Below are 41,952 nucleotides of genomic sequence, written 5' to 3'. Positions count from 1 at the left end.
GGCTCCGGAGGTGTACGGGTCGCTGGCCTCGCACACTTCGTGGGCCCGATTGCTGTGGCGCTTCCTGTTCGACCGCGATCTGACGCTGTTCGCGCGCGTGGTTCGGCAGAACCGCGACCGCGTCGCCCTCGACGACCCCGTCACCCCGGACGTCGAAGCCAAGGCCCGCGCGGGCCGGTAGCACGGCGGGGCGCCGAAGCGCCCCGCGTCGTAAGTCGTTGTCCGTCTTGAGTGCCCGAGGTGAGAGTCGAACTCACACGCCGTTGCCGGCACGGGATTTTGAGTCCCGCGTGTCTGCCATTCCACCACTCGGGCGAGCCGGGAATATAGCCCCGCAAAGCCAAACCCCCAGCGGGTGCTGGGGGCTTGGGTCCTACGGGCGCTCCTGCTTGCGGTAGGTTGCGGAACTGCTCGGGACTACCGCGCTCCCGGGCCGGGGCTCATTCCGGGGGTCCGCCCGGCATGCCGGGCCTCCCCGCCGGCGGACTCCACCGGCCCTCGCGGATCGCCTGCACGTTCTGCATCAACCGCTGCCGCATGATCAGCAGCCGCGCCCGCTGCACGGGACGGCGCTGGCCGCGGCGGCGTCACCGCGCCCGGCGCTATATTGCGTGCGCTCGCCCGAGTGGTGGAATGGCAGACACGCGGGACTCAAAATCCCGTGCCGGCAACGGCGTGTGAGTTCGACTCTCACCTCGGGCACTCCCACTCGAAGCACGGCGTTCCATGGTTTACAGGCCGGAGGGAACGGGCCCGTTCGCGGCCGTCGTCCTCAGTCACGGCCGCGGCAGCAGCGCCGCGGACTTCGGCAGTCTCATCGCGCCGACGTTCGTGTCCCGGGGACTCGTCTGCATCGGCGTCAACTACACGCTGGCGTCCGGCGTTCGGCTCGGCACCATTCGCACGCCCTACCAGACCCATCACGGCGACGCCGACTCGACGGTCGCGTTGAGCTTCGAGCTGCGGCTGGACTCGCTGTTCACGGCGCTCGGCGTCGAGCACGTGCTGTACGTCTATCCCGGCCTCGGCCACAACGACGTGCGCTGGTTGCCGCTGGTGCTCCAGCGCGTGCACGACCGGTACGCGGCGCACGGGATGTTCTAGCGACACCCGGCCGGCGAGCCGCCGGCCGCCGCACGAGACGCCAGAGGCCCCGGGCCATCCGACGGACGGATGCGCTCCGGGGCCTTCCGGTTCCTGCCCATTCGCCGAACCCCGATACCCGAGTCGGCGGGCGTCTTGATGGACGCCGGCGCGCGCCGTAGTTACCGGCGCCGGCGCTCCGGCTCGGCCGACCGAGGCCCCGTCGCGCGCCAGGCCCGTGACCGGAAGACGTTCGACTCTCACCCCCCAGGGAGGTTCCATGAGTTCGAGGTTTCGTCTGCTCACCGCCACCGGCGTCGCCTGTCTGGCCGCCGCCACCGCTCAGACGGCCCGCGCGCAGATCCAGTTCGGGCCGCAGCTGAACTGGGCCAGCAACGGCATCGGCCTCGGAGTCGGTGGACGGGTGGAGGCCAGTCTCGCCAAGGCGATTCCGACCGTGAAGGGCCTCGGGGTGATGGGGGCGTTCAACCTCTACTTCCCGAACGGTGAAACGGGCTGGGGGATCGACGCGACCGGCACGTACCACTTCGACATCCCGACGGTGAAGACGATCGCGCCGTACGTCGGCGCCGGGCTGGCCATTCTGCACGGCAGGAGAACGGGCGCCGGCATCGACCTCATCGGGGGAACCCAGTTCCCGGGACTGGGCGCAATCACGCCGTTCGCGGAGCTGCGCCTGGTGCTGGTCAGGAGCAGCAGCGCCTTCGCGCTGTCGGGCGGGGTGCTGTTCTGACCTCGAGGTCCTGACGGGACGGCGGCCCGCGCCCGGGCAAGGCGCCGCGCCTCAGCCGCGGGCCGCCTCCAGCCAGCCGACCGCGCTCGCGCGGTCCCGGAAGACCTGGACCGTCTCCTCGTGACCGGTCAGGATCGCGTACATCCGCGCCATGCCGAAGGCGACGTCGCTCGAGACGACCACCGCCCGCCGCGAGCTGGGCGCAAACCGCGACGACAGCGACAGCTGAAGCAGGGCGGGTGAGGTGACCCTGATCTCCGTGACCGCGGACAGGTCGTACAGCTGATTGAACTCGGGGGCGAACGCCGGATCCGTGAACAGCGCGACGCGATTGTCCACGAGGTCCTGGTCCGTGAGGACGCCCCACGCGCGGCTGTAGACGACCCGCGCCGCACGGTCGATCCGGTAGTCGGCAGGCATGGACCCTCCTCGCGGGCCATCTGAGCCCCTGCGCCTCGCACCACCAGGAAGCTAATCCCGGCTGATCAACTCGCCCGGCGTGCAGCGCAGCGCCCCGCACAGCCGGTCGATCGTATCCGCCTCCAAGCGCGTGAAGCGCCCCGACCGCCCGGCCAGGCGGTAGATCGCCGAGAGACTGAGCCCGCTCGCCTTCGCCAAGGCGTAGCGGGTCAGCCCCCGCGTCCGCAGCAGCCCCATAAGGTTGAGCCGGACTCCCATTTCGCGATGCCTCGTCCCCACCAATCTAGCTATTAGGCTCTTGCGCGCTATAAGGCGATAGCACATAATAGGCGCCAGCAGATAATATGGTCAAGCCCGGAGACGGATGCCATGCGATCCGAGACGCGGGGCGAAGCCACGACGCCGCACGACCCGAGCGGTGGGGCCAGGGGTCTCCCGCCGCTGCCGGACGTGCTGGCGGAACCGTTCTGGGACCCGGAGCCGTATCGGACGAGGGAGGCGCGCGAAGAGCAGCGCTCCGCTCTCGAGGCCATGGCGCGCCGGATGAGCCGGGAGGGACTCCCGGCCGGCAGCTTCGACGAGGCCATCGCGTGCCTCGACGAGGCGGCGGCCGGCGCGCCGTAGCCCGCGCGGGAGAGGAAGGCGGTCGAGCAGACCCAAGGGGGGATCTGCCGCCGCCGGGGGGCCGTGGGTCGCCACTTGCGGCCCCGGTCCCCGACCCGCCATACTCGCGGCGGCCCGATTCCCGCAGCCCGATCCCGCAGCGAGCGACCGACGTGTACGAACCGCGGCACCATCCACCCATCTCGCGCCGCCACTTCCTGCGGCGCATGCTGCGGCATCTCGCGATCGCCGCAGGCTTCGTCGCCGTCTCCCTGTTGATCGGCATGGTCGGCTACGCCCGCTACGAGGGCCTGGCCTGGCGCGACGCCTTCCTCAACGCCGCGATGCTCCTGGGCGGCATGGGGCCGGTCGAGAGCCCGCAGACGGCGGGCGGCAAGCTGTTCGCGGGCTGCTACGCGCTCTACGCCGGGCTGGTCTTCCTCGTGACCGCCGCCATCCTGGCAGCTCCCGCCGTCCACCGGCTCCTCCACAAGTTCCACTACCCGGCCGACCACGCGTCCTGACGCGCCCGCGCGCCTGACGGTACAGGCGACGGGCTGACAAGCTGCTCAAGCCCGGTTGCCCTAAGACGTTTCCCCAATTACGTTTGCCTGCTCCCGTTGAGGTTGTCCCTCAACCCCGTTCGAGTCCACTTCCAGACGAGCCGAGGAGCCACAGGATGCCCGGTACGCAACAAGGCACGCCGATCAGCTATCGCGACGGGAAGTACGTGATCCCGAGCGACCCGGTGATCCCCTTCATCGAGGGCGACGGCACCGGGCGGGACATCTGGCGGGCCTCGCGGCGGGTGTTCGACGCCGCCATCGCCAAGGCCTCGGCCGGCAAGCGGCGGGTCGAGTGGGTGGAAATGCTCGCGGGCGAGAAGGCGTTCAAGGAGACCGGGAGCTGGCTCCCCGAAGCCACCCTCGAGACCCTCAAGCGCTACCGCGTGGGCATCAAGGGCCCGCTCACGACGCCGGTCGGCGGCGGGATCCGCTCGCTCAACGTCGCGCTGCGCCAGCTGCTGGACCTCTACGCCTGCGTGCGGCCGGTCCGCTACTTCGACGGCGTCCCCTCGCCGGTCAAGCGGCCGCAGGACCTCGACGTGGTCATCTTCCGCGAGAACACCGAGGACGTGTACGCCGGCATCGAGTACCAGGCCGGCTCCAGGGAGGCGACGCGGCTCCGGGACTTCCTGGTGACGGAGTTCAAGGCGAGCGTGCGGGAGAAGAGCGCGCTCGGCATCAAGCCGATCAGCGAGTTCGGGTCCAAGCGCCTGGTGGCGCGGGCGATCCAGCACGCGATCGACCGGCACCGCCAGTCGGTCACGCTGGTCCACAAGGGCAACATCATGAAGTTCACCGAGGGCGCGTTCCGCGACTGGGGCTACGAGCTGGCGCGGGAGAAGTACGGGAAGGAGACCGTGCCCGAGTCCGACCTCAAGGGCGATGCCGGCGGGAAGGTGATCATCAAGGACCGGATCGCCGACAGCATGTTCCAGCAGGTGCTGCTGCGGCCGAAGGAATACGCGGTGCTCGCCACGCCCAACCTGGACGGCGACTTCCTGTCCGACGCCTGCGCGGCCCAGGTGGGCGGCCTGGGGATGGCGCCCGGCGCCAACATCGGGGACGGGTATGCGGTGTTCGAGGCCACGCACGGCACGGCACCCAAGTACGCCGACCAGGACAAGATCAACCCGGGCAGCGTCATCCTCTCGGGCGTGATGCTGTTCGAGCACCTGGGCTGGGACGACGTCGCGACGTCCATCGTGACCGGACTGCAGGGCGCCATCAGCGCCAAGCGCGTGACGTACGACCTCGCCCGCCAGATGGAGGGCGCCACCGAGGTCTCGACCTCCACCTTCGCGGACCAGATCATCGGCCACCTCGGATGAACTACACGCTCCTCGCCTCGACGGTCGAAGCGGCCGGCGTGCCGGTCCTGGCGGTGGCCGTGCCGAAGCTCGACAAGACGCCGCCCGCCGCCCTGGCGGGCTTGGACGAGCGCACCGGCGGGATGCTCGCCCGCGTCTGGGCCGGGGACTTCACCGGCGCGCGCGACGAGACCGCGCTGCTCTACGTGCCGGCCTCGCCGCAGCGCGTGCTGCTGGTGGGGGTCGGGAAGCCGGAGGAGCTGCCGCTGGCGGGCGGGCTCGCACGGGCCGCGGCGTTCCGCAACGCGATCCGGCGCGCGGCCGCGGTGGCCGCGCGGCGCGCGCGCTCTTTCGGCACCGGCGCCTTCGCGTTCGCGATGCCGGCCGCCCTGCGCCCCGGCGTGGGCGCGGCCGATTTCGCGCAGGCGGCCCTCGAGGGACTGGCGCAGGGCGCCTGGCAGTTCGACGAGCTGAAGACGCCGGCGCCGGACCGGCGGCCGCCCGTCACGGACCTGACCGTGGTCGTCGAACCCGGCGAGGCAGCCGAGGCGCAGCGCGGCTTCGCCGTCGGCCAGGCGGCGGCCGAAGGCCACGCGCTGGCGCGGCGGCTCCAGTTCCTGCCCCCCAACCAGTGCACCCCCTCGCTGCTGGCGGACACCGCGCGCCAGCTCGCCGCGGCCTACGGCTTCGCCGTGACGGTCCTGGACCGGGAGCAGATGCGACAGGAAGGCATGGGGGCGCTGCTGGCGGTCGCACAGGGCAGCACGACGGAGCCGCGGTTCATCGTGCTCGAATACCGGGGCGCGGGCGACGCGGCGCCGGTCGCGCTGGTGGGCAAGGGCATCACGTTCGACACCGGCGGCATCTCGATCAAGCCGGCGGCGCAGATGGACGAGATGAAATACGACATGTCGGGTGCCGCGGCCGTGCTGGGCGCGTTCGAGGCCCTGGGCCGCCTCAAGCCGAAGCTCAACGCCGTCGGCGTCGTCCCTTCGACCGACAACATGCCGAGCGGCTCGGCGGTGCGGCCGTCCGACGTGGTGAAGAGCCACTCGGGCAAGCACGTCGAGATCGTCAACACCGACGCGGAGGGGCGGCTCGTGCTGGCCGACGCCCTTTCGTACGTGCGCCGCTTCAAGCCGGCCGCGGTGCTGGACGCCGCGACGCTCACCGGCGCCGTGGTGATCGCCCTGGGCCACGCCGCCAGCGCCGTGATGGGGACGGACGAGGCGCTGATCGAGGAGGTGCGGCGCGCCGGCGACCGGGCGGGGGAGCGGGTGTGGCCGCTGCCGATGCTCGACGAGTACCGCGAGCATAACAAATCGGACATCGCCGACGTCAAGAACTCCGGCGGGCGGCCGGCGGGCACCATCACCGCGGGCTGGTTCCTGCGCGAGTTCGCGGAGGGCTATCCGTGGGTGCACCTCGACGTGGCCGGCACGGCCTATTCGGAGGCCGACGCGCCGCCGCTCCCCAAGGGACCGAGCGGCGTGCCGACCCGCCTGTTCGTGGAGTTCCTGCTGGGGCGCGCCGGCTGACGTGACGCCTCGCGGCCCCACAGTCGCGCTCGCGGCGCTGCTCCTGGCGACCGGCGCCGCTGCCCAGAACCCTCCGCCCGCCCGCCCGGCCCCGGCCGACACGACGCACGCGGTGGCACCCGGCAACCGGGCGGACACGACCGCCGGTGCAGCGCGGGCCGACACCACGCCCGTGCCCGATTCGCTCCGCCCCGACAGCTTCCTCCCCCAGCTCCCGCGCCTCGGTGCGCCGCCCGGTCCGCTGCCCAGGAACGGACGCATCGTGTTCGACCGCGACGCGCTGTGGTTCAGCGGGGCGCTCAACCTGGGCGAGCTGCTGCAGAAGGTCCCCGGCGTCTTCCTGGTGAGGGCCGGGTGGTTCGGGCGACCCGAAGCGCTGCACTACGCCGGGCAGGGCGCCGCGTCCGTGGAGCTGTTCTGGGACGGGTTCGCGATCGATCCGCTGGGCCGCGACAGCGCCGGCATCGATCTCTCCCAGTACGGCCTCGGCTTCGTGCAGCGGGTCGAGGTCGAGGTGCTGCCCACGGTGGTGCGGGTGTACCTGTTCTCGGACGCGCAGCTGGTGCCCCGGCCCCGCACCGAGACCTCGTTCGCCACCGGGGACGCCAGCACCAACACCTATCGCATCCGCTATCTCAACCGCTGGAGGGGCGGGGCGGGCGTGGGCGTAGGCGTCGAGTTCCTCGGGACCGCGGCCAGCAACTCCTCCTCCGGGCACACGAACGACATCACGGTGTGGGCCAAGGGATCGTGGAGCCCGTCGTCCCGGCTCGGCGTGGAATACCAGGCCATCAGCATGACGACCAACCGCGACGCGTTCGCCGTCACGCTGCCCTCGGGAGCCAGCGACACGATTCCGAACCCCGGCGCGCACCGGACCGATCTGTTCCTCCGCGGCTACGCGGCGACGCGGGACGACGGCCTCGGGCTCCGGTTCGACGCGCTGGCCGGCAGCACCTCCTACACCGACTCCGTGGCGGCGCTGGCCCGCAACGAGCTGCAGGGGGCGGCGATCGTGGGCTACCGGGCGGAGCGATGGTCCGGCGAGCTCACCAGCCGCGTGAGGGACTCCAGCACGCCGTTCGAGTTCCGGCTCCGGGCTGCGGTCTCCCCGTTCAGCGCGCTCACGGTGTCGGGCGACGTGGACCTCCGCACCCACACCGGCGCCCGCCACTCCCTCGACGGTTCGCTCGGCGCCGAGCTGCGGCCGTGGCGGGCCCTGGCGCTGCACGGCGCGGCGCGGATGCGCCGCGCGGTGGCCGAGCCGGCCGTGCTCGCCGACACGGTGCAGCGGGTGACCGACGTCTCCGGCGGCGTCGCGCTCACCAGCGCCTTCGCGGATCTCGACCTCACCTACACCCGGCACGGCGGGTTCGCCGCCCCGGTGTACGGGGTGTTCGACAGCGTGGTGCCGGCGTATTCGAGCCTCCCGGTCCGGACGGTGACGGCGAGCTTCGCGCTCCGGCCGGCGCTGTCCCTGACGCTGGCCGGCTGGTACCGGCATCCGCTCGATCCCGTGACCTCGGCGTACGAGCCGCCGCACCATGCGCGGATGACGGCCACGTTCCGCTCGCGCCTGCTGCCGATCCTGCGACGCAACGCCTTCGACTTCACGGCGGAGGTGGGCGTGGAGTCGTGGAGCCACGGGGCGATGGGCGTGGACGGGAGCGGGGCGCCGGTGCGGCTGCCGGGGGCGATGGTGTTCGACTGGCGCGCGGAGATGCGGCTGCTGGGCGCGGCGCTGTTCTGGACGCTGCGCAATGCGCGGAACGAGCAGTACGCCCTGATCCCCGGCGTGCCGATGCCGCCGGTGGCGCAGCGGTACGGCGTGCGCTGGGAGTTCACCAACTAGGCCCTCGGGGCTATCTTACAAGGCTTGACCGGGACAGCCGCGGCGTGAGCGCGAGGAGCATGACCGGGTTCGGGGCCGCCGAGGGCGCAGTGGCCGGCGGCCGGCTCCGGATCGAGATCCGCTCCGTGAACCACCGGCACCTGAGCGTGCAGCTCAGGGTGCCGGCGGAGCTGGCCGATCGCGAGGGGGAGCTGCGCGAGCGGCTGCGGGCGCACTTCCAGCGGGGCCACGTCACGGTCGCGGGGCACTGGCTGGAGGCGCCGCCGCAGAGCGAGACGGTGGAGGTGGACACCGAGCGCGCGCGGGCCCTGGTCGCGGCGCTGCGCGCGCTGGGCCGCGAGCTGGGCGTGAAGGGCGACCTCGATCTGGCGTCGCTGGCGCGCCTGCCCGAGGTGGTCCGGGTGGCGCGGGGGGACGCCGGGCCCGACACGGGCGGCGTCGAGGCCGTGCTCGACCGCGCGGCCGAAGCCTGCGTGACGACCCGGGAGCAGGAGGGCCGGGCCCTGGGGGCCGACCTGCTGCGCCGCCTCGACGCGCTGGCGGCGCTCGGGCGCCGGGTGGGCGAGGCGGCGCCGGGCCGGCTGGTGCGGGAGAGCGAGCGGCTGGCCGCGGCGGTGAAGACGCTCGCCGGCGGCGTGGCCCTCGAGCCCGAGCGGCTGGCGAAGGAGATCGCGATCATCGCGGACCGCCTGGACATCACCGAGGAGCTGGTGCGCTTCGCGACGCACCTGGACGCGATGCGCCAGGCCCTCGACGGCGCGGAGCCGGCGGTGGGCCGCCGGCTCGGCTTCCTGCTGCAGGAGGCCGGGCGCGAGGTCAACACGATGGGCTCGAAGGCGAACGACGCGACCATCGCCGAGGCCGTCATCGTGATGAAGACCGAGCTGGAGAAGTTGCGCGAGCAGGTCGAGAACCTCGAGTGAAGCCGTATCCGCTGGTGCTCTCGGCCCCGTCGGGCGGCGGCAAGACCACCATCGCCTACGCGCTGGTGACCGCTCGCGAGGACGTGGGCTACTCGGTCTCCGCCACCACCCGCGCGCCGCGGCCCAAGGAGCGCGACGGGGTGGACTACCATTTCCTCTCGCGCGAGGAGTTCGAGCGGCGGGTCCGCGCCGGGGAGTTCCTGGAGTGGGCCGAGTACAGCGGCGAGCGCTACGGCACCCTCAAGTCGGAGATCGACAAGGTCCTCGCCTCGGGGCGCCACGTCGTGCTGGACATCGAGACCCGCGGTGCGCGTGCCGTTCGACAGTGCTATCCGGACGCGGTGCTGGTGTTCGTGGTGCCGCCGTCGGCCGAGGAGCTGTTGCAGCGCCTGGGGGGCCCCACGGGGACCCGCGCTGCGACGCTGGGCGCCAGGCTGCGGACCGCCGTCGCCGAGCTGAGCGAGGCGCTGGACTACGATTACGTCGTCGTCAACGCTGACCGAACCGAGGCGGTCGCCGAAGTGGCCGCCATTCTCGACGCGGAAAACCGCCGGCCGCGCCGAAACCCCGATCTGGTGGACGAGCTGGCCCAGCTGGGCCGGGACATCGGGGCGCTGGCCGACCGGCTGGGTGACGTCAAGGAGGCGTAGGATGCGGGTGTTCACGCCCACGGAGATCGCGCATCAGGCGGGCAACAAGTACATCGGCGTGCTGGTGGCCGCGAAGTTCGCCCGCTTCGTGAACGACTTCCCCAAGGAACGCACCGTCGAGCGGGAGAAGAAGCTCACCACGACGTCGCTCGAGGAGCTGTCGTCGGGGGACCTGAAGTACAAGATCACCCGGCGGCGCAGGCAGGAGGCGTGACCCGGGTCGCCGGCCGGCACGTCGTTCTCGGCGTGTCGGGCGGCATCGCCGCGTACAAGTCCTGCATCGTCGCGCGCCGCCTCACCGAGGCCGGCGCGACGGTCGACGCGGTGCTGACGGCCGCGGCGGCCGAGTTCGTCGGACCCGTGACGTTCGAGGCGCTCACCGGCCGGCCGGTGGTCACCTCGCTGTGGCAGCCCGGCCGCTCGCTCGAGCACGTGCGGCTCGGGCGGGAAGCCGAGCTGATCGTGGTCGCCCCCGCCACGGCGCACCTGGTGGCCCGCGTGGCCCAGGGCATGGCCGACGACTTCCTCACCGCGCTGCTGCTGGCGCGCCGCGCGCCGCTGCTGCTCGCCCCCGCGATGAACGACCGGATGTACGCCCACCCCGAAACCCAGTCCAACCTCGCCCTGCTGCGCGCGCGCGGGGCGCATGTGCTGGGCCCCGACACCGGCGCCCTCGCCCGCGGCGAGGGCGAAGGCCCGGGCCGGATGGTGGAGCCCGAGGCCATCGTCGCTCACGTCGAGCGGCTGCTGCGGAGCGCCGCGCCGTGGGCCGGCGCCCGGGTGCTCGTCACCGCGGGACCGACCCGCGAGCGCCTGGACCCGGTGCGGGTCGTCACCAACCGCTCCAGCGGACGCATGGGCTACGCACTGGCGCGCGAGGCGTGGCTGCGCGGAGCCGAGGTCACGCTGGTCAGCGGCCCGTCGGGGCTCGAGCCCCCGCCCGGCGTCGAGGTCGTGCGGGTGGAATCCACCGCCGACCTGAAGGCCGCGGTCGGCGATGCGCTCCCCCTGGCCGACCTCCTGCTGATGGCCGCCGCGCCGGCCGACTACCGGCCCGCGAGGGCGCTGGGCCAGAAGCTGCGGCGCAGCGACGGCGCGCTCCGCCTCGACCTCGAGCCTACCGACGACGTGCTGGCCGGGACGGCGGCGCGGCGGAAGAGGGGTGCGGTCGTGGTCGGCTTCGCGCTCGAGACCGACGACGTGATCGCCGCGGCGCGCGCCAAGCTCGAGGCCAAGCAGCTGGACCTGGTGGTCGCGAACGACGCGACCGAGCCGGGCGCCGGCCCCGAGGTGCCCACCAACCGCGTGACGCTGGTCGCGCGAGACGGCGCGGAGGCGCTCCCCCTGATGTCGAAGGACGAGGCCGCGGCCGCCATCCTCGACCGCGTGCAGAGGTTACTTTCCAGGCGTGGATGATGCCCGCAGACGCTACCTCCAACAGCTGATCGAGCTGGGCGAGACGGACGTCGTTCTGCCCGGGATCGAGCGGTCAGAACAGAGCAGTTCCGAGACGCCGACTCCATCAGTGGTGGTCAGTCGCGAGGCGGCAGCCGCGGGCTCAGCTGGAGCGCGTCGGCCGCAGGCTCCGACCGCGGGACGGGCTCCCGCCGAGGCGGCGGCTCCGGCCCCAGACCGGATGGCGGCACCGGCGAAGGGCAAGACTCCGGCCGCGATTCCCGCCGGCATCGTGGCGGAAGCCCCCGCCGCCGGCGACGACCTGTTCGCCGCCGACCCGCTCCGCCAGCTGGCCACGCTCGAGGCCCTGGTGCCGGTCGTCGACGCCTGCCGCAAGTGCGCCCTCGGCCACAGCCGCCGGCACAGCGTGCCCGGGGAAGGCGACCCGAAGGCGGGCCTAGTGGTGGTGGGCGAGGCACCCGGGGCCACGGAGGACGAGACGGGGCGACCGTTCGTGGGGCGCGCCGGCAAGCTGCTCGACGACATCCTCAAGGCGATCGGCTTCCGCCGCGAGGACGTGTTCATCTGCAACGTGCTCAAGTGCCGGCCGCCCGAGAACCGCGACCCCGAGCCGCTTGAAGTCGCGGCCTGTTCGCCGTATCTCCATCGGCAGCTGGAGCTGATCGGGCCGCGGGTGATCCTGGCGATGGGGCGCCCGGCCGCGCACGCGCTGCTGGGCGTGACCGCGTCGCTGGGCGAGCTGCGGGGCAAGCTGCACCGCTACCGCGGCATCCCGCTGATCGTCACCTATCACCCGGCGGCGCTGCTGCGCAACCCGCACTGGAAGCGTCCGACTTGGGATGACATCCGTATCGCACGCCGGATCTACGATGGCGACGGCGCCTGACGTCTTCGGCGGCCGCCAGCCTCCCTACAGCGCCGAGGCCGAGCAGGCGGTCCTCGGCGCGATGCTGCTGGATGCCGACGCGGCGCTCCGGGGGGTGGAGCTCCTCGACGACGCGATGTTCCACCGCGAGGGCCACCGCCGGCTGTTCCGCGCGATGCACGGGATCGTCGAGCGCGGCGGCGTCATCGACCCGGTCACCCTGCGCGACGAGGTGGACCGCCGGGGCGAGCTGGAGGCCGTCGGCGGCATCGAGTACCTGTCCTACCTGCTCGACGTCGTGCCCACCGCCGCCAACATCGACTACCACGCCAAGATCGTCCGCGACAAGGCGCTGCTGCGGCGGCTCATCGAGGCGGCGACCGGGATCGTGCAGGAGGCCTACGAGGCCAAGCGGCTGGCCGACGAGGTCCTCGACAGCGCCGAGCAGCGGATCTTCCTGGTGTCGGAGACCCGCAAGACCGAGGGCTTCGTCCGCCTCAAGGAGCTGCTGTGGCCGACGATGGAGCGCATCGAATCGCTCCACGCCGGCGGACAATCGATTACCGGCGTGCCGTCGGGCTTCGCAGACTTGGACGACAGGACGGCGGGGTTCCAGAACGCGGACCTGGTGATCATCGCGGCGCGGCCGAGCATGGGGAAGACGGCGCTGTGCCTCAACGTCGCGCAGCACGCCGCGATCGAGAAGGGCATTCCGGTGGCGGTGTTCAGCCTCGAGATGGCGAAGGCGCAGCTGGTCCAGCGCTTGCTGACCAGCGAGGCGCGGGTGGACGCGCACCGCCTCCGCCAGGGCATGCTCAAGGACGCCGACTACGCGCTGCTGGCGCGCGCCGCCGGCATCCTCTCGTCGGCGCCGATCTGGATCGACGACAGCGCGGCGCTCACCCCGCTGGAGCTGCGGTCCAAGGCGCGGCGCATCAAGGCCGAGCATAACGTCGGGCTGATCATCGTGGACTATCTGCAGCTGATGCGCTCGCCGGAGCAGGCGGAGAACCGCGTGCAGGAGATCAGCGCGATCTCGCGCGCGCTCAAGGCGCTGGCGAAGGAGCTCGACGTCCCGATCCTCGCGCTGTCGCAGCTGTCGCGCGCGCCGGAGCAGCGGGGCGGGGAGCACCGGCGGCCGCAGCTCTCCGACCTGCGCGAGTCGGGCGCGATCGAGCAGGACGCCGACGTGGTGCTGTTCATCTATCGCGAGGAGATGTACTCGGGGACGCAGGACCCCAAGACCGGCGAGAACATCGAGGGCCAGGCCGAGGTCATCATCGGCAAGCAGCGCAACGGCCCCACCGGCACCATCAAGCTCCACTTCCACAAGGCGTACACCCGGTTCGACAACTACAGCGCCCGCGAGAACGGAGACGGCGGGAATGGCCGCTAAGGCCCGCTCGGTCTTCCGCTGCACCGAGTGCGGGGCCGAGCAGCCGAAGTGGACCGGGCGGTGCGAGGCCTGCCAGGCGTGGAACAGCCTGGTCGAGGAGGCGGCCGCGAAGCCGCACCCCCGCGCGCGCAGCGCCGCCGGCGGCGGCCGCTCGGGCGGCGGACCGGAGCCGGTGCGGCTGGACGACATCGCGGCGGACGCGATGCCGCGCTACAAGACCGGCCTCGCCGAGTTCGACTACGTGCTGGGCGGCGGGATCGTCCCCGGCTCGCTGGTCCTGGTGGGCGGCGAGCCGGGCATCGGGAAATCCACGCTGCTCCTCCAGGTGGCGGCGCGACTCGAGGCCGCCGGCGTGCCCACGCTGTACGCGAGCGGCGAGGAGTCGCCCGAGCAGGTGCGGCTCCGGGCCGACCGGCTGGAGGAGCCCGCGGGCCGCGTGCACGTCCTGGCGGAGACCGCGCTGGAGCGGGTGATCGAGCAGGCCGTGCGCGTGGGCGCGCGCGTCGTGGTCGTGGACTCCATCCAGACGGCCTACACGGCGGACCTCGAGGGTGCGCCCGGCAACGTCGGCCAGGTGCGCGAGTGCGCGGGCCGGCTGATGCGTTTCGCGAAGGAGTCGGGTCCGGCGGTGCTGCTGGTGGGCCACGTGACCAAGGGCGGCGGGATCGCGGGCCCCAAGACGCTCGAGCACATCGTGGACACCGTGCTCTACTTCGAGGGCGAGGGTGCGCTGGACCACCGCATCCTGCGCGCGACCAAGAACCGGTTCGGCGGCGTGGACGAGATCGGCGTGTTCGAGATGACCTCGGCGGGACTGCTCCCGGTGGCGAACCCCTCCGCGGCGTTCCTCGCGGCGCGGCACGAGGGCATCTCCGGCAGCGCGGTGACCGCCCTGATGGAAGGCACGCGGCCGCTGCTGGTGGAGATCCAGGCGCTGGCCTCGCGGGCGGGCTTCGGGACGCCGCAGCGGGTGAGCGCCGGCGTGGACCACCGCCGGCTCGCCGTGCTGCTCGCGGTCCTGGAGCGGCGCGCCGGCCTGCCGTTCGGCGATCTCGACGTGTTCGTGAACGTCACCGGCGGCGTGCGGCTGAGCGAGCCCTCGGGCGACCTGGCGGTGGTGGCCGCGCTGATCTCCAGCGTGCGCGACCGCGCCCTGCCGGCCGATGCGCTGTTCCTCGGCGAGGTGGGCCTGGGCGGCGAGGTGCGGGCCGTGGCGAGCGTGGACCGGCGGCTCGCCGAAGCGGCGCGCCACGGCTTCCGCCGCGCGTTCGTCGGCTCGCGCACCGGGCTGAGGCAGGCGTCGCCCGGCGGCCTGGAGCTGGTGCGCGTCGAGCACCTGGGGGAGCTGGCCCATCGGCTTGCCGCCTGACACCGGTGCGGTGATCGTCGCCGCCGGGCGCGGCGTCCGCGCTCAGGCGGCCGGGCCCGACGCGGGGGAGCTCAAGCAGTTCCGCCCGATCGGCGGCGTCCCCATCCTGCTCAGGGCCATTCGCCCCTTCGCGCAGCATCCCCGCGTGGGCCCCATCGTCGTGGTCCTCCCGCCGGAACACGCGGCGTCGCCGCCCGAGTGGCTGCGGGCGCTGCTGTCCGACCGCCTGCTCGTGACCGGGGGCGGCGAGCACCGCCAGCAGTCCGTTGCCAACGGCCTGGCGAAGCTGCCCCGAGGTCCGTCGCTGGTGCTGGTGCACGACGCGGCGCGGCCGTTCGTCGAGCGCGAGCTGATCGACCGCGTGCTGGCGGTGGCCGAGCTGGGGGCCGCCGCCGTGCCCGGCCTGCCGGTCTCGGACACGGTGAAGGAGACGGATACCGCCGGCCTGGTGGTGCGGACGGTGCCGCGCGAGCGCCTGGTCTCGGTGCAGACGCCGCAGGCGTTTCCGCGGGCGATGCTCGAGACGGCGCACCAGCGCTCGCGCGCCGACGCCGCCTCGGGCGCGACCGACGACGCCGCGTTGTGCGAGCGGCTCGGCCACCCGGTGCGCGTGGTCGCGGGCAGCGCGCGCAACCTCAAGATCACCACGGCCGAGGACTTCGTCCTGGCGGAGGCGCTGGCCGCCGAGGCGCGGGCGTGATCGCGTACCGCACCCCGGCCGAGGTGGCCGCGGCGCTGCCCGCGGTGGTGACCCACCTGGCGCGCCGCGGCCTCATCGCGTACCCGACCGAAACCGTGTACGGCTTCGGCTCGGTCACCGCGACCGCCGCGGTCGAGCGGCTCGCGGCGCTGAAGGGCCGGGAGCCCGGCAAGCCGTTCCTGGTGCTCGTGGCGGACCGGCGGATGCTCGAAGGCATCGGCCTGCGGCTGACCGACGCGGCGGAGCGGTTCGCCTCCGCGTTCTGGCCGGGGCCGCTCACGCTCGTGCTGCCCGGCGGCGAGGGCCGGCTGCCGGACGCGCTGCGCGGGCCGGAGGGCGGGGTCGCGGTCCGGTGGACGTCGCACCCTGGAGCGGCGCAGCTCATCGAGACCCTCGGCTCGCCGATCACCTCGACCAGCGCGAACCGCCCGGGGCAGCCGTCGCTGATGGAGGCGCCGGCCATCGAGCGCACGTTCGCGCCTGCGGTCGCGGAGGGCACCCTCCTGGTGCTCGACGCGGGCCGGCTGCCCGACTCGCCGCCCTCGACGCTCATCGACTGCACGGGCAGCGCTCCGCGCCTGGTGCGCGAGGGCGCCATCGCCCGGGGCCGGCTCGCCAGCATCGTGCCGGCGCTGGTGGCGTAGCGTGAAGGTCCTGCTCGTCTGCACCGGCAACATCTGCCGCAGTCCGATGGCCGAGGCCATCGCGCGGCGGCTGCTGCGCGCCCGCGGCCGCGACGACGTCGCGGTGTCGTCGGCGGGCACGGCGGCCCAGGACGGCGCGCCCGCGTCCGAGGGCGCGTACCTCGTCGCGCTCGAGCACGGCCTCGACCTGTCGGCGCACCGCGCCCGGCAGATCACCTCCGACCTGGTGGCGTCCGCCGACCTGATCTTCGGCATGAGCCCGCACCACGTGGAGCGCGCGGTCGCGCTCGGCGGGACCGGGAAGGCGCACCTGCTGGGCGAGTACGCCGGCCGCGCGGCGGCGGACGCGCAGATCGACGACCCGTTCGGTGGCGACCTCGACGAGTACCGGGCGACGTTCGAGCGGCTGGAGGCGTTGCTGGCCGACGCGGTGGGACGCCTGCCCGGGAAGCCGGCGGATGCGAATCCGGGCGACCACTAGGCTCCTGGCCGTGGTCGGCGACCCGGTCGGCCACTCGCTGTCGCCGGCCATGCACAACGCGGCCATCGCCGCGCTGGGGCTCGACGCCGCGTACCTCGCCCTGCGCACGTCGCGCGAGGCCTTCCCGGAGCTGGCCCGGGCGCTGGTGGGCGCCGGGGGCGGCCTCAACGTCACGATCCCGTTCAAGCGCGCGGCGGCCGGCCTGCTCGATCGTCCCTCCGAGTCGGTCCGCCGCAGCGGGGCGTGCAACACGCTGTGGGCCGACGACACGGCGCTGGCCGGAGACAATACCGACGTGAGCGCGGTGCGCACGGTGGCCTCCGGGCTCGCGGGACCGCACCCCGTCCGCCGCGCGCTCGTGCTCGGCACCGGGGGCTCCGCGCGCGCGGTCGCCGTGGCGGTCGCCGACGGGTGGCCCGGCGCGGAGATTGCGGTGGTCTCCAGGGACGGCGGTCGAGCGGCGGATTTCGCAGCATGGGGGAAGGAAGCGGGCGTCGGGGTCACGGGTGTGGGGATCGGGGAAGTGTCGTCGGCCGACCTGATCGTCAATGCCACGCCGCTGGGGCTCGACCAGGGGGATCCACCGCCGATCGACGCGGCGACCCTGAGGCGGCTGGCGCCCGCGGCCGTGCTCGACCTAGTGTACGCGCGGGGAGGAACCGCGCTGGTGCGCGTCGCCCGGGAGATCGGCATCGCCGCCGCCGACGGACGCGGCGTGCTGGTCGCGCAGGGAGCGGCGTCGTTCGAGCGGTGGTTCGGTGTTCCGGCACCGGTCACGGTCATGCGCGCGGCGGTGGAGGATGCGCTTCGCGGGTAGTATGTTGGCCGCGGCGCGGGCGCGGGTGCTGGAGATCGAGGCCCTCGCGCTGCCGCGCGCGTGCCTGGGATGCGAGCGGCCGCTGCCGCAGACGGGGGCGCGCGGCGCCTGCTGCGAGCTGTGCCGGCACCGGCTGAGGGAGATCGCACCGCCGGTGTGCGGCAGGTGCGGGCAGCCGATCGACCGGTGGAGCCTGCAGGCCGTCGAGCCGGCCGGGAAGGGTCGCGGCGCCGGGGCCGGTGCCCACTGCGCGTTCTGCCGGGAGTGGCCGGCCGAGCTGGCGTGGGCGGTCTCGGGGACCTGGCTGGACGAGGGCCCGGCGCGGAACCTGGTCCACGCGCTGAAGTACGGAGGGTGGCGGGTCGCCGCGGAGCCCATGGCCGACCACATCGCCGCCGCCGGCGCGCGGCTGGGGCCGCTCGATGCGCTCGTGGCCGTGCCGCTCGGGCCGACGCGGCTGCGGGAGCGGGGCCACAACCAGGCGGCGCTCCTCGCGCAGGCGCTGGGTCGCGCGCTCGCGGTCCCGGTGCTGGAGGGAGCGCTGCGGCGCACCCGGGAGACCCGGACCCAGACCCGGCTCAGCCCGGCGGACCGGCGGAAGAACGTGGCCGGGGCGTTCGCGGCTGCGGGGCCCGCGCTGGCAGGACTGCGGGTGGCGCTGGTGGACGATGTGCTGACGACGGGCGCGACGCTGGCCGCTGCGGCCGGGGCGCTCGCTCGCCTGGGCCCGGCTTCGGTCGGCGCGGTGACGTTCGCCCGCGCGCTGGTGCCGGGATGACGAACCACTGAACGACGGAGGAAGCTGGACATGGCAGTGCGCGTAGGCATCAACGGGTTCGGACGGATCGGACGGCTGGTATTGCGGGCGGCGCTGCAGAAGCGCACCAACCTCGACATCGTCGCCGTCAACGACATCACCGATACCAAGACCCTGGCCCACCTGTTCAAGTACGACTCGGTGCACCGCACGTTCCCGGGCGAGGTCACGGCGGGCGCCGACCACCTGATGATCAACGGGAAGAAGATCGCGGTGACGGCGGAGAAGGAGCCCGCGAAGCTCCCGTGGAAGGACCTGGGGGCGACGCTGGTCGTGGAGTCCACCGGCCGGTTCACCGACAAGGAGAAGGCCGCGGGCCATTTCGCCGCCGGCGCCAGGAAGGTGATCATCTCCGCGCCCGCCAAGGGCGAGGACATCACGATCGTGATGGGCGTCAACCACGACAAGTACGACCCGGCGAAGCACCACCTGCTCTCCAACGCGTCCTGCACCACCAACTGCCTGGTGCCGGTGGTGAAGGTGGTGCGCGACGCGTTCGGCTGGGTGCGCGGCTACATGATCACCGTGCACGCCTACACCAACGACCAGAACGTGCTCGACTTCCCGCACAAGGACCTACGGCGGGCGCGCGCGGCCGCGCTGAGCATCATCCCGACCACGACCGGCGCCGCCAAGGCCACGTCGCTGGTGATCCCGGAGGTGAAGGGCAAGATCGACGGCGTGTCGCTGCGCGTGCCGACGGCGGACGTGTCGTCCGTCAACCTGATCGTGCAGGTCGAGAAGACGACGACGCCCGCCGAGGTCAACGAGGCGTTCAAGAAGGCCGCGGCCGGCCCGCTGAAGGGCGTCCTCGACGTGTGCGAGGCGCCCCTGGTGTCGAGCGACTTCATCGGCAATCCCTTCTCGTCCATCGTGGACGCGATGAGCACCAGCGTGGTGGACGGCACGATGCTGCAGGTGTCGTCGTGGTACGACAACGAGTGGGGCTACTCGATGCGCTGCGTGGACCTGATGGAGCTGGTGGCGGCGAGGATGTAATGGCCAAGAAGACGATCGAGAACCTGGACACGGCGGCGGTGCTGGGCCGCCGTGCCCTGGTGCGCGTGGACTTCAACGTCCCGGTCAAGGACGGGAAGGTCACGGACGACACGCGCATCCGCGCGGCGATCCCGACCATCGAGGACCTGAAGGACCGCGGCGCGAGGATCGTGCTGCTCTCGCACCTCGGGCGTCCCAAGGGCGGGACGCCGGAGCCGAAGTACTCTCTCAAGCCCGTCGTGCCCGTGCTGGAGACGCTGCTCGGGATGCCGGTCACGTTCATCGCGGACCCGGCCGCGCCGGCGGCGGCCGAGGCGGTCCGGGTGCTGCCGCGCGGCGCCGTCGCCCTGGTCGAGAACACGCGGTTCCAGGCGGGCGAGGAGAAGAACGACCCCGCCACGGCCCGGATGTTCGCCGCGCTCGGCGACTTCTACGTCGACGACGCGTTCGGCTCGGCCCACCGGGCCCACGCCTCCACCGAGGCGGTGGCGCACCTGCTGAAGCCTGCCGTCGCCGGCCTGCTGATGGAGAAAGAGCTGGCCTACCTGGGCGGGCTGCTGGCCTCGCCGGCGCGGCCGTTCGTCGCCATCCTGGGCGGCGCGAAGATCTCGGGCAAGATCGACGTCATCCAGAACCTGCTGCCCCGCGTGGACCGGATCCTCATCGGCGGCGCGATGGCCAACACGTTCTTCCGCGCGAAGGGCGCGGCGACCGGCACGAGCCTCGTCGAGGAGGATCGGGTCGCGATGGCGAAGGACCTGCTGACCCGCGCCGGCGACAAGCTGGTCCTGCCCGGCGGGGGCGTGGCCGCCCCGTCCCTGGAGAGGGCGCAGGAGCGGCGCGACGTGGCGTGGAACGCGATCCCCGAGGGCTGGGCGCTGTACGACATCGACGCCGCGACGACCAGGCGATTCGCCGAGATCGTGGCCGGCGCGAAGACGGTGGTGTGGAACGGCCCGATGGGCGTGTTCGAGACGCCGCCGTTCGACCAGGGCACCCTGGCGGTGGCCCGCGCGATGGCCGCCGCCACGGCGAAGGGCGCCACCACGGTGGTGGGAGGGGGCGACTCCGCCGCGGCCATCGAGCAGGCGAAGCTCGCCGACCAGGTGAGCCACGTCTCGACCGGCGGCGGCGCGTCGCTCGAGTTCCTCGAGGGCAAGGTCCTCCCGGGCGTCGCGGCACTCGACGACCGCGCATGAGCCGCCTGCTCTTCGCGGCCAACTGGAAGATGCACCACGCGCCGGCCGCGGCGCGGCAGGTGGTGCGGGAGATCCTCGCGCGCTATCGCCCGCTCCCGGACCGGGACCAGGTCTTCTTCCCGCCCGCCGTCTCGCTCGGCGCCGTGGTGGAGGAGATCAAGGGCCGGCGCGACGTCGCCGCGGGCGTTCAGAATGTGCACTGGGAGGCGAAGGGCGCCTTCACCGGTGAGATCTCGGCGCCGATCGCCGCTGCCGCCGGCGCCACCTGGGCCCTGGTGGGCCACTCGGAGCGCCGCCACAAGTTCGGCGAGACCGACGCGGAGACCGGCCGCAAGGTGCACGCCGCGCTGGCCGCGGGGCTCCAGCCGATGCTGTGCGTGGGCGAGCTGATCGAGGAGCGCCGCGCCGGCAGCACCGAGGCCGTGGTGCTGCGCCAGTTGACCGCCGGCCTCGCCGGTCTCGACGCCGCGTCCACCGCGCGCGTCGCGATCGCCTACGAGCCGGTGTGGGCGATCGGCACGGGCGTCAACGCGACGCCGTCGGACGCCGCGGCCGTGCACCGCACGATCCGGCGCTGGCTGGCCGGGCGCACTCCCCCGGGCGCGCGGCACGCGATCCTCTACGGCGGCTCCGTGAACCCGGAGAACGCGGCCGCGCTGCTCGCCGAGGAGGAGCTGGATGGGGTGCTGGTGGGGGGGGCGAGTCTGGAGGCGGAGAGCTGGCTGAGGATCCTCGCCACGCCACGGCCCGACCGGTGAGCGATGGTGGTGAGAGGTGAGAAGGCGAGGTGAGAGGTGAGAAGCCCGAGGTGTGAGAGGTGAGGGAGAGGTGAGCCTCACTTCTCACGTCCTTGCCTCTCACTTCTCACCTGGTCGTCTCACCTCTCACCTCTCACGTTGACCAAGCCCTCTCGCCCCAGGTACATTGCCTGCCGCCATGTACACCCTCTTCCTGATTCTGCTCATCCTGGATGCCTTCGTCCTCGCCGCGGCCGTGTTGCTGCAGTCGGGGCAGGGCGGCGGGCTCGCCGCGTCGTTCGGCGGCGCGTCGAGCACCGACGCCTTCGTCGGCAATCGCCAGGCGGCCACACTGTTGACCAAGGCGAGCTGGTGGGGCGGGGGCATCTTCCTCGGTCTGTGCCTCATCCTCTCGCTGCTGTCGATGCGATCGTCCACCCCGCGGTCGGTGTTCGAGAACCAGCCGAGTCAGCAGGCCGCGCCCGCACCCCTGGCGCCGCTCCCGCTCGAGAGCAGCTCCGCGACCACGCCCGCGCCGGCCCCGCCGCTGGGCGCCCAGAAGGCCCCGGCCAAGTCCACGACGCCGGCACGGTGACACTCCTCCATCGCTCGGGATCGTGCGGGCGGCGCGACCGACGCTGCAGCGGCCGGTCGGTCTCCGCCGGCACGTTGAGGCTGTGAGCGAGCGGTTGCTGCCGGCGTACCTCCTGCTCGAAGACGACACCTGCTATCGGGGCGCGACGAGCGCCCCGTTTGACGCCCAGGCGGCCGAGGTGGTCTTCACCACCAACCTGAGCGGCTACCAAGAGGTCTTCACCGACCCGTCGTACGCCGGCCAGATCGTGACGATGACCGCCCCGATGATCGGGAACTACGGCATCAACCAGGAGGATCTCGAATCGCCGCGGCCGAGGGTGGCCGGCGTCGTCGTGCGCGAGCTGTCGCGCGTGGCGTCGTCCTGGCGCTCCAGCGGCCGGCTGGGCGACTGGCTCGGCGGATTCGACATCCCCATCGTCTCGGAGATCGACACCCGGCGCCTGACACGGCACATCAGGGAAAAGGGCGCGATGCAGGGCGTGGTCGCGACCGGCGACGAGCCGTCGGAGGAGGCCCGCCGGGTCCTCGCCGCTTCGCCGCGGATGGAGGGCCTGGACCTGGCGTCCCGCGTCACGCGCGAGGCGTGGGACACCGTGGGCCCGGACGACGCGCGCTTCAAGGTGGTCGCCTACGACTACGGGATGAAGCAGAACATCGTGCGGCTGCTCGTGGCCGCCGGCTGCCAGGTGACGATCGTCCCGAGCCACACGCCGGCGGCGGCGGTCCTCGAGCGGAAGCCGGACGGGATCTTCCTCTCCAACGGCCCGGGCGACCCGGCGGCCGTCGCCTACAGCCCGCCGATTCTCCGCGACCTGGCCGCCAGCGGAACCCCCGTCTTCGGTATCTGCCTCGGGCATCAGCTCTTGGGCCTCGCCTTCGGCGCCCGCACGGTCAAGCTCCCCTACGGGCACCGCGGCGGCAACCACCCCGTCCGCGAGCTGGCGACCGGCCGGGTGCTCATCACCTCCCAGAACCACGGCTTTGCGGTCGAGGGGGAGAGTGGCACGGCCGAGGTCCCCGGGGCCCCGGCTTTGGAGGTCACGCACCGTAACCTCAATGACCACACCGTGGAAGGCGTCCGGCACCGCGAATTGCCCATCTTCGCGGTCCAATACCACCCCGAGGCGAGCCCCGGACCGCACGACGCCAGGCATCACTTCGCGGAGTTTGTGCGCTTGATGTCCTCAACCCCTTGACATTAAACGAGTAAGCTTTCACATTAGCCCTCCCGTGCCCCCTGTGGGGGCCACCCTGCGGATTCGGGAGGAGCTGATGACCAAGGCCGACCTGGTTGAGCGGGTCACCGCGCAGATCGCGCGCACGGCCGGCCCGATGATCAGCAAGAAGGACTGTGCCCGCGTCGTCGACAGCTTCCTCGACGCCGTGAAGGACGCGCTCGCCGAGCAGAAGAACATCGAGATACGCGGGTTCGGCACCTTCAAGATCCGCAGCCGGAAGACCCGGATGGCGCGCAACCCGCGCACCGGAGACCCGGTGGAGGTCGCCGCCCGCCCGGTGCCGGTGTTCAAGCCCAGCAAGGAGTTGCGGGGCATGGTCGCGGAGCGTGACGAGCAGATGGCGCCGAAGGCCTAGCCGGCTCCGCTCGACCGAGGCACGAGGCCGACGCTCCCGGGCGCCGGCCTTCTTCTTTCGGCAGGCGGCGTCAGCGGGCCTTCAGTTCCGGCGCGTCGGGCCAGCGCTCCCGGACGCGCTGCAGCACCGCGTCGGCCCTCGCCGGATCGTTGCGGCTCAGCCGGTAGATCTCCGAGAGGCGCAGCGCCGACTGGATCTGCACGTGGCGCGGGACGCCGTCGGCGGCGAGGTGGCTCTCCAGCAGCCGGATCGTGTCGTCCAGGGTGAGGTCCGGCGGGTCCTCGACCGCGGCGCTACCGCCGAGGACGCCCGTGGCCAGGCCGCCGAGCGGCCCGAGCACGCTCTCCCAGACGAAGTCCCAGGCCCACCAGGCGATGCCGAACGCGCCGGAGGCGGCCAGCCAGCGCCCGTCGCCGAGGACGCCCAGCAGCGCCGTGACGACCGTGGCCACGGCGAACATCGCGCGGCCCACGGCGCTCGGCGAATCGAAACGCGGGTATGCGGACACGGGCACTCCAGCGGTCGGCGCAGTGCCATTATATTGAGCGCACCGGATGATGCCAAACGTGGTTCTGCGAACCTCACATTCCAAGGGAGGGGCTCCGTGAGTGCACGGATCCGCTTGTTGTCCGCCGTCGCCGTCGGCTGTCTGGCGCTGGGCGCCGTTCAGCCGGCCCGCGCCCAGACGCACTTCGGCCCGGAGTTGAGCTGGGGCAGCAACAGCATCGGGATCGGGATCGGCGCCCGGCTGGAGCTGGGTCTCGCCAAGATGATCCCGGGGGCGAAGGGCTTGTCCGCTGTCGGCACGTTCGACTACTTCTTCCCGAGCAGCGGGTACGGCGTGAGCCCGAGCTACTGGGAACTCGGTCTGGGCGGCCAGTACCACTTCACCATCCCGGGCGCCAAGATCCTCCCGTACGCCGGCGCCGGCCTGGCCATCGCGCACACCAGCGTGACGGTGCTCGGCATCAGCGGCAGCGCCACGAACGTCGGGCTGAACCTCTACGGCGGCACGGCCTTCCAGCCTTTGGGCAAGGTGACGCCGTTCGTGCAGTTGCGCCTCGAACTGCAGAGCAGCAGCGCGGTCTTCCTCACGGGGGGCGTGCTGTTCTAGCGCGCGCCGCCGCAGCCCTGTTGCTGTCGATGCCCTGCGCCCTCCAGGCGCAGGGCATCTCGTATGGCGTGCGCCTGGTCGCCGGCGAGCGCGCGTTCCACGTGCACGCCGAGTTCCCCGTGCCGGCCGGGCTCGACACCCTGCGCGTGTCGTTGCCGGCCTGGTCGCCCGGCTCGTACGAGATCATGGACTACGCCCGCTACGTGCACGGCTTCTCGGCCGCAGCCGCCGACGGGCGAGCGCTGTTCTGGGACAAGCAGGACGCGGACACCTGGCGGATCGCCACGGACGGTGCCGGCCGCGTGGTGGTCGAGTTCGCGACCGACCCCGACTCGGTGGCCCTCGAGCTGAGCCGCATCGAGCCGGACTTCGCCTTCTTCAACGGCACCAACCTGTTCCCCTATCCCGACGGCGCCGGATTCGACTTCCCGGCCGACCTGGTCGTGGACGTGCCGCCGGGCTGGCGGATCGCGACCGGGCTCGAGCCGGCAGGGGAGCCGGGCCGCTACCACGCGGCGAGCTACCACGACCTGGTGGACTCGCCGACCTTCCTCGGCCGCTTCGCGCTGGACAGCGTCGTGGTGGACGGCCGCCCGGTGCGCTTCGCGCTCTACCCCGACACGGCGCTCACGCCCGCGGTGTGGGCCAGCGTGTCCGACGCGCTGCGGCGCATCGCGGCCACGCAGGACCGGATCATGGGTGGGCCGCCGTACCGGGACTACACCGTGCTGGTCTACGCGCCGGCGGGCGAGCTGGACTGGGCCGGCGGGCTGGAGCACCGCAACTCGCAGCTCGACATCATCGCCCAGTCGTTCTTCGCCACCGACCGGCGCCGCGGGGCACTCGGGGAGTTCACGCGCCCGCTGCTGGCGCACGAGTTCTTCCATCTGTGGAACGTCAAGCGGATCCGGCCGGCCGAGCTGTGGCCGTACGACTACGCGCACGCGCAGTTCACGCCGCTGCTGTGGTGGTCGGAGGGCGTGACCGACTACTACGCCGACGTCACGCTGGCGCGGAGCGGGCTGTGGACGCTCGAGCAGTTCGTGGCCGGGATGAACGCCGACGTGCAGCAGGTCGAGGACGCCGCGGAAATCGTCGGGGCCGAGGACGCGAGCATCGACACGTGGATCCACCCCACCTTCGTGGACGAGGCCCAGTACTACTACCCGAAGGGGGCGCTGCTCGGGCTGATGCTGGACATCCGCATCCGCGCAGCGACCCGGGGCCGCCATTCGCTGGACGACGTGATGCGGCAGCTGCTGGCGGACTCCTGGGGTCGCCAGCGCGGCTTCACGACCCGCGGCCTGCTCGACCTGATCCGGCCGTGGGACCCGGGCGTGGACGAGTTCTACCGGCGGTACGTCCGGGGCAGGGAGCCGCTGCCCTACGACAGCCTGCTGCCGCGGGGCGGCATCGCCGTCGCGCGCCGCGAGGAGCGGACGCCGGTGGTCGGGGTCGGCAGCGAGGGGACCGCGCAGGGCGGCGTGGTGGTGAGCGAGGTCGTGCCCGGGTCGCTCGCCGACGCGGCGGGGATCGAGCCGGGCGACGTGCTGCTCCGGGTGGGCGACGTGGCCACCAGCGGCGCGGCGTGGCCGATCGTCTTCCAGTCCCGCTACGCGGACGCGGCCGGGCGCGTGGTCCAGGTGGTGTACCGCCATCAGGGGCGGCAGGTGGTGCGCTCCGGCGCGGTGCAGGTCCGCACCGTGCGGACGATCACCCTGCGGCCCGACCCGCGGCCCAGCGCCGAGGCGCGGGCGATCCTCGATGGCATCGCGGGGCCGCAGCCGTGAGCGGCGCGAGCGGGCGGGGGCAGGGTCCGGACGGAATCCGGGTGCGGATCCGGCTGTTCGCGTCGTACGCCGAGGCCGCGGGCCGCGACGCGATCGAGGTGGTCCTGCCGGCCGGAGCCGTCGCCGCCGACGCGCTCGCCGTCGTCCGGAGCCAGCCGTGGGCCGGACGGCTCGCGCCCAGCCCGGCGGTGGCCGTGAACCAGCGCTACGCGAAGGCCGACGTCGTGCTGCGGGACGGCGACGAGGTGGCGGTCATTCCTCCGGTCGCGGGCGGGTAGTTTCGCCGCGGCGCGCGAGGCTTGCCCGGCGCCCGAGCGGCGCGTAACTATGTGGGCCATGAGCGGGTGGCTGACCGACCGGCCCATCGACGTGGCCCGGCTGGTGGCCGACGTCGCGTCGGCCGGGTCGGGCGGCACGGTGGTCTTCGTCGGCACGGTGCGGCGGTCGGAGGCGGACGGGGACGTCGAGGCGATCGAGTACTCGGCGTACGAGGAGATGGCCGACGCCGAGCTCGGGCGGATCGTGGACGAGGCGCGGGCGCAGTGGCCGGGGGTGCGGATCGCGCTGCAGCATCGCACCGGGCGGGTGCCGCTCGGCGAGGCGAGCGTGGTGATCGCGGCGGCCGCGCCGCACCGCGCCGAGGCGTACGCGGCGTCGCGGTTCCTCATCGAGGAGACCAAGCGGCGCGCGCCGATCTGGAAGAAGGAGCGGCTGGCCACCGGCGCGGCGCGCTGGGTGGAAGGCCGGCCGGGGGGAGGCTAGCCCTGGCGCTGCACGTCGCGCTCATCGAGCCGCAGATCCCGCCCAACACGGGGAACATCGCGCGGCTGTGCGCGGCGACCGAGACGTCGCTGCACCTCATCGAGCCGCTGGGGTTCGCGCTGGACGACGCCGAGCTGCGCCGGGCGGGCCTCGACTACTGGGACGCCGTGGACGCCTGGGTCCATCCGACGTGGCGTCATTTCCGCGAAGCCATCGCGCGGGAGCGGTGCTGGTACTTCTCGGCGCACGGGGAGCAGTCCTTGTGGGAGGCCGCGATTCCCGACGGCGCCTGTCTCGTCTTCGGCAACGAGACCGTGGGTCTGCCGCAGCGCATCCGGGACAAGCATCCGGAGCGGGTGTTCCGCATCCCGATGACGGGGCCGGTCCGGAGCCTCAACCTCGCGACGGCGGTCGGCATCGTGCTGTACGACGTGCTGAAGGGATTGCGGGCGGGCGCGACATCCACCACACCACACCGCGGGGAGCGGGCGGGGGCCGAGCTGTGAACAAGATCACCGTGGTCGGGGCCGGGAACGTCGGGGCGACCACCGCGCAGCGCCTGGCCGAGAAGCGGCTGGCGCGCGAGATCGTGATGGTGGACGTCATCGAGGGCACTCCCCAGGGCAAGGGGCTCGACCAGTGGGAATCGGCGCCCATCGAGCGGTTCGACACCCGCATCGTCGGCTCGAACGACTACGGGGCCACCGAGGGCTCCGAGCTGTTCGTGGTGACGGCCGGCATCGCGCGGCGACCCGGCATGAGCCGCGAGGACCTGCTGCGGACCAACGTGGACATCGTCAAGGCGGTCGGCCTGGAGATCCGGAAGCACGCGCCCCGCGCGATCGTGATCGTGGTGTCCAACCCGCTCGACACGATGTGCTACGTGATGAAGGAGACCCTCGGCGCGCCGCGCGAGCGGGTGATCGGGATGGCGGGCGTGCTCGACACGGCCCGCTACCGCGCGTTCATCGCGGAAGCCCTCGACGTCAGCGTCGAGGACATCCAGGCCATGGTGCTCGGGGGCCACGGCGACACCATGGTCCCGCTGGTGAGCTACACCACGGTCTCGGGCATCCCGCTCGGGCAGCTGCTGCGCCCCGACGTCATCGAGAAGCTGGTCGAGCGCACCAAGAACGGCGGGGCCGAAATCGTCGCGTTCCTCAAGACCGGCTCCGCCTACTACGCGCCCTCGGCCGCGGCCGCCCAGATGGTGGAGGCGATCGCGCTGGACAAGAAGCGGATCCTCCCGTGCGCGGCGTGGCTCGAGGGCGAGTACGGCCACCGCGGGATCTACCTCGGCGTGCCGTGCAAGCTCGGTGCTCGCGGCCTGGAGCAGATCGTCGAGGTGGAGCTGACGCCCAAGGAGCGGGTGGCGCTCGGAAAGTCGGCGGAGTCGGTGCGGGAGTCGATCGCGCTGGTCAGATTGTAGCGATCAGTCAGTCGGTGGGCGGGTCGGTTGCCGGACGGCAAGGAGGAAGTGGTTACCAGCCGCAAGCCATCAGGGGCCAGCCCAGCTGCAAGTACTGACAACTGGAATGGCCCCTCATGACTCCTGTCTGGTAACCACTGCTCTCTTGCCGTCTGGCAACCGACCTATCCACTGCCACTCTCCCCGGCTCTTGCCGTCCGGCGCCCCTCGTCGATCCTGGCCGCCATGTAATCGCGGTTCATCCTCGCGATGAACAGCACGCTGATCCCCTTCGGGCACGCCGCCTCGCACTCCCCGTGGTTGGTGCAGCTGCCGAACCCCTCGAGGTCCATCCGCGAGACCATCGCCAGCGCGCGCTCGTGCCGCTCCGGCTGGCCCTGCGGCAGCAGCGCGAGGTGGGAGACCTTGGCCGCCGTGAACAGCATCGCGGACGCGTTCGGGCACGCGGCCACGCAGGCGCCACAGCCGATGCACTGCGCCGCGTCCATCGCCAGGTCCGCGCTGTCCTTGCGGATCGGGATGGCGTTGGCATCCGGCGCGCTGCCGATCGGCGCCGAGATGAACCCCCCGGCCGCGACGATCCGGTCCAGGGCGCCGCGGTCCACGACCAGGTCCCGCATCACCGGGAACGCCCGCGCCCGCCACGGCTCGATCCACAGCTCGTCGCCGTCCTTGAAGCTCCGCATGTGGAGCTGGCAGGTGGTGGTCCGCTCCCGCGGCCCGTGGGGGCGGCCGTTGATGACCATGCCGCAGGCCCCGCAGATCCCCTCGCGGCAGTCGTGGTCGAACGCGATCGGCGCCTCTCCCCGCAGGATCAGGCCCTCGTTGACCACGTCCAGCATCTCGAGGAACGACATGTCCGGGCTGACGTCCGCCGCCTCGTAGGTGACGAACCGGCCGGCCTCGCGCGGGCCCCGCTGCCGCCACACGTGCAGCACCAGGCGCATCACTTGTAGCTCCGCGTGGCGAGGTGGACGGTCTCGTAGTCGAGTGGCTCCTGGTGCATCACCGGGGCCCGGTCGTCGCCCTGGTGCTCCCATACCGCCACGTGGCAGAACCGCTCGTCGTTGCGCTTCGCCTCGCCGTCCTCCGTTTGGTACTCCTCACGGAAATGGCACCCGCACGACTCCTCCCGCGCCAGGGCGTCGCGGCACATCAGCTCGCCCAGCTCGAGGAAGTCGGCCACCCGCCCCGCCAGCTCCAGCGACTGGTTCAGCTCGCCCGCCTCGCCCGTCACCGTGACGTTGCGCCAGAACTCCTCCCGCAGCGCCGGCACGCGCGCCAGGGCGCGCTCCAGACCCGCCCGGTTGCGGGCCATCCCGCAGTCCTCCCACAGGATCCGGCCCAACTCGCGGTAGAACGAGGACGGCGTCCGCTTGCCGGGCACGGCCAGCAGCCGCGCGGTCCGCTCCCGCACCGTCGCCACCGCGGCCGTCACGGCCGGATGATCGGCCGGCACGGCCACCCGCGGGGTGCGCGCGAGGTAGTCGCCGAGGGTGTAGGGGATGATGAAGTAGCCGTCGGCGAGCCCCTGCATCAGGGCGCTCGCGCCCAGCCGGTTGGCGCCGTGGTCGGAGAAGTTCGCCTCGCCGAGGACGAACAGCCCCGGAATCGTGCTCATCAGGTTGTAGTCCACCCACAGGCCGCCCATGGTGTAGTGGGAAGCGGGGTAGATGCGCATCGGCACCTTGTACGGGTCCTCGGCCGTGATGCGCTCGTACATCTCGAACAGGTTGCCGTACTTCTCGCGGATCGCGTCCTCGCCGAGCCGGCCGATGGCCTCGGAGAAATCGAGGTACACGCCCTGGCCGCCGGGGCCGACGCCGCGCCCCTCGTCGCACACCTGCTTGGCGGCGCGGGAGGAGATGTCGCGCGGCGCCAGGTTGCCGTAGCTCGGATACTTGCGCTCGAGGTAGTAGTCGCGCTCGTCCTCCGGGATCCGTCCCGGCGGCCGCGCGTCGCCCTTCTGCTGCGGCACCCAGATGCGGCCGTCGTTGCGGAGCGATTCGCTCATCAGCGTGAGCTTCGACTGGTGCTCGCCGGTGACCGGAATGCAGGTCGGGTGGATCTGGGTGAAGCACGGGTTGGCGAACCCGGCGCCGCGCCGGTACGCGCGCCAGATCGCGGTGGTGTTGCACCCCTTGGCGTTGGTCGAGAGGTAGAACACGTTTCCGTACCCGCCGGTGGCGAGACACACGGCGTCCGCCAGGTGCGCCTCGAGCTCGCCGGTGACCAGGTCGCGCGCCACGATTCCGCGGGCGCGGCCGTCCACCACGACCAGCTCCAGCATCTCGTGGCGCGGATACATCCGCACCTGCCCCCGCCCGATCTGGCGCTCCAGCGCCTGGTAGGCGCCGAGCAGCAGCTGTTGTCCCGTCTGGCCCCGCGCGTAGAAGGTGCGCGAGACCTGCGCGCCGCCGAACGAGCGGTTGTCGAGCAGCCCGCCGTATTCGCGGGCGAACGGCACGCCGAGGGCCACGCACTGGTCGATGATGTTCACCGACACCTCGGCCAGCCGGTACACGTTGGCCTCGCGGGCGCGGAAGTCGCCGCCCTTGACGGTGTCGTAGAACAGGCGGAAGACGCTGTCCCCGTCGTTGGGGTAGTTCTTGGCCGCGTTGATCCCGCCCTGCGCCGCGATCGAGTGGGCGCGGCGCGGGCTGTCCTGGTAGCAGAAGCACTTGACCTGGTAGCCCAGCTCGGCCAGCGCCGCGGCGCCGCCGGCCCCCGCCAGCCCCGAGCCCACCATGATCACCGAGTACTTCCGCTTGTTGGCGGGGTTCACGAGCTTCAGCTCGAAGCGGTGCCGCGACCACTTCTGCTGCAGCGGCCCCGCGGGAATCCGGGCGTCGAGGTTCATCGGACCCACCCGGCCAGCACGGCGACGGGGAAGGAGCAGTTGCCCACCAGGATCAGCACCGCGAAGGCCCGCGCCGCCTGCCGCGCCCAGCGCTTGTAGCGCGGGTGGCTGAGGCCGAGCGTCTGGCACAGGCTCCACACGCCATGGTCGAGGTGGAGGGCGAGCAGCACCATCGCGACGACGTAGAACAGCGCCACCGGCCACACCTGGAAGCCGGCGACCACGTTGTGGTACACGTCGCCCGGCCGATAGTCGGGGTGGAGGCGGCCCAGGGTCAGGTGGAGGATGTGGAAGACGATGAACGCGAACAGGATCACGCCGCCCCAGCGCATGGTGCGCGACGCGTAGGTCGAGTCCTTGGCCTTCCAGCGCCGGTAGGCCTCCGGCCGGGCGGCCCAGCTGTCCAGGGTGAGCGAGGTCGCCGACCACACGTGCAGCACCGCGCAGGCCAGCAGCACCGCGCGCGCGACCCACAGCCCGCCGCCGTGGAGGAAGCCGTGCAGGAACCGGCTGTACCCGTTGATCGCCTCGGGACCGAGGTACAGCGTGAGGTTGCCGACGAAATGGCCGAGCACGAACCCGAACAGCACGAGGCCGGAGACGGCCATCACCACCTTCCGGCCGATCGTGGACGCCACGTACGGGAGCCTGATGCGGGGGAGGAACTCGGCGATGGCCGTCATGCGCTCGTCATCTCGACCTCGGGTCTCGCGGGCGGCGCGGCGCTGGCGGCCGCCCCGAATATTTCTCGATGCCTTGCGCGTCACGCAAGGTGGCCAATAAGCTAGGCGGAGAATGTCCACCGAGCGCAAGATGATCATGGGCTGGGTGAAGGTCTGCGTCGCCCCCGAGATCTTCGCCTCCCGCTGCGACGACGTGCTGATGGAGCGCGAGAAGCAGTACCTGGCCGCCCGGCAGCGCAGCGGCGAGATCTTCCTCTCCGGCCCGCTGGCCGACCACTCGGCCGGCCTGGTCGTCTACGACGTGCAGTCGCTGAAGGAGGCGCAGCAGCTGGTGGAGGACCAGCCGATGGTCCGTGCCGGCCTGCTGTCGGTGGATCTCCACGAGATGTTCGCCGTCACCTACGCCTGACCGGAGGGCGCAGCGATGGACCCGACCCCCAAGCGCCTCATCGTCGTCGGAGACCGCGTCCTGGTCACGCCCGAGGAGGGGGAGGAGCGCACCCGGGTGGGCCTCTACCTTCCCCAGACGGCCATCGACGCGCTCGCGGTGCAGGGCGGCCGCATCATCGCCACCGGCCCGGGCACGCCCCTGGCCGAGCCGGCGAACCTCGACGACGAGCCGTGGAAGATCCATGCGCGCGAGGGCGCGCGGTACGTCCCGATGCAGCCACGGGCCGGCGACTACGCCCTGTTCTTCCGCAAGGCGGCGGTCGAGATCACCTTCGAGAGCCGGAAGTACCTGGTGGTTCCGCAGGCAGCCATCCTGATCCTGGTCCGCCCCAAGGACGAAGAGGAAGAAGCGGCCGAGGGGGAGCCGGAGTTCTAGCGTTGGTGAGAGGTGAGAGGTGAGGCGTTCGGGTGAGAGGTGCGAGGCGCAAGGCGTGACAGGTAAGACGTTGGGGCGAGCTAGAGGCGCAAGGCGTGAGACCTGAGACGTTGGGGCGAGAGGTGCGAGGCGCAAGGCGTGAGAGGTGAGGTCCCATCCAGACCCCGAGGGCAAGGAGGGCGGCGGATGCGCGGTCGAGTGCGATTGGCTTTGGGGTGCGCCGCGCTGGCGGCCGCCTGTCACAGTGCTCCCCCGGCGCCTGCGCCGGCCCCCGCCGCCGCGGCCCAGTCCGGACCCAGCCTGTACGAGCGGCTGGGCGGCCGGCCGGCGCTCGCGCGGGTGGTGGCCGACCTGATCGTCCGGGCGACCACCGACCCGCGGATCAGCGGGTTCTTCCGCGGCGCGGACCTCGACCAGCTGCGGGCGGGGCTGACCGACCAGCTGTGCCAGGTGACCGGCGGGCCGTGCCGGTACACGGGGCGGTCGATGCGGGAGGTGCACGCGAGCATGGGCCTCCGGGACGCGGACTTCGACGCCCTGGTGTCGGACCTGGTGGCGTCGCTGGAGCATTTCCACGTCGGAGCGGGCGAGCAGACCGAGCTGGTGGGGATCCTGGGCGGATTGAGGAGTCAGATTGTGACGAGATAGGCGAGAGGTGAGAGGGTGAGGGTGAGAGGTTCAGGTGAGAGGTGAGAAGTGAGCAGCGAAAGGCGTGAGAGGTGAGCCGAGCGCCCTCTCACGCCTTCGGCCTCTCACTCTCACGCTTCACGCCTCTCACCCCTCACAGCTTGGGCAGCGTCACCCCCTGCTGCTTCTGATACTTCCCCTTCTTGTCCGCGTAGGAGACCTCCGGCGGCTCGTCGCCCTCGAAGAACAGCACCTGGGCGATGCCCTCGTTGGCGTAGATCTTGGCCGGCAGCGGGGTGGTGTTCGAGATCTCCAGCGTGACGAACCCCTCCCACTCGGGCTCGAAGGGCGTCACGTTGGTGATGATCCCGCAGCGGGCGTAGGTCGACTTGCCCACGCAGATGGTCAGCACGTCCCGCGGGATGCGGAAGTACTCGACCGAGCGGGCCAGCGCGAAGGAGTTCGGCGGCACGATGCACACGTCGCCCTCGAAGGCCACGAACGACTTCGGGTCGAACGCCTTCGGGTCCACGATCGCCGAGAGCGCGTTGGTGAAGATCTTGAACTCCCGGGCGACGCGCATGTCGTAGCCGTAACTCGAGACCCCGAACGAGATCACCCCGTCCCGCACCTGGCTGTCGGCGAACGGCTCGATCATCCCGTGCTCCCGCGCCATCCGGCGGATCCAGCGATCGGACTTGATGCTCATGGGCTCCCGTGCGTGGAGGGGGGTGCGACAATATAGTGATTTCTTGAATTCCGATTTGGGCGCCACTAGCTTACGCGTCCTGAGAGACTGCGCGACTTTTCACGCTCGTCGGAGAGCCAGCTGCAACCCTACATTCCGCTCCTCCTGCTGATCGGGTTGGTCGCCTTCAGCGCGCTGATGATGGTCGCGCTCTCGCATCTGTTTTCCTCGTCCCGCCCCACCGCGGTCAAGTCGCTGCCCTACGAGTCCGGCATGACGCCCCTGGGCAACGCGCGGGAACGCTACGACGTGAAGTTCTACCTCGTGGCGGTCCTGTTCATCGTGTTCGACATCGAGGTGGTGTTCATGATGCCGTGGGCCGTGGCCTTCCGGCAGCTGAACCTGCTGGGCCTGGGCGTGGCGGGCGCGCTGCTGGAGATGGCGGTCTTCGTGGTCATCCTGGCGGTGGGATACGTGTACATCTGGAAGCGCGGAGCCCTGGAGTGGAACTGACCGGACCGGAACAACACCCGGCGCCCCAGGACGAAGCGGAGCGCGCCGGCTTCCTGTCGCCCAACTGGGTGACGGCGCGGCTCGACGACCTGGTCAACTGGTCGCGCGCCAATTCGCTGTGGCCGATGGCGTTCGGGACCGCCTGCTGCGCCATCGAGTTCATGGCCACGGCCGCCAGCCGCTTCGACCTGGCGCGCTTCGGCATGGAGCGGGTCGCCTATTCGCCCCGCCAGGCGGACGTGCTGATCTGCGCGGGCCGCCTCCCGTTCAAGCTGGCCCCGGTGATCCGCCGCGTCTGGGACCAGATGCCGCAGCCCAAGTGGTGCATCTCGATGGGCGCCTGCGCGTCCACCGGGGGCATCTTCGACAACTACGCCATGGTGCAGGGCATCGACACGATCGTGCCGGTCGACGTCTACGTGCCCGGCTGCCCGCCGCGGCCCGAGGGGCTGCTGTACGGCATCCTGATGCTGCAGAAGAAGATCAAGGGCGAGACGGTTTTCGACCCGGACCTCAGGGTCGAGCGGCTCGCCGACCAGCAGGGCCTGTTCCTCGAGCCGGCGGCGGTGGACGAGCTGTCCGAGCCGTTCGGCAACTCGATCCACCAGACCAGGTCGGCCTGACGAGCCCAGTGAGCGTCGGTGCAGCGGAGAACCCGTCGGTGGCCGCGCTGCGCTCGCGGTTCGGCGCGGCCGTGGAGCGGACCACCGTCTTGCTGGGCGCCAGCGTGGTCTCCGTGGCGCGCGAGCGCGCGCACGAGGTGCTGGCCTGGCTGCGGGACGCCCCCGACCAGCGCTACGACTACCTGGTCGACGTCACGGCGGTGGAGTACCGGGACCGCGAACGCCCGCTGGAGCTGGTCTACCAGCTCCGCTCGCTGCCGCGCGGCGTGATGCTGCGCCTCAAGGTGGACCTGGCCAAGGACCGGCCGCTCGAGGTGGACTCGGTCGTGGACCTGTGGCGGGGCGCCGACTGGCTGGAGCGCGAGGTGTGGGACATGTTCGGCATCCGGTTCCGCGGCCACCCGGACCTGCGGCGGATCCTGATGTGGGAGAACTACGCGGAGGGCCATCCGCTGCGGAAGGACTTCCCGCTCCGGGGCCGCTTCAGCCGCTCGGAGCAGGTCCGCCGGGCGCTCGGCGCCGACCTCCAGGCGCACTACTCGATGGAGGAGCTGTCGATCGCCGAGGCCTACGACGCCGTCCCCGCGGACGTCCGGGAGCGGCTGCTCGGCGGCGAGCAGGAGCGCTGATGGCCGAGAAGCGCGTCCTGGAGCTCGCGCTGGCGACGCCGGGGGTGGACGCCGCCGGGAACCCGGCGCGCCTGCCGCTGGTGGCCGAGGCGCCGCTGGGGGCCGAGCCCGAGCTCAAGACCGACCACATGCTGATCAACATCGGCCCGCAGCATCCGGCCACGCACGGCGTGCTGCGGCTGGTGGTCGAGCTGGACGGCGAGGTGGTGGTGCGGGTCATCCCGCACATCGGCTACCTGCACTCCGGCTTCGAGAAGCTGGGCGAGTACCGGCACTACAACCAGATCATCCCGCTCACCGACCGCACCGACTACCTCTCGGCCCCGGCGAACAACGTGGCCTTCGCGCTCGCGGCCGAGCGGCTGATGGGCATCGAGATCACCGAGCGCTGCAAGGTGCTGCGGGTCATCGCCTGCGAGCTGAGCCGCATCATCTCGCACCTGGTGTGGGCGGGCACGACCGCGATCGACATCGGTGCCTTCACCGTCTTCCTGTGGATGTTCCAGGAGCGGGAGCGGGCCTACAACCTCATCGAGGAGTGGACCGGGGCGCGGCTGACGACGTCGCTCACCCGGGTCGGCGGGCTGATGGCCGACGTTCCCGACGGCTGGGCGGGGCGGCTGAAGGACTGGTGCGCGAAGTTCCCGAAGACGCTCGACGAGGTGGACCGGATGCTGCTCCGCAACGGCATCTGGCTCGGCCGCACGCAGGACGTCGGCGTCATGACGGCGGCGGAGGCGATCGACTACTCGCTGTCGGGCCCGATGCTGCGGGCCAGCGGCGTGGCGTTCGACGTCCGCAAGGACCATCCCTACCTCGACTACGACAGCTACGACTTCGAAGTCCCGGTCGGGCAGCACGGCGACGTGTACGACCGGTACCTGGTCCGGATGGAGGAGATGCGGCAGTCGGTGCGGATCCTGGAGCAGGCCCTCGCCCGGCTCCCGGACGGCCCGATCAACGCCGCCGACGCGCGGGTGATCCTGCCCCCCAAGCGGCGCCTGATGAGCGACATGGAGTCGATGATCCACCACTTCAAGCAGGTGATGGAGGGCGTGCCGGCCCCGGTCGGCGAGGTGTACCTGCCGGTCGAGAACCCGAAGGGCGAGCTGGGCACGTACCTGGTGTCGGACGGCTCCGCCAAGCCGGTGCGCTGGCGCATCCGCCCGCCGTCGTTCCTCAACATCGCGGCGCTCCCCAAGATGGCGGAGGGGCACCTGCTGTCGGACCTGATCGCGATCAACGCCAGCGTGGACATCGTCATGGGAGAGATCGACCGGTGAGCGGCGCGAGCGTCCCGCCGCACGGCGAGGCCGCCGAGGCCGGGCTGCCACGCGTGTTCGTCGGCGAGGGCCGCCAGCGGCTCGACGCGGTCGTCGCCCGGTATCCCGCCAAGGCCGGGGCGCTCCTGCCGGCGCTGTGGATGGTGCAGGAGGCCCACGGCTGGATCTCGCCGGCGGGGATGGCGGAGGTCGCCGAAGTCCTCGACCTCACGCCGGCCTACGTGCGGGGCGTGGTGACGTTCTACACGATGTACCACCAGCACCCGGTCGGGAAGTACTTCGTGCAGGTGTGCACCACGACGCCGTGCAACGTGTGCGGCGCCGAGGGCGTGGTGGAGGCCTTCCTGAAGGCCACCGGCGCGAAGGCGCCGGGGGAGACCAGCCCGGACGGCAAGTGGACCATCGTCGAGGTGGAGTGCCTCGGCGCCTGCGGGTTCGCGACGCCGGTGATGATCAACGACGAGTTCGTCGAGAGCGTGACCGCCGCGTCGGTGCCCGCCCTCGTCGCCCGGTACACGTAGGCGCCATGGGCTACCCGCACCCCAAGCACCCGAAGGAAACCCCGGTCGTCAGCGCCCACTTCGGCGAGGCCGAGGCGAGGAGCTACGACGGCTGGGTGAAGCGCGGCGGCTACACGGCGCTGGAGAAAGCGCTCGGCATGCCGCGCGAGCAGGTGATCGAGGAGGTCAAGGCGTCGGGGCTGCGGGGGCGGGGCGGGGCGGGCTTTCCGGCGGGCGTGAAGTGGAGCTTCATGCCCAAGCAGAAGACCAAGCCCCACTACCTGTGCTGCAACGCGGACGAGTCGGAGCCCGGCACCTTCAAGGACCGCGAGATCATGCGGTGGACGCCCCACCAGTTGATCGAGGGGTGCGCCATCGCGGCGTACGCGATTCAGGCCGAGCAGACGTTCATCTACATCCGCGGGGAGTTCACCGAGCCCATCGCCGTCATGCAGAAGGCGCTCGAGGAGGCGTACGCGAAGGGCGTGCTGGGCGCGAACGCGATGGGGAAGGGCGCGCGGATCGACGTCATGATCCATCGCGGCGCCGGCGCCTACATCTGCGGCGAAGAGACGGCGCTGATGAACTCCATCGAGGGCAAGCGCGGCAACCCGCGCATCCGCCCGCCGTTCCCCGCGGCCGTGGGCGTGTTCGGCCAGCCCACCACCATCAACAACGTCGAGACCCTCTCCAGCGTGCCGCACATCATCAACCGCGGCTCGGCCTGGTACAAGGGCCTCTGCCTGTCGAACCCCAAGAGCACCGGCACCAAGCTGTTCTCGATCTGCGGCACCGTGGCGAAGCCCGGCAACTACGAAGTGACGATGGGCTTCCCGCTGAAGGACCTGCTGTACGACGTCGCCGGCGGGATGCTGCCCGGCCGCACGCTCAAGGCCGTGATCCCGGGCGGCTCCTCGGTGCCGATCCTCACCGCGGCCGAAGCCGAGGACACGGTGCTCGACTACGAGGGCTGCGTCGCCAAGGGCACGATGCTCGGCTCCGGCGGGATGATCGTGCTCGACGACTCGGTGGACATGGTCTACCAGGTCATGCGCCTCGCGAAGTTCTACGCCCACGAGTCCTGCGCCCAGTGCACCCAGTGCCGCGAGGGCACCGCCTGGACCGTGAAGATCCTGCAGCGCCTGCTGGGCGGGCAGGGGAAGGCGGAGGACCTGGACCTCCTGCTCGACCTGTCGGAGCAGATGACCGGCCGCACGATCTGCGTGCTGAGCGACTCCTGCGCCGCGCCGGTGGTGAGCGCCATCCGGAAGTTCCGCCCCGAGTTCGACGCCTACCTGCGGAACGGCCGGCGGAAGGCGCGGGCATGACCGATCTCGTCAAGCTGACCATCGAGGGGCGGGAGGTCGAGGTTCCCGCGGGGACCTCGGTGCTCGAGGCCGCGAAGCAGACCGGGGTCCTGATCCCGCACTACTGCTACCACCCGGGCCTCCCGGTGGCCGGTTCGTGCCGGATGTGCCTGGTGGACGTCGAGAAGAGCCCCAAGCCCGTGCCCTCGTGCGCCACGCCCGTGGCGGCCGGCATGGTCGTGCGGGTCTCGAGCGAGCCGGCGAAGGCGGCCCGCCGGGCGGTGCTGGAGTTCCTGCTGATCAACCACCCGCTCGACTGCCCGATCTGCGACAAGGCCGGCGAGTGCACGCTGCAGGACTACACCTTCCAGGAGGGCCGGGACGCCGGCCGGTACGCCGAGTACGCCAAGCGCTACAACCCGGTCGAGGACTTCGGGCCCGACGTCCTCTACGTGCCCAACCGCTGCGTGCTGTGCACCCGCTGCGTGCGGTTCATGGAAGACGTCGCGAAGGAGCCGACGCTGAACGTCGAGGAGCGGGGCGACCGCGCGCACATCGGCATCTTCGAGGGCCGGCAGCTCGACCATCCGTGGGCGGGAAACGTGGTGGACCTGTGCCCCGTCGGCTCGCTGCTGTCGAAGGACTTCCTGAACAAGGCCAGGGTGTGGGACTTCGACAAGACGGCCTCGGTGTGCCCCGGCTGCACCCAGGGCTGCAACGTCGTGCTGGAGACCCGGGAGAACGTGGTCGTCCGCGTGCGGCCCCGCCCGAACCCCGAAGTCAACCGCTGGTGGATGTGCGACGAGGGGCGCCTGAAGTACGGCTGGCTCAACCGCTCGGACCGCATCGAGGTGCCGCTGGTGCGCCAGGCTGACCGGCTCGTGCCGGTGGACTGGGAGCAGGCCCTGGAGCGCGCGGCCGAGCTGATGGGGGCGGCGGACGGCGCCTGGGTCGGCCTGGTGTCGCCGGGCGCCTCGTGCGAGGCACTCGAAGCGGCCTCCGGGCTCCTGGCCCTGCGCGGCGGCGCCGGCGCGTTCCGCGTGCACGAAGGAGCGGAGGCTCCCCTGGCCGGCGTGCCGGACCTCGCGTTGCGCAAGGAGCGCGCGCCCAACGTGAACGGCGCGCTGGCGGCGGGCTTCACCCGCGACTGGGGCGGCGCCGTCGAGCGCGCCCGGAGCGCGGCACTGGTGCTGGCGCTGGACGAGGACCTGGCCGACCTCACCGGGCCGCTCACCACCGGCCGGCTGGTGTACGTCGGGACGGTGCTGCCCGAGGCGGCCCGCGGCGCGGCGGTCGTGCTGCCGTGCGCCAACATGGCCGAGGAAGAGGGCTCGTTCGTGAACCTGCGCGGCCTGAAGCAGCCCTACCTTCAGGCCAAGAGCCCGCCGGGGATGGCCCGGCCGGCCGCGTGGATCCTGGCCGAGCTCCAGGGGGCGCTCGCCGCTCGCGTGGGATCCCGGGCATGAACCCGGTCGCCGGGGCGGCCTTCGTGTGGATCTCGCTGGTCAAGATCCTGGTGGTGTTCGGCGGGCTGCTGACCCTGATCGCGCTGTGGACGTGGGTCGAGCGGCGCGGCGCGGGGTGGATCCAGAACCGCCTCGGCCCGAACCGCGTCGGGCCGGAGGGGCTGCTCCAGCCGGCGGCCGACGGACTGAAGAACTTCCTCAAGGAAGAGACGCTCCCGCCGTTCTCCGACCGGTTCCTGTTCATCCTCGCGCCGATGATGGCGTTCACCCCGGCGCTCATCACCTTCGCGGTGGTGCCGTTCGCCTCGCCGCTGCCGACGCCCTGGGGGCTGGTGGGGACGGCGATCGCCGACCTGCCGGTGGGGTTCCTGTACATCCTGGCCATCGGCTCGCTCGGGGTGTACGGCGTGGTGCTGGCGGGCTGGTCCTCGAACAACAAGTACTCGCTCCTCGGCGGGCTGCGCGGCTCCGCGCAGCTCATCTCCTACGAAGTGTCGATGGGGCTGTCGGCGGTGGCCGTGCTGCTGCTGGCCGGCAACATCACGATGAACGAGATCGTGGCGAAGCAGCAGCAGAGCGTGTGGTTCGTGCTGCCGCTGTTCGTCGCGTTCTTCACCTTCCTGATCGCCAGCTTCGCCGAGACGAACCGGCTGCCGTTCGACCTGCCCGAGGCCGAGGCCGAGCTGATCGCCGGCTATCACACCGAGTACTCCGCGATGAAGTTCTCGATGTTCTACATCGCCGAGTATTCCAACATGGTCACCGCCTCGGCGCTGATGGTGACCCTGTTTTTCGGCGGGTGGGACGTGCCGTTCACGGCGTGGGACAACACGCCGCCGTGGACGGTGGTGAAGTTCCTCGTGACCTTCGCCGCCTTCTGGGCCAAGGTGCTGTTCTTCCTGTTCGCCTACGTGTGGGTGCGGTGGACGCTGCCGCGGTTCCGCTTCGACCAGCTGATGGACCTCGGGTGGAAGGTGCTGCTCCCGGTGGCCCTGGCGTACGTGATGGTGGTGGCGGTCGCCGTGTGGGCGCTGGAGGCGGCGGGCCTGGCGTTCGGCGTGCCGTACGCCCTGGTGCTGAGCGGCGTGAGCCTGGCGCTGGGCGCGCTGCTGCTGTGGGGCCTGGACCGCAACCGGGTCATCGGCGGGTCGGCGTCGCGGCAGCGGGCGGTGTGGCGCCGCGACGCGGCGCGGGCGCGGGCGCGGGGGGCTGCCTAGCATGGCGATCACCGTGCGGACGCTGCCCCGGCCCGAGGCCGAGAGCTCCTACGTGCGCGCCACCCTCAAGGGCATGGCGCTGACCTTCAAGCACCTGTTCGCCAAGAAGTGGACGATGCAGTACCCGGAGCAGACGGCCGCGCCGGACTGGCAGCTCTCCAAGCGGTGGCGCGGGACGCACCGCATGGCGGTGGACGAGAACGGCAAGGCCAAGTGCGTGGCGTGCGGACTGTGCCCGCAGGTCTGCCCGGCCAACTGCATCAAGCTGGTGGCCGGCGAGGACGAGCAGGGCAACCGCTACCCGCTGGT

Annotated in this window: 51 protein-coding genes and 2 tRNA genes; 45 read left to right on the top strand and 8 right to left on the bottom strand. The window is 71.8% G+C overall.

Translation table 11 applies throughout. The annotated features are described in order from the left end of the window. A partial coding sequence (locus VMF70_12895) for a hypothetical protein (protein HTT68914.1) occupies window positions 1–181 on the top strand: 181 nt, incomplete at its 5' end. Between the two features lie 51 nt (window positions 182–232). On the opposite strand, the gene VMF70_12890 is transcribed toward VMF70_12895, so the two are convergent. Further along, a tRNA-Leu gene (locus tag VMF70_12890) sits at window positions 233–315 on the bottom strand. Between the two features lie 304 nt (window positions 316–619). Here VMF70_12890 and VMF70_12885 point away from each other — a divergent pair. The 3 genes from VMF70_12885 to VMF70_12875 all read left to right on the top strand — a co-directional run bounded on the left by VMF70_12885 (window position 620) and on the right by VMF70_12875 (window position 1,837). After that, a tRNA-Leu gene (locus VMF70_12885) sits at window positions 620–702 on the top strand. Window positions 703–726: 24 nt separating this feature from the next. Next, entirely contained in the window at window positions 727–1,104 is a 378-nt protein-coding gene (locus VMF70_12880; protein HTT68913.1) for a hypothetical protein, read from the top strand. 259 nt (window positions 1,105–1,363) lie between these two features. Further along, window positions 1,364–1,837: a hypothetical protein gene (locus VMF70_12875; GenBank protein ID HTT68912.1), complete on the top strand. Its 474-nt coding sequence runs from the start codon at window positions 1,364–1,366 to the stop codon at window positions 1,835–1,837. Between the two features lie 51 nt (window positions 1,838–1,888). On the opposite strand, the gene VMF70_12870 is transcribed toward VMF70_12875, so the two are convergent. Next, window positions 1,889–2,257 carry a hypothetical protein gene (locus VMF70_12870; protein HTT68911.1) on the bottom strand — a complete coding sequence of 123 codons (369 nt, stop codon included), beginning with the start codon at window positions 2,255–2,257 and terminating at the stop codon, window positions 1,889–1,891. Window positions 2,258–2,308: 51 nt separating this feature from the next. Continuing rightward, window positions 2,309–2,515, bottom strand: coding sequence for a helix-turn-helix transcriptional regulator (locus tag VMF70_12865; GenBank protein ID HTT68910.1), 207 nt, complete (start codon window positions 2,513–2,515; stop codon window positions 2,309–2,311). A 111-nt stretch (window positions 2,516–2,626) separates the two neighbouring features. Between VMF70_12865 and VMF70_12860 the strand changes: the two genes are divergently transcribed. The 23 genes from VMF70_12860 to VMF70_12750 all read left to right on the top strand — a co-directional run bounded on the left by VMF70_12860 (window position 2,627) and on the right by VMF70_12750 (window position 23,326). After that, a complete protein-coding gene (locus VMF70_12860; GenBank protein ID HTT68909.1) occupies window positions 2,627–2,881 on the top strand; it encodes a hypothetical protein in 255 nt (84 codons plus the stop codon). A gap of 152 nt (window positions 2,882–3,033) precedes the next feature. Beyond that, a complete protein-coding gene (locus VMF70_12855; GenBank protein HTT68908.1) occupies window positions 3,034–3,384 on the top strand; it encodes a hypothetical protein in 351 nt (116 codons plus the stop codon). Between the two features lie 155 nt (window positions 3,385–3,539). Beyond that, the gene (icd, locus tag VMF70_12850) at window positions 3,540–4,754 is read left to right on the top strand and encodes an isocitrate dehydrogenase (NADP(+)) (GenBank protein HTT68907.1); all 1,215 of its coding nucleotides are present in this window, start codon (window positions 3,540–3,542) and stop codon (window positions 4,752–4,754) included. Next, entirely contained in the window at window positions 4,751–6,271 is a 1,521-nt protein-coding gene (locus VMF70_12845; protein HTT68906.1) for a leucyl aminopeptidase, read from the top strand. Before icd ends, VMF70_12845 begins: the two co-directional genes overlap by 4 nt. A 1-nt stretch (window position 6,272) precedes the next feature. Further along, window positions 6,273–8,123, top strand: a complete 1,851-nt coding sequence (locus VMF70_12840; GenBank protein HTT68905.1) for a hypothetical protein — start codon at window positions 6,273–6,275, stop codon at window positions 8,121–8,123. Window positions 8,124–8,182: 59 nt separating this feature from the next. Next, a complete protein-coding gene (locus VMF70_12835; GenBank protein HTT68904.1) occupies window positions 8,183–9,046 on the top strand; it encodes a YicC/YloC family endoribonuclease in 864 nt (287 codons plus the stop codon). Then, window positions 9,043–9,696: a guanylate kinase gene (gene gmk, locus VMF70_12830; GenBank protein HTT68903.1), complete on the top strand. Its 654-nt coding sequence runs from the start codon at window positions 9,043–9,045 to the stop codon at window positions 9,694–9,696. Before VMF70_12835 ends, gmk begins: the two co-directional genes overlap by 4 nt. Before the next feature lie 7 nt (window positions 9,697–9,703). Further along, window positions 9,704–9,910: a DNA-directed RNA polymerase subunit omega gene (locus VMF70_12825; protein ID HTT68902.1), complete on the top strand. Its 207-nt coding sequence runs from the start codon at window positions 9,704–9,706 to the stop codon at window positions 9,908–9,910. Beyond that, window positions 9,907–11,112 carry a bifunctional phosphopantothenoylcysteine decarboxylase/phosphopantothenate--cysteine ligase CoaBC gene (gene coaBC / locus VMF70_12820; GenBank protein HTT68901.1) on the top strand — a complete coding sequence of 402 codons (1,206 nt, stop codon included), beginning with the start codon at window positions 9,907–9,909 and terminating at the stop codon, window positions 11,110–11,112. The genes VMF70_12825 and coaBC overlap by 4 nt, the downstream gene beginning before the upstream one ends. A gap of 220 nt (window positions 11,113–11,332) precedes the next feature. Beyond that, window positions 11,333–11,998 carry a uracil-DNA glycosylase gene (locus VMF70_12815; GenBank protein HTT68900.1) on the top strand — a complete coding sequence of 222 codons (666 nt, stop codon included), beginning with the start codon at window positions 11,333–11,335 and terminating at the stop codon, window positions 11,996–11,998. After that, the gene (gene dnaB, locus VMF70_12810) at window positions 11,982–13,373 is read left to right on the top strand and encodes a replicative DNA helicase (protein ID HTT68899.1); all 1,392 of its coding nucleotides are present in this window, start codon (window positions 11,982–11,984) and stop codon (window positions 13,371–13,373) included. Before VMF70_12815 ends, dnaB begins: the two co-directional genes overlap by 17 nt. Continuing rightward, entirely contained in the window at window positions 13,363–14,742 is a 1,380-nt protein-coding gene (gene radA, locus VMF70_12805) for a DNA repair protein RadA (GenBank protein ID HTT68898.1), read from the top strand. Before dnaB ends, radA begins: the two co-directional genes overlap by 11 nt. Continuing rightward, window positions 14,732–15,442: a 2-C-methyl-D-erythritol 4-phosphate cytidylyltransferase gene (ispD, locus tag VMF70_12800; GenBank protein HTT68897.1), complete on the top strand. Its 711-nt coding sequence runs from the start codon at window positions 14,732–14,734 to the stop codon at window positions 15,440–15,442. Before radA ends, ispD begins: the two co-directional genes overlap by 11 nt. Further along, window positions 15,439–16,086 (top strand): L-threonylcarbamoyladenylate synthase, encoded by a 648-nt coding sequence (locus VMF70_12795; GenBank protein ID HTT68896.1) that lies wholly within the window; start codon window positions 15,439–15,441, stop codon window positions 16,084–16,086. The genes ispD and VMF70_12795 overlap by 4 nt, the downstream gene beginning before the upstream one ends. A 1-nt stretch (window position 16,087) precedes the next feature. Next, window positions 16,088–16,567: a low molecular weight protein arginine phosphatase gene (locus tag VMF70_12790; protein ID HTT68895.1), complete on the top strand. Its 480-nt coding sequence runs from the start codon at window positions 16,088–16,090 to the stop codon at window positions 16,565–16,567. Further along, complete coding sequence (locus tag VMF70_12785) at window positions 16,545–17,384, top strand: shikimate dehydrogenase (protein ID HTT68894.1); 840 nt, start codon at window positions 16,545–16,547, stop codon at window positions 17,382–17,384. Before VMF70_12790 ends, VMF70_12785 begins: the two co-directional genes overlap by 23 nt. Before the next feature lies 1 nt (window position 17,385). Next, a complete protein-coding gene (locus tag VMF70_12780) occupies window positions 17,386–18,162 on the top strand; it encodes a phosphoribosyltransferase family protein (GenBank protein HTT68893.1) in 777 nt (258 codons plus the stop codon). A gap of 30 nt (window positions 18,163–18,192) precedes the next feature. After that, complete coding sequence (gene gap, locus VMF70_12775; protein HTT68892.1) at window positions 18,193–19,200, top strand: type I glyceraldehyde-3-phosphate dehydrogenase; 1,008 nt, start codon at window positions 18,193–18,195, stop codon at window positions 19,198–19,200. Then, the gene (locus VMF70_12770) at window positions 19,200–20,399 is read left to right on the top strand and encodes a phosphoglycerate kinase (protein ID HTT68891.1); all 1,200 of its coding nucleotides are present in this window, start codon (window positions 19,200–19,202) and stop codon (window positions 20,397–20,399) included. Before gap ends, VMF70_12770 begins: the two co-directional genes overlap by 1 nt. Beyond that, complete coding sequence (gene tpiA, locus VMF70_12765; GenBank protein HTT68890.1) at window positions 20,396–21,157, top strand: triose-phosphate isomerase; 762 nt, start codon at window positions 20,396–20,398, stop codon at window positions 21,155–21,157. The genes VMF70_12770 and tpiA overlap by 4 nt, the downstream gene beginning before the upstream one ends. A 178-nt stretch (window positions 21,158–21,335) precedes the next feature. Beyond that, a complete protein-coding gene (secG, locus tag VMF70_12760; GenBank protein HTT68889.1) occupies window positions 21,336–21,731 on the top strand; it encodes a preprotein translocase subunit SecG in 396 nt (131 codons plus the stop codon). An 82-nt stretch (window positions 21,732–21,813) separates the two neighbouring features. After that, window positions 21,814–22,929, top strand: coding sequence for a glutamine-hydrolyzing carbamoyl-phosphate synthase small subunit (gene carA / locus VMF70_12755; GenBank protein HTT68888.1), 1,116 nt, complete (start codon window positions 21,814–21,816; stop codon window positions 22,927–22,929). Window positions 22,930–23,005: 76 nt separating this feature from the next. After that, window positions 23,006–23,326: an HU family DNA-binding protein gene (locus VMF70_12750; GenBank protein HTT68887.1), complete on the top strand. Its 321-nt coding sequence runs from the start codon at window positions 23,006–23,008 to the stop codon at window positions 23,324–23,326. A gap of 70 nt (window positions 23,327–23,396) precedes the next feature. Here VMF70_12750 and VMF70_12745 read toward each other — a convergent pair whose 3' ends face one another. After that, a complete protein-coding gene (locus tag VMF70_12745; GenBank protein HTT68886.1) occupies window positions 23,397–23,834 on the bottom strand; it encodes a hypothetical protein in 438 nt (145 codons plus the stop codon). Window positions 23,835–23,930: 96 nt separating this feature from the next. Here VMF70_12745 and VMF70_12740 point away from each other — a divergent pair, with 96 nt between their 5' ends. Genes VMF70_12740 through mdh form a run of 6 tightly spaced genes read left to right on the top strand, consistent with a single transcriptional unit; the run spans window position 23,931 to window position 28,421 of the window. Then, window positions 23,931–24,440: a hypothetical protein gene (locus VMF70_12740; protein HTT68885.1), complete on the top strand. Its 510-nt coding sequence runs from the start codon at window positions 23,931–23,933 to the stop codon at window positions 24,438–24,440. A gap of 29 nt (window positions 24,441–24,469) precedes the next feature. Then, a complete protein-coding gene (locus VMF70_12735) occupies window positions 24,470–26,230 on the top strand; it encodes a PDZ domain-containing protein (GenBank protein HTT68884.1) in 1,761 nt (586 codons plus the stop codon). Continuing rightward, a complete protein-coding gene (locus tag VMF70_12730; protein HTT68883.1) occupies window positions 26,227–26,508 on the top strand; it encodes a MoaD/ThiS family protein in 282 nt (93 codons plus the stop codon). The genes VMF70_12735 and VMF70_12730 overlap by 4 nt, the downstream gene beginning before the upstream one ends. A 58-nt stretch (window positions 26,509–26,566) precedes the next feature. After that, entirely contained in the window at window positions 26,567–26,992 is a 426-nt protein-coding gene (locus VMF70_12725) for a molybdenum cofactor biosynthesis protein MoaE (protein ID HTT68882.1), read from the top strand. Beyond that, window positions 26,926–27,498, top strand: a complete 573-nt coding sequence (locus VMF70_12720) for a tRNA (cytidine(34)-2'-O)-methyltransferase (protein ID HTT68881.1) — start codon at window positions 26,926–26,928, stop codon at window positions 27,496–27,498. Before VMF70_12725 ends, VMF70_12720 begins: the two co-directional genes overlap by 67 nt. Next, window positions 27,495–28,421 carry a malate dehydrogenase gene (gene mdh, locus VMF70_12715; GenBank protein ID HTT68880.1) on the top strand — a complete coding sequence of 309 codons (927 nt, stop codon included), beginning with the start codon at window positions 27,495–27,497 and terminating at the stop codon, window positions 28,419–28,421. Before VMF70_12720 ends, mdh begins: the two co-directional genes overlap by 4 nt. Before the next feature lie 164 nt (window positions 28,422–28,585). Here the strand turns inward: mdh and VMF70_12710 are convergent, their stop codons facing one another. Genes VMF70_12710 through VMF70_12700 form a run of 3 tightly spaced genes read right to left on the bottom strand, consistent with a single transcriptional unit; the run spans window position 28,586 to window position 31,964 of the window. After that, a complete protein-coding gene (locus tag VMF70_12710; protein ID HTT68879.1) occupies window positions 28,586–29,368 on the bottom strand; it encodes a succinate dehydrogenase/fumarate reductase iron-sulfur subunit in 783 nt (260 codons plus the stop codon). Next, window positions 29,368–31,281 (bottom strand): fumarate reductase/succinate dehydrogenase flavoprotein subunit, encoded by a 1,914-nt coding sequence (locus VMF70_12705; protein ID HTT68878.1) that lies wholly within the window; start codon window positions 31,279–31,281, stop codon window positions 29,368–29,370. Before VMF70_12705 ends, VMF70_12710 begins: the two co-directional genes overlap by 1 nt. Beyond that, window positions 31,278–31,964: a succinate dehydrogenase cytochrome b subunit gene (locus VMF70_12700; protein ID HTT68877.1), complete on the bottom strand. Its 687-nt coding sequence runs from the start codon at window positions 31,962–31,964 to the stop codon at window positions 31,278–31,280. Before VMF70_12700 ends, VMF70_12705 begins: the two co-directional genes overlap by 4 nt. A gap of 112 nt (window positions 31,965–32,076) precedes the next feature. Here VMF70_12700 and VMF70_12695 point away from each other — a divergent pair, with 112 nt between their 5' ends. The 3 genes from VMF70_12695 to VMF70_12685 all read left to right on the top strand — a co-directional run bounded on the left by VMF70_12695 (window position 32,077) and on the right by VMF70_12685 (window position 33,438). Next, entirely contained in the window at window positions 32,077–32,373 is a 297-nt protein-coding gene (locus VMF70_12695; GenBank protein HTT68876.1) for a YciI family protein, read from the top strand. A 15-nt stretch (window positions 32,374–32,388) separates the two neighbouring features. Next, complete coding sequence (locus VMF70_12690) at window positions 32,389–32,790, top strand: co-chaperone GroES family protein (protein HTT68875.1); 402 nt, start codon at window positions 32,389–32,391, stop codon at window positions 32,788–32,790. A gap of 198 nt (window positions 32,791–32,988) precedes the next feature. Then, a complete protein-coding gene (locus tag VMF70_12685; protein ID HTT68874.1) occupies window positions 32,989–33,438 on the top strand; it encodes a group 1 truncated hemoglobin in 450 nt (149 codons plus the stop codon). A gap of 133 nt (window positions 33,439–33,571) precedes the next feature. Here VMF70_12685 and dcd read toward each other — a convergent pair whose 3' ends face one another. Beyond that, the gene (gene dcd, locus VMF70_12680) at window positions 33,572–34,126 is read right to left on the bottom strand and encodes a dCTP deaminase (GenBank protein ID HTT68873.1); all 555 of its coding nucleotides are present in this window, start codon (window positions 34,124–34,126) and stop codon (window positions 33,572–33,574) included. Window positions 34,127–34,282: 156 nt separating this feature from the next. Between dcd and VMF70_12675 the strand changes: the two genes are divergently transcribed. From VMF70_12675 to VMF70_12635, 9 genes are all read left to right on the top strand, one after another. After that, entirely contained in the window at window positions 34,283–34,618 is a 336-nt protein-coding gene (locus VMF70_12675) for an NADH-quinone oxidoreductase subunit A (GenBank protein ID HTT68872.1), read from the top strand. Beyond that, entirely contained in the window at window positions 34,609–35,241 is a 633-nt protein-coding gene (locus tag VMF70_12670) for an NADH-quinone oxidoreductase subunit B family protein (protein ID HTT68871.1), read from the top strand. Before VMF70_12675 ends, VMF70_12670 begins: the two co-directional genes overlap by 10 nt. Window positions 35,242–35,249: 8 nt before the next feature. Beyond that, the gene (locus VMF70_12665) at window positions 35,250–35,870 is read left to right on the top strand and encodes an NADH-quinone oxidoreductase subunit C (protein HTT68870.1); all 621 of its coding nucleotides are present in this window, start codon (window positions 35,250–35,252) and stop codon (window positions 35,868–35,870) included. Then, complete coding sequence (gene nuoD / locus VMF70_12660; protein ID HTT68869.1) at window positions 35,870–37,153, top strand: NADH dehydrogenase (quinone) subunit D; 1,284 nt, start codon at window positions 35,870–35,872, stop codon at window positions 37,151–37,153. The genes VMF70_12665 and nuoD overlap by 1 nt, the downstream gene beginning before the upstream one ends. Then, window positions 37,150–37,674 carry an NAD(P)H-dependent oxidoreductase subunit E gene (locus VMF70_12655; protein HTT68868.1) on the top strand — a complete coding sequence of 175 codons (525 nt, stop codon included), beginning with the start codon at window positions 37,150–37,152 and terminating at the stop codon, window positions 37,672–37,674. Before nuoD ends, VMF70_12655 begins: the two co-directional genes overlap by 4 nt. A 5-nt stretch (window positions 37,675–37,679) precedes the next feature. Continuing rightward, window positions 37,680–38,981 (top strand): NADH-quinone oxidoreductase subunit NuoF, encoded by a 1,302-nt coding sequence (gene nuoF, locus VMF70_12650; protein HTT68867.1) that lies wholly within the window; start codon window positions 37,680–37,682, stop codon window positions 38,979–38,981. After that, window positions 38,978–40,426, top strand: coding sequence for a 2Fe-2S iron-sulfur cluster-binding protein (locus VMF70_12645; protein ID HTT68866.1), 1,449 nt, complete (start codon window positions 38,978–38,980; stop codon window positions 40,424–40,426). Before nuoF ends, VMF70_12645 begins: the two co-directional genes overlap by 4 nt. Beyond that, window positions 40,423–41,643, top strand: coding sequence for an NADH-quinone oxidoreductase subunit NuoH (gene nuoH, locus VMF70_12640; GenBank protein HTT68865.1), 1,221 nt, complete (start codon window positions 40,423–40,425; stop codon window positions 41,641–41,643). Before VMF70_12645 ends, nuoH begins: the two co-directional genes overlap by 4 nt. A 1-nt stretch (window position 41,644) precedes the next feature. After that, window positions 41,645–41,952, top strand: a 308-nt coding sequence (locus VMF70_12635) for a hypothetical protein (GenBank protein ID HTT68864.1), incomplete at its 3' end; no start/stop codon positions are given.

This window comes from Gemmatimonadales bacterium, assembly GCA_035502185.1.
GTDB lineage: Bacteria > Gemmatimonadota > Gemmatimonadetes > Gemmatimonadales > JACORV01 > Fen-1245.
This window is presented reverse-complemented; position numbering and strand designations above follow the sequence as displayed.

Bases quoted from the DNA above. Each gene is read 5' to 3' on its own strand.
- VMF70_12875 (HTT68912.1), top strand. From the start codon at position 1,364: ATGAGTTCGAGGTTTCGTCTGCTCACCGCCACCGGCGTCGCCTGTCTG.
- VMF70_12880 (HTT68913.1), top strand. From the start codon at position 727: ATGGTTTACAGGCCGGAGGGAACGGGCCCGTTCGCGGCCGTCGTCCTC.
- VMF70_12770 (HTT68891.1), top strand. From the start codon at position 19,200: ATGGCCAAGAAGACGATCGAGAACCTGGACACGGCGGCGGTGCTGGGC.
- VMF70_12710 (HTT68879.1), bottom strand. From the start codon at position 29,368: ATGCGCCTGGTGCTGCACGTGTGGCGGCAGCGGGGCCCGCGCGAGGCC.
- VMF70_12750 (HTT68887.1), top strand. From the start codon at position 23,006: ATGACCAAGGCCGACCTGGTTGAGCGGGTCACCGCGCAGATCGCGCGC.
- VMF70_12645 (HTT68866.1), top strand. From the start codon at position 38,978: ATGACCGATCTCGTCAAGCTGACCATCGAGGGGCGGGAGGTCGAGGTT.
- VMF70_12835 (HTT68904.1), top strand. From the start codon at position 8,183: ATGACCGGGTTCGGGGCCGCCGAGGGCGCAGTGGCCGGCGGCCGGCTC.
- nuoH (HTT68865.1), top strand. From the start codon at position 40,423: ATGAACCCGGTCGCCGGGGCGGCCTTCGTGTGGATCTCGCTGGTCAAG.
- VMF70_12860 (HTT68909.1), top strand. From the start codon at position 2,627: ATGCGATCCGAGACGCGGGGCGAAGCCACGACGCCGCACGACCCGAGC.
- dnaB (HTT68899.1), top strand. From the start codon at position 11,982: ATGGCGACGGCGCCTGACGTCTTCGGCGGCCGCCAGCCTCCCTACAGC.
- tpiA (HTT68890.1), top strand. From the start codon at position 20,396: ATGAGCCGCCTGCTCTTCGCGGCCAACTGGAAGATGCACCACGCGCCG.
- VMF70_12695 (HTT68876.1), top strand. From the start codon at position 32,077: ATGTCCACCGAGCGCAAGATGATCATGGGCTGGGTGAAGGTCTGCGTC.
- icd (HTT68907.1), top strand. From the start codon at position 3,540: ATGCCCGGTACGCAACAAGGCACGCCGATCAGCTATCGCGACGGGAAG.
- nuoF (HTT68867.1), top strand. From the start codon at position 37,680: ATGGGCTACCCGCACCCCAAGCACCCGAAGGAAACCCCGGTCGTCAGC.
- VMF70_12785 (HTT68894.1), top strand. From the start codon at position 16,545: ATGCGAATCCGGGCGACCACTAGGCTCCTGGCCGTGGTCGGCGACCCG.
- VMF70_12690 (HTT68875.1), top strand. From the start codon at position 32,389: ATGGACCCGACCCCCAAGCGCCTCATCGTCGTCGGAGACCGCGTCCTG.
- radA (HTT68898.1), top strand. From the start codon at position 13,363: ATGGCCGCTAAGGCCCGCTCGGTCTTCCGCTGCACCGAGTGCGGGGCC.
- VMF70_12865 (HTT68910.1), bottom strand. From the start codon at position 2,515: ATGGGAGTCCGGCTCAACCTTATGGGGCTGCTGCGGACGCGGGGGCTG.
- VMF70_12725 (HTT68882.1), top strand. From the start codon at position 26,567: ATGAGCGGGTGGCTGACCGACCGGCCCATCGACGTGGCCCGGCTGGTG.
- nuoD (HTT68869.1), top strand. From the start codon at position 35,870: ATGGCCGAGAAGCGCGTCCTGGAGCTCGCGCTGGCGACGCCGGGGGTG.
- VMF70_12870 (HTT68911.1), bottom strand. From the start codon at position 2,257: ATGCCTGCCGACTACCGGATCGACCGTGCGGCGCGGGTCGTCTACAGC.
- gap (HTT68892.1), top strand. From the start codon at position 18,193: ATGGCAGTGCGCGTAGGCATCAACGGGTTCGGACGGATCGGACGGCTG.
- VMF70_12815 (HTT68900.1), top strand. From the start codon at position 11,333: ATGGCGGCACCGGCGAAGGGCAAGACTCCGGCCGCGATTCCCGCCGGC.
- VMF70_12705 (HTT68878.1), bottom strand. From the start codon at position 31,281: ATGAACCTCGACGCCCGGATTCCCGCGGGGCCGCTGCAGCAGAAGTGG.
- secG (HTT68889.1), top strand. From the start codon at position 21,336: ATGTACACCCTCTTCCTGATTCTGCTCATCCTGGATGCCTTCGTCCTC.
- VMF70_12735 (HTT68884.1), top strand. From the start codon at position 24,470: ATGCCCTGCGCCCTCCAGGCGCAGGGCATCTCGTATGGCGTGCGCCTG.
- dcd (HTT68873.1), bottom strand. From the start codon at position 34,126: ATGAGCATCAAGTCCGATCGCTGGATCCGCCGGATGGCGCGGGAGCAC.
- VMF70_12780 (HTT68893.1), top strand. From the start codon at position 17,386: ATGTTGGCCGCGGCGCGGGCGCGGGTGCTGGAGATCGAGGCCCTCGCG.
- VMF70_12845 (HTT68906.1), top strand. From the start codon at position 4,751: ATGAACTACACGCTCCTCGCCTCGACGGTCGAAGCGGCCGGCGTGCCG.
- VMF70_12700 (HTT68877.1), bottom strand. From the start codon at position 31,964: ATGACGGCCATCGCCGAGTTCCTCCCCCGCATCAGGCTCCCGTACGTG.